Source organism: Pseudomonas sp. 09C 129 (assembly GCF_002843625.1).
Taxonomy (GTDB): Bacteria; Pseudomonadota; Gammaproteobacteria; order Pseudomonadales; family Pseudomonadaceae; genus Aquipseudomonas; species Aquipseudomonas chlororaphis.
In genome coordinates this window covers 1,537,329-1,591,320 of record NZ_CP025261.1, presented here as the reverse complement: position 1 = coordinate 1,591,320, position 53,992 = coordinate 1,537,329, and the positions used below count along the sequence as shown (strand labels likewise).

Genomic DNA, 53,992 nt, shown 5'->3' with positions numbered 1-53,992 from the left:
CAGGCGCAGGGGCGCGCCGTGGTTTTCGGCCATATAGCCGCGCGCCTGCGGGTCCAGCAGTTCGACGCGGAACTTCAGGCCGCGGGGCAATACCGCGATCTCCAGCGGTTCGACTTCCAGCACCCCAAGCTCGGTGGCGATGCGCAGGCGGCCCTGTTCGGGCACCAGCAGCAACTCGCCGTCGGCGTTGAAGAACACCCGCTCCATGGAGCGGTTGGCACGGTAGGTGTAGATGCTGATCCCGGCGGGTTTCTGCGCTGCCGAGTTGGCGACCATGTTCACCAGGCCGTCGATGAAATCAGTGGGCTCGCTGGGGATCTCCAGCGGGTTCCAGCGCAGCCGGTTGGGGGTGATCTCGCCCAGCGGCCCGCCCGCCAGCTGGCGATCCAGCTTGACGAAGGCCGGGTGGTTGGCCGATGGCTGGATGCGGTACATCCAGGTGCGCCGCGCTTCGCTGCGGGCCATGGTGAAGGCCGTGCCGGAGAAGAGTTCGGTGTAGAGGCCGTAAGGGGCTTTTTGCGGGGAGTTCTGGCCGACGGGCAAGGCGCCTGGCAGGGCCTCGCTGGAAAACTGGTTGCCGAAGCCCGACTGGTACGCCAGCCCGGACACCGTGGAATCGAGGTTCATGGAGCCTCCTGGAAGTGGAGTTGGCAGCGGCCAGCGACTCCATGGGAAGAGCTCTCGGCACGCCTGCGTTATTTTTATCGTAATCCAATTACGGATAACGTAATTTGATTGGTATTGACCGTCAAGCTATAAAGACGCCCATTCGTCCCGGGATCACACCGCCTCCATGGAAAAGCCGCGCAGCACCAGCGACAGCAACGGTAAACAGAAAGTCCGCTCGGCCGAGGTCGGCACCGACATCCTCAAGGCTCTGGCCGAGCTGTCGCCGGCGACCTCGCTGTCGCGCCTGGCCGAACATGTGCAGATGCCGGCGAGCAAGGTCCACCGTTATCTGCAAGCGCTGATCGCCAGTGGTTTCGCCGAACAGAACACTGCCACCAACCACTATGGCCTGGGCCGCGAGGCCTTGCGGGTGGGCATGGCCGCGCTGGGCAGCATGGATGTACTGAAGGTCGCCGCCCTGCCCCTGGCCGAGTTGCGCGATGAATTGAACGAGACCTGCTTCCTCGCGGTATGGGGCAACCAGGGCGCGACCGTGGTGCATATCGAACCGGCCGTGCGCGCGGTGACGGTGGTGACCCAACTGGGTTCGGTGCTGCCCTTGCTCAGCTCGTCCACCGGGCTGGTGTTCGGCGCCTACCTGCCGAATCGCGAAACCGTCGATTTGCGCGAGCAGGAACTCAAGGCCCACGCACCCCATGCGCTGGCGGACGAGCAGGCCTATGCCGCCCTGTGCGAGCAGATCCGCCAGCGCGGCCTGCACCATGTGCACGGCCTGCTGATGCCCGGCGTGGATGCCTTGTCGGCGCCGGTGTTCGACGCCACCGGCAAGGTCGCCGCCGTGCTGACGGTGGTCGGCCCGACCTCGCTGTTCCACGCCGACGAAAACGGCCCGGCGGCGCAACGCCTGCTGGCCGCGTCCCAGGCGGTGAGCTGGCGCATGGGTTACCAACCCTAGACGCGGATCCATCCAATCGTCAGCTTTGCGGCCGCTGCGCGACCGATCGCAGGCTGCGCCAGCGGCTACAACAACCCCGACCTCTGTAGCCGCTGCCGAAGGCTGCGATCGGCGGCGCAGCCGTCGTAAAAGAGGGCCACGCGGTTTAGCAGATGCACCGCGCCGTCAGGTTTTGCGGCCGCTGCGCGACCGATCGCAGGCTGCGCCAGCGGCTACAACAACCCCGACCTCTGTAGCCGCTGCCGAAGGCTGCGATCGGCGGCGTAGCCGTCGTCAAAGCGGGCCGCGCGGTTTGGCGGGAGGCCGCGTTGTCAGAGTGGCGGCCCTGATATCTGTCCGACCACTACATCAATCCCAACGTCTTGGCCTTGGCCACGGCCTGGGTGCGGCGCTCCACCCCGAGCTTGCTGTGAATGCGCCGCGCATGGGTCTTCACCGTGTGCAGGGAAATGAACAATTGCTCGGCGATCTGCTGGTTGGAGCTGCCCAGGGCGATCAGTTGCAGCACCTCCAGTTCCCGCTGGCTCAGCGGGCTCTCCCCTGCCGCCAGCAGCGGCATGGGCGCTTCGGGTTCGGCCACCGGCTGGACGTCAAACATCCGCGGCTGACGCAGACGCAATTCATGCAGCGCCTGGTGCAGGTTGCACCGGGCACCGAGCTCCAGCCCCTCCTGCAGGGCCCCGGCGGACAACGCCCGATCCCCCAGCACAAAGGCGACCTCGGCCAGGGCCAGGTGCAACTCGGTCTGCAGGCACAGCATGCCCCGTTGCCGGGCCTGTTCGAGCAGGCGCTGCAAGTTTGCCACCGGTGCCTCGGCACGCTGCAGGTACACCTCGGCCAGCACCAGCAGGTACTCGATACGCGGAATCAGCTCGAGGGTGGCCGGTGGCGCCTGGCGCGCCTGGGGCCCGCGGTAGTGACGCAGCACCCGGCTCAGGGCCTCCTGGGCCAGTTCTGGCCGCCCCTGTTGCAACCAGAACACGCTGCTGACCTGCAGCAGCACGGCGCGGTACACCGTGTCCGGGATCTGCCGTTGCTGCATCAGCCGCTCGGCATCGCGCAGGCGCACAAACGCGTGGGCATAGTCGCCCTGGTTGGCGGCCAGGAACGCCTGGCCGAGAAACCCGTACAGGGCGCGCTTGTCGTGACTGAGCAGACAGCGTTCGAGCCCGCTCTGGAAGTGCCCGGCGGCCTGTTCCGCCTGCCCCTGGCGCAAGGCCAGGCGCCCTTGGCGCAAGGCGATACGACCCAGCAGCGGGCCGACCCGATAAGCCTGGCGACTCAACAATTGCTGCACATCGTCCAGCAGGCTCTGCGCCCTGTGGGGCACCCCACGCTGCTCCAGCAGTTGGGCATGGTCCAGCTCCAGCAGCGCTTCGAACAGCAATGAACCCTGGGCCCGGGCCAGGCACAGCGCCTCGCGGTTGAGCATCTGCGCCACGTCCAGTTCGCCCCGGAGCAAGGCCTGCTGGGTCAGGCCCGAAAGGCACAGCAGGCGGGTCGGCCAGGCATGGGCCGGCAGTTCGGTCAGCGCCTCGAGAAAATGCATCCGCGCCGGTTCCATCAACCCTTGCAGATGCAGCAGCCAGCCCTGCTGCGCCTGCCAGCGCGCCACCAGTTGCCGCTGCCCGGAGGCCGTCGGCTGCGGCGTGAAACGCGCCATCTGCGCCACGCAGTGTTGCGCCTGGTCGAAACGCCCGGCGAACAGCAAGGCCGCCGTCAACAGCCCGACCAACTGCGGGCTGCCGAGCAGCAGTTCCTCGCCCTGCTGCTCATGCAAACGCAACAGCAACACCACATTCTGCTGCTCGAACAGGTGCTCGAAACTGAAGTGCTGCAACAGGCTGACCGCCACTTCGTATTCCTGCGCCAGCAACGCCTGCTCGAACGCCGCCTGCCAGTCCTCCTGCGCGGCGAACCACTGGCAGGCACGGCGATGCCAGGAGCGTCCCGCCGGCCAGGGCTCGTCGCGCATCAGCCGGGCCAGGGGCGCGAACACTTGCAGCCACTCCGGCGCAGCCTCCCAGGGTTCGATGAAGCAGCCCAGTTCCTGCAATGTCCGCAGGTACTGGGCACCCTCCCCGGCGCCGAACAAGTGCTCGCACAACGCGGCATTGAAGCGCGGCAGGTGCGCCAGCACATGCCAGACCTCGGACAGCTCCGCCGGCAACACACTGAACAACTCGTGCTCCAGGTATTCCAGCAGGGTATTGGGCCGCCCTTGCCGGCACGGCGTGGCCACCAGCTCGCTGCCTTCGAGCAGGGCGATGCGCACCCCGGCGCACCAGCCGGCACTGCGCTGGAAAATCCGGCTGGCGGTGTGGATCGACAATGGCTGCGGCAATTGTTGCAGCAGTCGCTCGATGTCCTCCTGGGTGAACGCCAGCTCGGGCCCCGTGCATTCGTAGAGCTGGTCGTCGAGCAGCAGCCGCGGCCAGTTGCATTGCGGCCGGCGGCGGCCGCCCAGCCACCAGGTCAGCGCCGGGTTGCTGATCGCCAGCAGGCGGTCGAGCAGCAGGTCCAGCGGCGGCGCGGCGACCCGGCAATAGTCGTCGAGGAACAGCCAGGTCGGAGTCTGCACCTGCGCCAGATGGTCCAGCACGGCAGCTTCGTCCGATACGGCCAGGCCCAGCGCCCGCGCCAGCTCGCCGCACAATTGCAGCGGTGTCTGCGCGGCCCCGGCCTGGGGCAACCAGCACACCCGGCACCCGGGCGGCGCCTGCAACAGGCATTCGGCGAGCAGGGCCGTCTTGCCGCTGCCGGCCGGAGCACAGAGCAGTTTCACCCGGGCGGGCGACGCCAGGAGCGGGGCACTCAGACGGCTGCGGGACAGGTGATGGGAGGACAAACGGGGCAGGAATCCAGGACAGGGAGTCATGGCGGTCATTGCGGCGTGCCTTTTTATAGTTTTAGCCTGCGTGCCCCCACCCTAGCCTTGTCGCCGGTGCTTGTTGAGAAGTATTCAGCACGCTGATCCGCGCCCATAAAAAAGGCGACCGATCGGTCGCCTTTTGCCATCGTTTGTATCCCGGGCCTTACCGAACGCCGGTTGCGCGCAGGGCGGCCGGAGTGTAGTCGGCGGCCTTGGCGGCAAAACCGAACTCGAAGCTGTGCTTCTCTTCGTTCTTCATCCCCAGGGCGAGGTAGCGCCCGGCGATGATGTCGTACAGCGCTTCGAGGGTGTAGGCCGGCACCTGGGCGTTGTAATAGAACTGCGCATGCCCTTCGGCCACCCGCCACAGCTGGCCACGCCCGTCGTAGTGGTCCACCAGCGCCACCTGCCAGCTGTCCTCGTCGATGTACATGTGGCGCTTGGCATAGATATGCCGCTCGCTCGGCTTGACCGTGCCGACCACTTCCCAGACCCGGTGCAGCTCGTAGCGGGTCAGGTCCTGGTTGATATGCCCGGCCTTGATGATGTCGTCGTACTTGAGGCTCGGCGAATCCAGCTTGTAGCTGTTGTAGGGGATGTACATCTCCTTCTTGCCCACCAGCTTCCAGTCGTAGCGGTCCGGCGCGCCGGAGAACATGTCGAAGTTGTCCGAGGTGCGCAGGCCGTCGGCGGCGGTGCCCGGCCCGTCGTAGGCCACTTGCGGGGCGCGGCGCACACGGCGCTGGCCGGCGTTGTAGATCCACGCCAGGCGCGGCTCCTTCACCTGGTCGAGGGTTTCGTGCACCAGCAGCACGTTACCGGCCAGGCGCGCCGGAGCGGTCACCGCCTGCTTGAAGAAGGTCAGCACGTTGGCGCCTTTCTCCGGGTCCAGGTCGGGGATCTGCTGCGGCACCGCCACCTCCTCCTCGAAGCGGATCGGCGTGTAGCTGCCGTTGGTCTGCGGCGTGGCCTGGGTGATGATCCGGCGCAGGTTGCCGCCGCGATAACGGGTGGTGTGGTTCCACAGCACTTCCACGCCGGTCTTCGGAATCGGGAAGGCGTAGTAGCGGTTGCCGGTGAAATTGGCCAGGCCGTTGCCTTCGTTGATCGAGGTGACGTTCAGCGCGCTGCGCTTGGCCGACTCGTAGATGTCCGCCGGCAGGCCGACCGTGCGGTGGGTCGGGTAGACCGGGATCTTGTAGGTTTCCGGGTAGCGCTTGAACATCGCCACCTGGCCGTCGGAGAGCTTGTCCTTGTACTTGTCGACAGTGGCCGCGGTGATAGTGAACAGCGGCTTCTCGTTGGCGAACGGGTCGGCGAGGAAGCCCTTGGCATCCACCGCCCCGGCGTTCTTGCCGATACCGCCGGTCCAGGCCGGGATCGAGCCGTCGGCATTGCCGGCCTTTTCCGCGCCGAGCGGGGTCAGGCTGGTGCCGAGCTTGTCCGCTTCCTGCGGGGTGACCGCCGCCATCACATTGGCCGCCAACAGGGTCAAGGCCAGGGCGCCGCATTGCAAAATCGTCTTGCGCATAAAGTTGTCCTTCTTCAGGGCCGGATCAGAAGTTCACGCCGAAGCTCAACGCGAGGAAGTCGCGGTCTTTGAGGGTGTTGTAGTCACCGCCGAAAAAGTCGGTGTAACTGAGGCTGGCGGTGTAGGTGTTGCGGTAGTCGGCATCGACCCCGAGGCTCACCGCCTTGGCGCCTTCGTTGAACAGGCCATTGGGGCCGTAGCCGTTGACGTCGTGGGACCAGGACAGGTTGGGCTTGAGGTTGATCCCGGCGATCAGGTTGTTGTAATCGAGGATCGCCCGGGCGCGATAACCCCAGGACGTGGCGGTGACGAAACCGTCGGTATCGCCACCGAAACCGTACTGGCCGTAGACCGAATCGCGGCCGTAGCGCAGCTGGCTTTTCGACTCCAGGCCACCGACATGCACGATCGCCGCCTCGCCCACCAGGGTCAGGCGGTCGGCGCCCAGCACCTGGTCGAAGAACTGGGTCAGGGTGCTCTGGACCTGGGTGATTTCCTTGCGCCGGTAACCGGTGTTGTCGGCGCCCGCCGAGGTCCGCACCGGCGACGCCAGGCCACCGGCGATGGGGTTGACCAGGGCCAGAGTCAGGTCGTTGGTGTTGATCTGCACCGGGGCGTTGGGCCGGTAGCTAATCTCGCCGGTCCAGGCGGTGCCGGTGGGCAGCGTGGTGGAGAAGCTGGCGCCATACAGACGGATATCTTCCGGGTACTCGAGGTAGTACTGGCCGCGCCCGAGCATCACGCTCTGGGCCAGGGCCGAACCGGTGCCCGGGGCGATACGGTTGGCGGTGCTGACGATCCCCGGGATGCTCGCCAGGGTGCTGCTCCCGGCGGTGATGGTGCCAACCGTCGGGGTGCGCGCGTGGTAGTTCATGAAGTACAGCCCGTACTCGGTGTCGTCGCCCAGCCAGCGCAAGGCGGTGCCCCACTGCCCGGAGTCGCGGGCATCGCGGTCGCCGGCGCGGCCGATCACCACGCCTTCGGGGGCCACGGTGAAGCCCTGGCCGAACGCCGCGGCAATCGGTTGCAGCGGGCGGATCGCCGGGCTGCCGACGGTGTAGCCAGTGGTGCAGCCGTCCGCCACCACGTCGTTGCCGAAGAAGGTGCCGCAGTTGTCGACCACGGTCTGGTCCCACTCCAGCTGATAGAAACCTTCCACGGTCAACTGGTCGGTCAGGCCCTGGGAAGCGAACAGCATGTTCACCGGGATCAGGCCTTCCTTGATCTCGGCACCCGGGCGGCGAAACGCCGAGACGTCGATCGGGTTGATGCTGTTGATCGAGTTGCCGATGAAGGTGCTTTCGCCCCAGCTGACCACCTGCTTGCCGGCGCGCACAGTGCCCGGCAGGTCGGCGATGGAGTAGTTGTGATAGATGAAGGCATCGAGGATCTGCCCGCCGGACGACTTGGCGCCCTCCTTGCGGTTGTGGTCGCTGATGGGCTTGAACTCGCGGTCCTCGTCCTTGAGTTCGAAGTCGTACCAGTATTTGCCACGGACAAAGACGCCGGTGTCGCCGTACTTCAGTTCAAGGTCATGGATGCCCTTGAAGATCTTCGAAAAGGTCTCGCCCTTCTTGAAATTCAGGCGCCCGTCGTCGCCGGTGGAAGACTGCCCGCGACCACCGTTGGACACACCCACCAGGTCCTTGTCGGCATCGCGCATGCCCCAGCTGGCGCCGATGGACAGCGAAGAATCGAACTGCCCCTCGATCTCCCCGATGTTGAATGAAACGGCCTGCGCCTGGGCGCAGCCCCCCAAGGCCACCGCGACGGCCAGCGCCCGCGGTGTGAAGATGGCGCGCATTGTTGTTTTTGTCATGCGTCTTCCCCGGTGAGTGACAGAAGGCCTCACCCTACTGCCGGCGCACAGGAGCGATAAGCGCACCAAGGAGGTATTCGCGTTGTCGTTCGAAAGGATGAATGCCCCCGCCATTCGGACCTTTGCGCGGTGCATCGACGGGCTGGATGGATGGGTATCAGGTGGATGGATTGCGCCCTTGCGGGGCATGTCCGCGCGACGTGCACTACTATTGCCCAGGCTGTAACAGTCCTTGTCCACAATCGCTATTTTTCATTGCACAGCCAGCCCTTATTCTGGCCTCGCTCTCACGGCAAACAGCCACGCAGAGTCGCCCAGAGGTGTGATCACGCCACCTTGGGGGCAAGAGGATTCAGAAGGTTTGAAGCAACGATATTCAGATCTTCACCGGGTGTTCACTGACGTTGATTTGTTGCTCCTTGATCTAACGTCTTCCTTCGGCCGCTGCCTTGCAGCGGCCTTTTTTATGCCCGGTAGAAAGCCAAGTCGATACTCAAGATGTCTGCTCGCCGTGGCAATGGAAACGCTGCAACAGGCGATGGACTGACAGCGCCAGGGTCAGGCCAAAGGCAGTGATGAAGGCATAAGGCGAACAGCCGCGCAGGCCGCGGCTGTTCGGGTTGGCGGGCGCTGCTTCAGATCGCGTATTTCTGCAGGTTCTGCATCATCTCTTTCAAGGCTTCGATGTTGTCCTTGGGGTGCGCCGCGCCCTCGAAGTCGCAGATCTGCTGCCAGTGGGCGGCGACATCTTCCGGGGAAAAACCTTCACGCGGATCGAAGCCCAGGCCCAGGCTGCGCTCCCAGCGCACCTTGCCCATCCAGCCGCCGCCGACCTCGAACAGGCCGGAGGTCTCCTGGCAGTTCTCGCTGCCCAGGTACACCACCAGCGGGCTGACCAGTTCCGGCTTGAGTTGCTCGAACACCTGGGGCGGGATCAGCCCTTCGGTCATCCGCGTGCCGCCGGTTGGCGCGATGGCGTTGACCAGGATGTTGTTCTTGCGACCTTCGATGGCCAGGGTGCGGGTCAGGCCGTAGAGGCCGAGCTTGGCCATGCCGTAGTTGGACTGGCCGAAGTTGCCGTAGATGCCGGACGTGGACGCGGTGAAGATCACCCGGCCATAACCCTGCTCGCGCATGTGCGGCCAGGCGGCGCGGGTCACCTTGTAGGCGCCTTCGACATGGACGCGGTACACCAGGTCCCAATCGGCGTCTTCCATCTTGTGGAAGGTCTTGTCGCGCAGGATGCCGGCGTTGTTCACCAGCACATCCACCCGGCCGAAGGCATCCAGGGCGTTCTGCACGATCTTGTCGCCGTCGGTCACCGAATCGTGGTTGGCCTCGGCGATGCCGCCGGCTTCGCGAATCTGCGCCACCACCCGGTCGGCCGCCGAGGCATTGGCGCCCTCGCCCTGGGTCGAACCGCCCAGGTCGTTGACCAGGACCTTCGCCCCGTGCCGGGCGAACAGCAATGCATGAGCCTGCCCCAGACCGCCGCCGGCACCGGTGACGATCACGACTTTATTCTCGAAGCGCACAGACTCACTCATACCGAACTCCCACAGGCCAGATGGACAACAGACGGACAATGGCTTCGAGTGTCAGGCACGCGGCTGGCGGTCACAATAAACACGGCTGAAGCTGAATGGTGCGCAATAAGGCAGGGGGATGATCGAGGGGGAACCACGGCGTGGGCCGCATCGACGTCTGGCATGCACAGGCCAAGGCCGCAGAACCGCGGTAGCCACGGACAGCGCGGGGCGCTCAGGAGCAGGCCAGTTTTCGCGGTGGAAACTCCAGGCTTTCGCGAAAGGCCAGATAGTGCTTGAGCACCTGGACCGGGGCCTCGGTCTGCGGGTAGTGACCGATCCCGGCCAGCAGCACGGTATCCGGGGCGGGGATCAGTTGGCAGTAGCGCTCGACCATGTGCGCCCCGGAAATCGGATCCACCGCGCCGTCGATCACCCGTAGCGGCACCTCGCCGCGCTGCATCGCACTCACCCAACGGTCGCGCTGCACCCGGCGCTCGGGAATGTAGCCGATCAATTTATGCAGGATCCGCGGGCCGTTATTGGCCTCCACCAGGCTCCAGAAGTCATCCAGCACGCTTTCGCTGGGCCGGGTCTGCGGGCCGAAAATCTGGCTGAAACTCTTGGCCAGGCCCTCACGGCTGAAGGCGCGGCCGAGCATCCAGCCCAGCGGGCTGAGCAGCAGCTTCTGCGTCAGCACCGGGCGATGGGTTTCCGGAAACAGGCCGCCGTTGAGGAACACACAGCTGGCCATGTTGCAACGCTCTTCGTAGTGCCGGGCGAGCATTTCCTGGGCGACGCTGTCGCCATAGTCGTGGGCCAGCAGATGCACGGGGCTATCGACCCCCAGATGCTCGAGCAAGGCCTGCTGCAGGTCCGCCTGTTCCAGCAGGCTGTACTCGTGGTCCCGCGGCTTGGCCGAATCGCCAAACCCCAGCATGTCGCAGGCGATCACCCGATAGCGCTGCGCCAGGGGCTGCCACAGGTAATGCCAGTCCCAGGCGGCGGTGGGAAAACCATGGATCAGCAGCAGCGGCTCGCCCTGCCCCGCGGTCCAGTAGCGAATGGCATGGCCGCGAAACGCGAAGCTATGTCCGCGCTTGCGCCACACGCACAGAGGAATCTCGGCCATAGGCATCAGAGTTTATAACCCGCGTCTTGTTTATCGAGTTTGCGCAGCAGTGCCGGCCATGCCAGCGCGCCGCCCATGCCTTGAGCGCTTCTGGTGACCCCGGCGATCATCGCCTTGGCCCCGGCCAGAATCTGCGGCTCGATGGCGATCAGTTGCGCCGCACCGTTCTGCGCCAGCACCTGGATCTCGCAGGCGCGCTGGAAGGTGAACATCATCAGGAAGGTGTCGGCGATGGTGCCGCCACAGGTCAGCAGACCGTGGTTGTGCAGCATCAGGAAATTGCTGTCGCCGAGGTCGGCCTGCAGCCGGGCCTTTTCCTCGTGGTTCAGGGCCACGCCCTCATAGGCGTGATAGGCCAGGCTCGACAGCACGAACAGCGATTGCTGGCTGATGGGCAACACCCCCTGCTGCTGCGCGGACACCGCGACCCCGGCCGCGGTGTGGGTATGCAGCACGCAGGCCACATCGTGCCGCACTTCGTGCACGGCGCTGTGGATGGTGTAGCCGGCGGGGTTGATCTCGTAGGGGCTGTCCATCAGCTTGTTGCCGGCCTGGTCGACCTTCACCAGGCTGGAGGCGGTGATCTCATGAAACATCAGGCCGAACGGGTTGATCAGGAAATCTTCGGTGCCAGGGACCTTGGCGGAGATGTGGGTGAAGATCAGATCGTCCCAGCCATGCATCGCCACCAGGCGGTAGCAGGCGGCCAGATCGACGCGGGTTTGCCATTCGGCGGTGCTGACCTGGTCTTTCACACTCGATGTCGATTGAACGGAGGATAGGCTCACGGCAAGGACCTCAGTGACGGCAGTTTTTTATTATTTTTTCGGACGTGGGGATCAGTCTAGTCAGCCACCCGGGTTCGGGTAGTTGCCTTTGCAGCCAGCTTACTGACCGAGTGGGTCAGTGGTCATTTTAGTTGCAATCGGCACAGGTCAAACGTCAAAGCAACGACGCCAGTAAAGGGGCGGCGAACAGGTTCAGCAGGCCCGTGAGGACCATCACCAACCCAGCCACCGAGCCCTCTTCGCCGCCGACTTCATGGGCGCGGCTGACCCCCGCGCCGTGGGCGCCGACCCCGAACAAAGCACCGCGAGCCAGGGCGCTGCGCAGCGGCAGCCACTTGAGCAGGACACCGCCGAGCATGGCGCCGAACACCCCGGTGAACATCACGAACACCGCCGTCAGTTCGGGCACGCCGCCCAGGTCATGGGCCAGCGGCATGGCGAAGGGCGTGGTGATCGAACGCGGCACCAGCGACAGGGTCACCGAGCTGTCCAGGGCCAGCACCCGCGCCAGGCCGAAGGAGCTGGCGATGGACGCCGCACTGCCCGCCAGCATGCCCAGGAGCAAGGCCGACCAATGCCGCGCCAACAGCTGCCGCTGCTGCCAGATCGGCACTGCGAAAGCCACGGTGACCGGCCCCAGCACCAGCATCAGCCAATGGGTATTGGCGGCGTATTCGGCATAGGCGGTGTGCAGCGGCACGGCGATCGCCAGCAACAGGGCCGGCACCAGGATCAGCGGCGATAGCAGGTAGCGCCCGGTGCGCCGGTAGATCCAGCGGCTGAACAGATAGGCCGCGAGCGTCAGCAGCAGCCAGAACATCGGCATGGGCTCAAGCGTCATGGCGCATTCTCCAGCGGCACACCCATTCCACCGTGAACGCGGTGACCAGCATCACCATCAGCGTACTGGCGCCAATCACCAGCAGGATCCGCCAGCCGTCCTGGCGCAGCAGGCCACCGTAGTCCAGCAGGCTCATCAGCGCCGGAATGAAGAACAGCAGCATCTCGGCCATCAGCAGGCCCGCGCCCATTTGCAGCGCCGCCGGCTTGACCCAGCCCAGGGCGAACGCCAACAGCAGCAGGGCCAGGCCGATCACCCCACCAGGAATCGGCCACGCCAGCCACCCGGCCAACTGGCAGCCGAACAGATAAATAGCCAGCAACACCGCCAGTTCGGATAACAGGCGACCCAGGTGTTTCAAGGTGGAAGCGTTCATGGAATTCGGTCCTCGCAGGCCTGCATTTTAGGCAAGCGCCTGCCATCACCGAAGCGAATTGTTAGACTGGAAGCCATTCCAGAATGGAATTAAGAGCACGGACCCAAAACATGGACTTCAAACAACTGCGCAGTTTTGTCGAAGTGATTCACCAGGGCGGTTTCACCCAGGCCGCCAAGACCCTGCATATCAGCCAGTCGGCGGTGAGCAAGCAGATCGCCCAGTTGGAACAGAGCCTGGGCACGCCATTACTGGATCGCCAGGGCTCGCACATTCATCTCACCGCCGCCGGCAGCGTGGTGCTGCAACGCGCCGAAGGCATGCTGCGCCTGCGCAATGAGCTGCTCAGCGAGCTGGACGACCTGAGCTTGTTGGCCCGCGGGGAATTGCGTCTGGGCCTGCCCCTGCTGGGCAGCGACGCACTGTTCGCCGGCCTGTTCGCCGAGTACCGCAGGCGCTACCCGAACATCAGCGTGCAGTTGCTTGAAGGCGGCAGCCTGAATATCGAGCAGGCGGTGCTCAACGGCGAACTGGAGATCGGCGGCAGCCTGACGCCCAAGGACCCGACCTTCGCCTACCAGCCTTTCTGCGACGAACCTCTGGATGCCTTGCTACCGGCCGATCATCCACTGGCGATCAAGGCCCAGGTGCGCCTGGAGGAACTGGCGGACACGCCGTTCCTGCTTTATCAGCGCAGTTTCGTGCTCAACGACCGGCTGTTGCAGGCCTGTCAGCAGGTGGGGTTCACCCCGAAGGAAGGTGGCCGCAGCGGCCAGGCGGACTTTCTCGCCGCCCTGGTGGCCGCCGGGCAAGGCGTGGTGCTGTTGCCCAGCGTGGTGGCGCGCGGCCTGGTCCGGCCCGGCGTGGTACGCCTGACGCTGCAAGCGCCCGACTACCTGCGTTGGGACATCGCCTTCATCTGGCGCCAGGGCGCCTATCTGTCCAAGGCCGCGCAAGCCTGGCTGGCGCTTTTGCGCGAGCGGCCGGTCAGCCGCGCAGAGCGCTGATCAACTCGGCCAGCCAAGGCTCGGCGTCGGTTTCCGGGGTCACGCTTTCGCTGGCGTCCAGGCGCAGCATTGCCAGCACTTCACGCACGCCCAGCTCGGCGAACAGTTCGCGCATCTGCTCGCCACCGCCACAGAAGGTGTCGCCATAGCTCGAATCGCCCAGGCCGATCACCGCGCCGGGCAAACCGCGCCAGGCCGCCGGCAGTTGATCGCGAATGGCCGAATACAGCGGCAGCAGGTTGTCCGGCAGCTCGCCCATGCCGGTGGTCGAAGTCACGGCCAGGAACGCCTCGGGGCCGAACGCCTGGACATCCGCCAGGGTCGCGCGCGGGTTGTGCCAGGCCTCGAAACCTGCGGCATTGAGGAGTTTGGCGGCATGCCGGGCGACTTCTTCAGCCGTGCCGTACACCGAGCCGGAAAGGATGGCGACTTTCATCAATCTGATCCTGAAGCTGAGTAAAAGACTGGGATATTAACAGTTGCGCGAAAAAATCCAGCCTTGTAGCGTGATTTACCCATAATGGCCAGTGGACAGCTTCGCGCCATGTCTTAGAATTGCCGCCACCTGCCGATCGACTGCGGAAAGCCTCCGATGATCAACGCCCATCTGCTGCAACTGGTGATCAACGCCTCCAACGACGGGATTGTCGTGGCCGAACAGGAAGGCGAAGACAACATCATCATCTACGTGAACCCGGCGTTCGAACGGCTCACCGGCTACAGCGCCGACGAGGTGCTGTACCAGGATTGCCGCTTTCTCCAGTCGGGCGACCGGGACCAGCCGGCAATCCCGCTGATTCGCCAGGCCCTGGATAGCGGCCAGCCCTGCCGCCAGGTGCTGCGCAACTACCGCAAGGACGGCAGCCACTTCTGGAACGAACTGTCGATCACCCCGGTGTTCAACGAAAGCGACCAGTTGACCTATTTTGTCGGGGTGCAGAAAGATGTGACGGTCCAGGTCAAGGCCCAGCAACGGCTGGCGCAGGTGGAAAAGGAGCTGGCCGAAACCCGCGCGGAACTCGCCGCTTTCCAGGCGACGAGCGGCTCTAACAAGATGTCGAATTAGTTGTCAGTACGCTTAATCACCAATGATTTTGTCATCTTCCCCTTCGAGCAACATCATGCGCCGTGACGCTCTCCTCACCCAGGATGAACTGGACTTCATTCAGACCATGCAGCACAACCCGCAACTCAACGTGCGGGATGCGAACTCGAGCCTGCTGGTGAATGGGGGTTCACAGATCCGCGACCTGCTCACCCGCCTGGCGGCCAATGAGCAAGTGACTATCCAGGCGCACTTTGAAAACCAGCAGATGACCTTTCCCCTGCACCTGGTGGAAGACGAGTTCCACGCGCTGCATCTGCGCCTGGGCGTGCCGAGCATCTTCGAGGATGGGCCGAGGGTCCGCCCCTGGCGCCTGACGCTGGCGGAGCCGGTGGCCTTGGAAAACGCCAAGGGGCAGCCCACTGCGCTGTGGGTGCATGAGGTGTCGTTCAACAGCGTGTTGCTGGAAATCCACAACCGGGCCAAAGCGCCAAAGCAGTTCGCCCAGTGGTTCAGCCCGTCGGGCTACGAGCGCATCGCCCTGCGCGGCCGCCTCGAACGCCAGACCGACGCCGGCTTCTATGCCTATCGGTTGAACCAGAGCGACACGGATGAAACCGAGCGCCTGCGCCAGTTCATCCTGCAACAGCACCGCCTGGCACACCCCAACCTGCATATCTGAAATCGCAGCTTTTGGCTGCCTGGGTATGAGTTCAGGTATCGAGCGTACCGCTGAGAAACTGCCGCAGGCGCTGCATCATCAAACGCCCGTCACTCCCCAGGCAACCCACCGGCGAAGCGCTCAGGCTGTCCTGGGCCAGCTCGGCGACATCTCCCGCCAGCATCAGCGGACACTCCAGGGTCAGCGCCATGCGGTTCAAGCGTCGAGGCAGCTCCGGCGCCGGCGCGTGATTGGAAAACAGCACCAGCGCCTGGGGCTTGATCTTCTCGCAGACCAGGGTCAGCTCGTCGAACGGCTGCCCCGGCGCCAACACCCGGATTTCCAACTCGGCACTGCCCAGCATCAGCGCCGCCACCAGCAATTCCAGTTCCCGGCATTGCCCGGCAAGCGCCGCCAGCAGCACCGGGCGCAGCGCTTGGCCGCGCTGTAACAGCAGGCGCTGGGAGACCCGCGAACGCAGGAAGTGATCGAAGAACAGCCATTCGCTGGTGTGGCCGTAAGGTTCCTGGTGCTGCGCCAGCTGCCGCCAGAACGGCATGAGGATGTCCTGGAACACCACCGACAGCGAATAGCTGGAGAAGATCTGGCCGTACAGCCGCTCCAGGTGCGGCTCGTCGAAGCCGCCGACCGCCCGCTTGAGTTGCCCCTGCCACTGCTGGTAATCGCCCGATGCGCTGTCGCCCGGCATGGCCTGCGGCGCCTCGCGGGCGGCCCGGGTCTTGGCGAGGATCTTGCCGACCTTGCTGACCGCGACACCCCGATCGATCCAGCCGAGGATCTCGCGGACCGTCTCGACATCGTGCATCGAATACAAACGATGCCCACTTTCGGTGCGCGTCGGCTGGATCAATCCATAACGACGCTCCCAGGCCCGCAGGGTCACCGGGTTGATCCCCGTGAGCCGTGAAACTTCCCGGATTGGAAACAGATCGTCCTGCGAGGGTTGGTCGAGGGGCTGTGTCGGGCGGGAAAGTTCAGTAATAACGGGCATCTGGGCAGAAAACACCGATGGATAAAGTGACGGCCATTCTACTCCCCATCGGTGACAGTTCTTCAACACAGGGCAAAGCGACCGCTGCCTCTGGTGTATTTGTCACAATCAGGAATAATCCTTGCTTGCTTTCAAGACGCAGCCCAACACCCCGGTGCTGCGTCCGGCGTACGGCCTTACCCAGGCAGCGCATTGGTTTTACGGAGATACATAATGTCTACCTCACCCGTCACCCTGATGGTCGCCCGGCGTGTCGCCGATGGCCGTTACCAGGACCTGATCGCCTGGCTGCGCGAAGGCGAACAATTGGCCACCGACTTCCCCGGTTATCTCGGCTCCGGCGTGCTCGCTCCGCCGCCCGACGATGACGAATTCCAGATCATCTTCCGCTTCGCCGACGAGCAGACCCTGCACGTCTGGGAGCACTCCGCCTCGCGCACCGCCTGGCTGGCCCGCGGCAGCGACCTGTTCGCCCATCCCCATGAACACCGGGTCAGCGGTATCGACGGCTGGTTCGGCGCAACCGGCCAGCGCCCTCCGCGCTGGAAGCAGGCGGTGGCGATCTGGCTAGCGTTCTTCCCGGTGTCGCTGATCTTCAACTTCATCCTCAGCCCGCTGCTGGGCGAACTCAGCCTGGCGCCGCGCGTGCTCGTCAGCACCCTGGCCCTGACGCCGCTGATGGTCTACTGGTTCATTCCGCTGTCCACCCGCCTGTTGTCCGGGTGGCTGAACAGCACGCCGCCCCGTCCGCTGCCGGCAGCACCTTCCCCACAGAGCCACGTGTAGCACCGGCTCGCCGGCGATGAGCAATAACGCGGTCTGCCAGACAGACCGCGGCACCATCATCGCGGACAAGTCGGATCGCCGCCCGCCCACTCCTGCAGCGGCTTGGGCGAACCCCGCCTCGCGCTGGTATAGTTTTGCTCTACCTGCGACGCGAGCCGTTCATGACTACTTCCCCTGCCCCGATCCTGATCACCGGCGCCGGCCAGCGTGTCGGCCTGCATTGCGCATTGCGCCTGCTGGAAGACGGTCACCGGGTGATCATCAGCTATCGCACCGAACGCCCCGGCGTGCAGGCCTTGCGCGAGCGTGGCGCGATTGCCCTGTTCGCTGACTTCTCCAGCGAAGCCGGGATCCAGGCCTTCATCAGCCAATTGCGCGAGCACACCGACAGCCTGCGGGCGATCGTGCACAACGCCTCGCAATGGCTGGAGGAAACGCCCGGCCAGGAAAGCGCGGCCTTCGCCGACATGTTCAGCGTGCACATGCTCGCGCCCTACCTGATCAACCTGCATTGCGCCGACCTGCTGCAGCGCTCCAGCCCCGCCGACATCGTGCACATCGGCGACGACGTCACGCGCCGCGGCAGCAGCAAGCACATCGCCTATTGCGCCACCAAGGCCGGCCTCGACAGCCTGACCCTGTCCTTCGCGGCGAAATATGCCCCGACGATCAAGGTCAACGGCATCGCCCCGGCTCTGTTAATGTTCAATCCCGACGACGACGCGGCGTACCGCGCCAAGGCCCTGGCCAAGTCCGCCCTGGGCATCGAACCCGGTTGCGAGGTGGTCTACCAGAGCCTGCGTTATCTGCTCGACAACCCTTATGTCACCGGCACGACCCTGACCGTCAACGGCGGGCGGCACCTCAAGTAAGGCTTCCCGCGAGGACGTTGCATGACGCTTTCCCTGCCCCAGCACTACCGCGAGATCCTCAAGGGTCTCGGCGAAGACCCCGAGCGCGAAGGCCTGCTCGACACCCCGCAACGCGCGGCCAAGGCCATGCAGTACCTGTGTCATGGCTACAGCCAGTCGGTGGACGAGGTGGTCAATGGCGCGCTGTTCGCCTCCGACAACGATGAAATGGTCATAGTCGCCGACATCGAACTCTATTCCCTGTGCGAACATCACCTGCTGCCCTTCATCGGCAAGGCCCATGTGGCTTATATTCCCACCGGCAAGGTGCTGGGCCTGTCGAAGATCGCCCGGATCGTCGACATGTTCGCCCGCCGCCTGCAGATCCAGGAAAACCTCACGCGGGAAATCGCCGACGCGGTGCAGCGGGTAACCCAGGCCGCCGGCGTCGCGGTGGTCGTCGAAGCGCAGCACATGTGCATGATGATGCGCGGAGTCGAGAAGCAGAACTCGACCATGCACACTTCGGTGATGCTCGGCGCCTTTCGCGATTCGAGCACCACGCGCCAGGAATTCCTGCAATTGATCGGACGGAGCAAGTAGCAATGCCACAACTTCAGCCAGGAATGGCTCGCATCCGGGTCAAGGACCTGTGCCTGCGGACCTTCATCGGAATCAACGAGGACGAGATCCTCAACAAGCAGGATGTGCTGATCAACCTGACCATCCTGTATGCCGCGCAGGAAGCCGTGCGCGACAACGACATCGACCATGCGCTGAACTACCGCACCATCACCAAGGCGATCATCGCCCACGTGGAGGGCAACCGCTTTGCCCTGCTCGAGCGCCTGACCCAGGAAATCCTCGATCTGATCATGGCCAACGAATCGGTGCTGTACGCCGAGGTCGAAGTCGACAAACCCCACGCCCTGCGTTTCGCCGAGTCGGTGTCGATCACGCTTGCAGCGAGCCGCTAGCTACAAGCGGCAAGCTTCAAGCTGTAAACTTCCAGCCACCGCAATCCATCTTGCAGCTTGAAGCTTGCCGCTTGAAGCTGTCTCAGAGAGACCTATGACCCCCCAACAACGCCTGGAACTCGAAGCCGCCGCCTTCCGCCGCCTGGTCGCGCACCTGGACAGCCGCAAGGACGTGCAGAACATAGACCTGATGAACCTCGCCGGCTTCTGCCGCAACTGCCTCTCCAAGTGGTACAAGGCCGAGGCCGACGAGCGCCAGATCGAGGTCAGCCTCGATGACGCCCGTGAAGTGGTGTATGGCATGCCCTACGCCGAGTGGAAGAACCTCTACCAGAAAGAAGCCAGCGCCGAGCAGCAAGCGGCGTTCGCCAAAGGAAAACCCCATGACTGACCTGAACACCCTGCGCGCCAGCCTCAAGAGCGGCGAGCACGCCTTCGCCGACACCCTGGCCTTTATCGCCGCCGGCTACGACTACCAGCCACAGGCCTTCAACAACGGTGGCGTGGAAAACGCCGCCGGGCAGAACGAAGGTTCGTGCAAGACCCTGGGCCTGGCCCTGCTGGAAGGCTTGAGCGACGAGGAAGCGCTGTTGGCGTTCGGTGAGCATTACCGCTCGGTGCTGGCCACCCCTGAAGGCAGCGACCACGGCAATATCCGCGCGCTGATCGCCCATGGCCTGGCGGGTGTGAAGTTTGCCCAGCAGCCACTCAAGCGCCGCTGACCTGTAGGAGCGAGGCTTGCCCGCGATCCAGACAACGCGGTGCTGCAGATAGACCGCGTGGAGCCTATCGCGGACAAGTCGGATCGCCGCCCGCTCGCTCCTACTGAAACAACAGACACAAAAAAACCGGCCTGGGCCGGTTTTTTCATTGCAACGGTCTGAGAATCAAGCGTTCTGCAGGTCGTCCAGGTAACGCTCGGTATCCAGGGCGGCCATGCAACCGGCGCCGGCCGAGGTAATGGCCTGGCGGTACACGTGGTCGGCCACGTCACCGGCGGCGAAGATGCCTGCGATGCTGGTGGCGGTGGCATTGCCTTCACGGCCGCCCTGCACGACCAAGTAGCCGTCCTTGAGCTCCAGCTGGCCTTCGAACAGCGAAGTGTTCGGGGTGTGGCCGATGGCGATGAACACGCCGTCGACCTTGATTTCGTCGAAGCTGCCGTCGTTGTTCTTCAGGCGCGCGCCGGTAACACCCATGTTGTCGCCCAGCACTTCGTCCAGGTTGGCGTTCAGCTTGAGCTCGATCTTGCCTTCGGCAACCCGGGCATTGAGCTTGTCGATCAGGATCTTCTCGGCGCGGAAGGTATCGCGACGATGGATCAGGGTGACCTTGCTGGCGATGTTGGCCAGGTACAGGGCTTCTTCGACAGCGGTGTTGCCGCCACCGACCACGGCCACTGGCTTGTTGCGATAGAAGAAACCGTCGCAGGTCGCGCAGGCCGACACGCCCTTGCCCATGAACGCTTCTTCCGAAGGCAGGCCCAGGTAACGAGCGCTGGCGCCGGTGGCGATGATCAGGGCGTCGCAGGTGTAGGTCGCGCTGTCACCGGTCAGGGTGTATGGCTTGGCGGCGAAGTCCACGGCATTGATGTGATCGAAGACGATTTCGGTCTCGAAACGCTCGGCGTGTTCACGCATGCGCTCCATCAGCGCCGGGCCGGTCAGGCCGTGGACGTCGCCCGGCCAGTTGTCGACTTCGGTGGTGGTGGTCAGCTGACCGCCGGCCTGCATGCCGGTAATCAGCAGCGGCTTCAGGTTGGCGCGGGCGGCATAGACCGCGGCGCTGTAACCGGCAGGGCCGGAACCGAGAATAATCACACGCGAATGACGTACATCAGACATGACTCACTCCTATCGACCGGCCCGGATCACTGGCGCGGAACGCCGGATTGCCGGCTGGAATAAAAAAGGACGGCGAAAGCACTTGGGGAAGGCTTCAGGTTCGCCCGTCCGAAAAATAATGGGTGCAGCGTATAGAGGGGGCGAAGATTAAGGAAATACGGTTTAACAATCCAGCTCATAGGAGGTCTCTATCCGGTATCGGTGTATTTACCGGCGCCTTTGTTACAGTTGATGTCGACCTAACGACTGCGCTTTCGCCGGTGGGGCAAAGTCGGTAAGGTCGGCGCGTTTTCCCCCTGCACGGAGCTCCTTATGCCCGCCCCCGTTCTGTCCGGCCCGCAATACCTGCGCGAAGGCCTCAAGCTGGTGCTCAGCCCCGGCCTGCGTCTGTTCGTCCTTTTGCCCCTGGCCATCAACCTGGTGCTGTTCGTCGGATTGATCTATTTCGCCGGCCATCAGTTCAGCCTGTGGGTCGACACCCTGATGCCGTCCCTGCCGGACTGGCTGAGCTTTCTCAGCTACATCCTCTGGCCGCTGTTCGTGGTGCTGGTGCTGCTGATGGTGTTTTTCACCTTCACCATGCTGGCCAACGTGATTGCCGCGCCCTTCAACGGGTTTCTCGCGGAGAAAGTCGAAGTGGTGGTCCGTGGCATCGACGATTTCCCGCCCTTCAGCTGGGCCGAACTGCTGGCCATGATCCCGCGCACCCTGGCCCGGGAAATGCGCAAGCTGGGCTATTTCCTGCCGCGGGCCATCGGCCTGTTCATCCTGTCCTTCATTCCGGTGGTGAACCTGGTGGCCGCGCCGCTGTGGCTGCTGTTCGGCGTGTGGATGATGGCGATCCAGTACATCGACTACCCGGCGGACAACCACAAGCTGGGCTGGAACGAGATGCTCGCCTGGCTGCGGGAAAAGCGCTGGCAGAGCATGAGCTTTGGCGGGATCGTCTATCTGGTGCTGCTGATCCCGGTGGTCAACATCCTGATGATGCCCGCGGCGGTGGCCGGGGCGACGCTGTTCTGGGTGCGTGAGCGCGGCGCGGAGAGCCTGGTGGCCCAGCAACGCTGAGCGGGTCATAAATCCATCATCGCAACGTCACAATGACGACATGGCCTCGGTTGACACTGAGGCCATGACGACAGCTCTGCATATCACTCTGATCACCGAAACCTTCCCACCGGAAATCAATGGCGTGGCCAATACCCTTGGCCGCCTGTGCGATGGATTGCGCGCCCGTGGACACCAGGTGGAACTGATCCGCCCACGTCAGGGCGCCGATCAGAGCCGGATCAGCGACGAAGGTCTACTGCTGTGCCGTGGCTGGCCGCTGCCGGGTTATCCGGGGCTGCAATGGGGCCAGTCGTCGATGCACAAGCTGTTGCGGCGCTGGAAACGTCATCGCCCGGATGTGCTGTACATCGCCACCGAGGGTCCGCTGGGCCTGTCCGCGCTGCGGGCGGCGCGGCGCCTGGGGATTTCCGTGGTCAGCGGTTTCCACACCAACTTCCAGCAGTACTCCAGCCAGTACGGCCTGGGTTTGCTGACCCGCCTGCTGACCCACTACCTGCGCTGGTTCCACAACCGTTCCAAGCTGACCCTGGTGCCCAGCGCCAGCCAGCGCCTGGAGCTGGAGCGGCGCAACTTCGAACGCCTGGCGCTGCTGTCGCGCGGGGTCGACAGCCAGCTGTTCCACCCGGTCAAGCGCCTCAACGAACTGCGCCAAGGCTGGGGTCTGGGCAATGACGATATCGCGGTGATTCACGTTGGCCGCCTGGCGCCGGAGAAGAACCTGGGCCTGCTCAAACGCTGCTTCGCTCAGCTGCAGGACACTTATCCACAGCAGTCCATGAAATTGATCGTGGTGGGCGATGGCCCGCAACGCGCGGTCCTGCAGAGGGAGTTGCCGGACGCGGTGTTCTGCGGCTCGCAACGCGGCGAAGCGCTGGCCAGTCACTACGCGTCGGGGGATCTGTTCCTGTTCCCGAGCCTGACCGAAACCTTCGGCAACGTGGTGCTGGAGGCCCTGGCCTCGGGGCTGGCCGTGGTGGCCTACGACCAGGCCGCGGCGGCCCAGCATATTCGCCATGGCTACAACGGTGTGCTGGCGATGCCCGGGGACGAATGCGCGTTCTGCGATGCCGCCAGCTGGCTGCTGGAAGATCCCGAGACCTTGCGCCGGGTGCGCCTCAATGCCCGCCAGCACGCCAGCCGCCAGGGCTGGGCGGCGATCATCGAGCAGTTTGAAACCCAGCTGCGCGGCGCTTGCACGGAAGAAGTGGTGGTGTCTGAGGGGCGCTTGTTGCCCTGAAAACATCGCGAGCAAGCTCGCCCCTACATAGACAGTGCCCGTTGTAGGAGCGAGCTTGCTCGCGATAACGTTTCCCGGCTGCACTCAGACCAGCGTCATCAACGCCTCACGGCTGAACGGCAGGATGTCCTGCTCGCGACCGTCCCGCACCTTCTGCGCCCAGTCCGGGTCCACCAGCAACGCGCGCCCTACCGCTACCAGATCGAATTCGTCGTTGTTCAGACGCTCCAGGAGCTTTTCCAGGCTCGCCGGCTGCGCCACCTTGTCGGTGTTGACCATGAACTGCAGGAACTCGCCGTCGAGGCCGACGCTGCCCACGGTAATGGTCGGCTTGCCGGTGAGCTGACGGGTCCAGCCGGCCAGGTTCAGCTCGGAACCCTCGAACTCCGGCTCCCAGAAACGCCGGGTGGAGCAGTGGAAGATGTCCACACCAGCGTCCGCCAGCGGCTTGAGGAACTCGCCCAGAGCCTCGGGGGTTTGGACCAGGCGGGCGCTGTAGTCCTGCTGCTTCCACTGCGAAAAACGGAAGATGATCGGGAAGCCTGGGCCCACCGCGGCGCGCACGGCCTGGATCAGCTCGATGGCAAACCGCGAACGCTGGGCCAGGTCGCCACCGTACTCGTCGGTACGCTGGTTGCTGCCCTCCCAGAAGAACTGGTCGACCAGGTAACCGTGGGCACCGTGGATCTCCACGCCGTCCATGCCGATGTCCTGGGCATCCTTGGCGGCCTGGGCGAAGGCGGCAATCACTTCGCCGATGTCGTCCCGGGTCATGCCGTGGACCACCACCTGGCCATCCTTGAGTTTTTCCGACGGGCCGTAACCCGGCACGCTGGCGTCCGGCTCGGTGCCCAGGCGGCGCACATTGCCCACATGCCACAGCTGCGGAACGATCTTGCCGCCTTCGGCGTGCACCGCGTCCACCACCTTCTTCCAGCCGGCCAGGGCCGCTTCGCCATAAAAGCGCGGAACGTTCGGATAGCCGTTGGAGGCCTTGTGCCCGACCGTGGTGCCTTCGGTGATGATCAGGCCGACCCCGGCCGCGGCGCGACGACGGTAGTACTCGATGACTTTCGAGTTCGGCACGCCACCCGGGGAAAACGAACGGGTCATCGGCGCCATCACCACCCGGCTCGACAGCTCCAGGGCACCCAGCTGAAAGGGTTTGAACAAGGCTTGAACGGGCATGCGGTACTCCAGGGCTGACGGTCTTAATCGCGGGAAATGGCAAGTCGGGCGGGTACACCGACGGCCTTATGATGGCGATAATATTCCGTACCCCAGGCAACGCCCAGCACTATTGATCGGGGTGATTAAGGTGCCAAAGCGGAGGAAAGCGAAGGTGCGCGAACGCGCGGTAAAACCGGCCGGGCAGCGGGGCCCGGCGTGCAGATTCAGCTCAAGGCTTTTTCGATGGCCTGGATGACCGTCGAATCGTCGGGCGCGGTGCGTGGGGAGAAACGCGCCAGGACGCGGCCGTCCTTGCCCAGCAGGAATTTCTCGAAATTCCAGGTGATGTCGCCCGGGAATTCCGCCCCTTCGCCCGCCAGCAGACGGTACAACTGATGGCGCTCCGGACCGTTGACGTCCAGCTTGCTGCTCAACGGAAAGGTCACCCCGTAGTTGAGGCTGCAGAATTCCTGGATCTCCTGCTCGGAGCCTGGCTCCTGCCCGGCGAACTGATTACACGGCAGGCCCAGCACGCTGAACCCCTGGCCTTTGTATTGCTGGTAGAGGTTCTCCAGCGCCGCGTATTGTGGTGTCAGACCACACTTGGAGGCGACGTTGACCACCAGCACGACGTGCCCCTTGAAAGGCGCGAGCGGTAGCTCCTGACCATCCAGGGCTTTCAATTTAAGGTCGTGAAAAGCACTCATGACGAACTCCAAATTCCCGTGTTCTTGCAGAAAACAGCCACTCGACAGTACCGCCTGTTGCCCGGCGATAAAAGCCGCCGACTAAAAAGGCGCCCTCGGGCGCCTCTCCAGTCAGACTTGAGCTTAGCGCAGAAATCAGTGGTGATGGCCACCTTCGCCATGGACGTGACCATGGGCGATTTCTTCCTGGCTGGCGTCACGGATGTCGACAACCTTGACCTTGAAGTTCAGGCGCTGGCCGGCCAGCGGGTGGTTGCCGTCGACAGTCACGTCGTCGCCGTCCAGGTCGCGGATGGTGACGATCTGCATCTGGCCGTCCGGAGCGGAAGCGTGGAACTGCATGCCCACTTCCAGTTCGTCGACGCCTTCGAACATGCTGCGGCTCAGGGTGCTGACCAGTTCGGCGGCGTATTCGCCGTAGGCATCTTCCGGCTCAACGGCAACGCTCAGCTCGTCGCCGACGTTCTTGCCTTCCAGGGCCTTTTCCAGGCCTGGAATGATGTTTCCTGCGCCATGCAGGTAGACCAGCGGTGCGCCGCCGGCGGAGCTGTCGATGACCTCACCAGCGTCGTTGGTGAGGGTATAGTCGATGGAGACAGCCTTGTTGGCGGCGATCAGCATGGGGCGAGACCTTTTGCATAAGAATGAAGAACGTCCAAGTTTAGCGAAGCAATCGCCCGAAAGCGAACGGAACCCGGACAAACGGAACCTGACGCCAGGCTCGACGATCGTCGGCTTTCATCAGGATGAAGACGGCCACTGGGTCGTCGAGCTGTCCTGTGGCCATACCCAGCACCTGCGCCACCAGCCGCCCTGGCAATCCCGGGCCTGGATCCTGGATCCGCTCAAACGTGCGGAAAAAATAGGCCAGCCCTTTGCCTGCGGTTGGTGCGCACAAGGCTCGGTTAGCGCTAACCTTGGCGCCTGAATTTCCGGTAGAGCAGTAAACATAAGCGACTCACCGTTGCCATGCACCCGTCGAGAATCCGCATGCAAACTTTTTTTATCGCGCCCACCGATTTTGGTGTGGGTCTGACCTCCATCAGCCTCGGGCTGGTGCGTACCCTGGAACGGGCCGGCCTCAAGGTCGGCTTCTTCAAACCCATTGCCCAGCCTCACCCAGGCGATACCGGCCCTGAACGCTCGACCGAGCTGGTGGCCCGCACCCATGGCCTGAAACCGCCGCAGCCGCTGGGCCTGGCCCATGTCGAACGGATGCTCGGCGACGGCCAGCTGGACGAACTGCTGGAAGAAATCATCACCCTGTACCAGCAGGCGGCCGTCGGCAAGGACGTGCTGGTGGTCGAAGGCATGGTGCCGACCCGCAGCGCCAGCTATGCCGCACGGGTCAACCTGCACCTGGCGAAAAGCCTGGATGCCGAGGTGATCCTGGTATCAGCCCCGGAAAACGAAGTGCTCACCGAGCTGTCCGGTCGCGTGGAGTTGCAGGCGCAGCTGTTCGGCGGCCCGCGCGATCCGAAAGTGCTGGGGGTGATCCTCAACAAGGTGCGGACCGACGAAAGCATGGAGGCCTTTTCCGCCCGCCTGAAAGAGCACTCGCCCCTGCTGCGCAGCGGCGACTTCCGCCTGCTCGGCTGCATCCCCTTCCAGCCGGAACTGAACGCGCCGCGCACCCGCGACGTCGCCGACTTGATGGGCGCCCAGGTGCTCAACGCCGGCGACTACGAAAGCCGGCGCATGACCAAGATCATCATCTGCGCGCGCACCATGCGTAACACCGTGGAGCTGCTCAAACCCGGCGTATTGGTGGTGACGCCCGGCGATCGCGACGACATCATCCTCGCCGTGAGCCTGGCCGCAATCAACGGCGTGCCCCTGGCCGGGTTGCTGCTGACCAGCGACACCCTGCCCGACCCACGGATCATGGAGCTGTGCCGCGGCGCCTTGAATGCCGGCCTGCCAGTGCTGTCGGTGAGCACCGGCTCCTACGACACCGCCAACCAGTTGAACGGCCTGAACAAGGAAATCCCCATCGACGACCGCGAGCGCGCGGAGATCATCACCGACTTCGTCGCCAGCCACCTGGACGCCAAGTGGCTGCACCAGCGCTGCGGCACGCCGCGGGAAATGCGCCTGTCGCCAGCGGTGTTCCGCTACCAGTTGATCCAGCGCGCCCAGGAAGCCAACAAGCGCATCGTCCTGCCCGAAGGCAGCGAACCGCTGACCGTGCAGGCCGCAGCGATCTGCCAGGCGCGCGGCATCGCCCGTTGCGTGCTGCTGGCCAAGCCGGCGGATGTCGAGGCGGTCGCCCGGGCCCAGGGCATCGAGCTGCCGCCTGGCCTGGAAGTCATCGACCCGGACCAGATCCGCGAGCGTTACGTCGAGCCGATGGTGGCGCTGCGCAAGAGCAAGAGCCTCAACGCGCCGATGGCCGAACAGCAGCTGGAAGACCCGGTGGTGATCGGCACCATGATGCTGGCCCTGGACGAAGTCGATGGCCTGGTGTCCGGCCTGATCCACTCCACCGCCAATACCATCCGTCCGGCCTTGCAACTGATCAAGACCGCGCCGGGCTGCACCCTGGTGTCATCGGTGTTTTTCATGCTGTTTCCCGAGCAGGTGCTGGTCTACGGCGACTGCGTGATGAACCCGCACCCGAGCGCCAGCGAGCTGGCCGAGATCGCCCTGCAAAGCGCCGACTCGGCGGCCGCGTTCGGCATCACCCCGCGGGTGGCGATGATCAGCTATTCCAGCGGCGAATCGGCCAGAGGCGAAGAAGTGGAGAAAGTCCGCGAAGCCACCTTGCTTGCCCATGAAGCCCAGAGCTCGCTGCTGATCGACGGTCCGTTGCAATACGATGCCGCGGCCAACGAGGCCGTGGCCCAGCAACTGGCGCCCAACAGCCTGGTCGCGGGCAAGGCCACGGTGTTCGTGTTTCCCGACCTGAACACCGGCAACACCACCCACAAGGCCGTGCAGCGCAGCGCCGACTGCGTCAGCCTCGGGCCGATGCTGCAAGGCCTGCGCAAGCCGGTGAACGACCTGCCGCGCGGCGCCCAGGTCGACGACATCGTCTACACCATCGCCCTGACCGCGATTCAAGCCGCCAACCGACCCCTGGATGTGTAAATTGGATTTTCTACCTGCACCGCTGCGAGGCGTGATCGCCTCGCTGTTGTTGGCGCTCAACACCATCGTCTGCTGCACCCCGCTGTTCGTGGTGGCGATCTTCAAGTTGCTGCTGCCCTTCCCGGCGGCCCAGCGCTTCACCGACTGGCTGATGAGCCACATCCATGAAGCCTGGATCAGCAACAACAAGGCCTGGATGAGCCTGCTCGGGCACACCCGCTGGCACCTCAGCGGGCTCGACAGCCTGGACTACCGGCACTCGTACCTGATCACCAGCAACCACCAGAGCTGGGTCGACATCATGGTCCTGCAGTACGTGCTCAACCGGCGTATCCGCCCGCTGAAGTTCTTCCTCAAGCAGGAGCTGATCTGGGTGCCGGTGATCGGCCTGGCCTGGTGGGCCCTGGGCTTCCCGTTCATGAAGCGCTACTCCAAGGCCTACCTGGAAAAACACCCGGAGAAAAAGGGCAAGGACCTGGAGACCACCCGCAAGACCTGCGCGAAATTCCGCGACAACCCGGTGGGCATCTTCAACTTCGTCGAAGGCACACGCTTCACCCAGGCCAAGCACGCGCAACAGGCCTCGCCGTTCCGCTACCTGCTCAAGCCCAAGGCCGGCGGCATCGCCTTCGTGCTGGACGCCATGGGCGAGCAGCTGGAATCCATCGTCAACGTCACCATTCATTATCCGGCGGGCCAGCCGGGTTACTGGGACCTGCTGTGCGGCAAGGTCAACCAGGTGGTGGTGCATTTCGAGGAGTTGCCGATCCCGCCGCAGTTCATCGGCAAGAACTACGACCAGGATGGCGTGTACCGCCTGGAGTTCCAGGGCTGGATCAACCAGCTGTGGCAGAACAAGGACGCGCTGCTGGAACAGATGCATCGGGAGTATCCAGGCAAATAACGGGGCGCCTGCAAGGGCCTCATCGCGGGCAAGCCCCGCTCCTACGGAAGCAAGCGTATTGCTCCTGTGTAGGAGCGAGGCTTGCCCGCGATAGCTTTCTCAAGGCCACAAAAAAGCCCGCCGTCGATCACTCGACGGCGGGCTTTTCATTGGCCGCTAAAGCTTAGATCGCGCCACGCTTGCGCAGCAGTTCCAGCACTTGCTTGACGCCCTCTTCCAGCGACACGGACTGGGTATCGATCACCAGATCGGCATCCAGCGGCACGTCGTACGGGAAGGACTCGCCCGGGATGTTATCCCCGCCTGCGGCGTACAAGCCCTGCGGATCACGCTCGGCGCAAGCCGCCGGCGAGGCCTGGACGTAGACCGTCAGCAGACGCTCCTTGCCGATCAGGTCCCTGGCCTGTTCACGACCTTCCGCACTCGGCGCAACGAACGCCGCCAGGGTCAGCAGGCCGGCTTCGTTGAACTGGCGCGCCACGTGCGCAGCACGCCGCCAGTTCTCGGTACGCCCGGCGCGATCCTGGGGCAGTCCCTTGTTCAGGTCGTGACGCAGGTTCTGGCCGTCGAGGACGAACACCGCGCGGCCCAGGTCGAACAGCTTGCGCTCGACCGCGTAGGCCAGGGTGCTCTTACCGGCGCCGGACAGGCCGCTGAACAGCACGGTGGCCGGTTGCTGGCCGAAGCGCTGGGCACGCTCCTCGGTGGCGACATGGGCCAGCTTGCCATGATGCGTGCTGCTGCCATGCACCACAGGCTGGGCGACGATCATGCCGGCGCCGACAGTGCCGTTGGTCAAGCGGTCGATGACGATGAACGCACCGGTGGTGCGGTTGCTGTCGTAACCGTCGAGGGCAATCGGCGCGTCGAGAGCGATCTTGACCTTGCCGATCTCGTTCAGTTGCAGGGCGCTGGCCGGACCTTCTTCAAGGGTGTTCACGTCGACCCTGTTGACGATGCTGGCGATGGAGCCCGGCACGTAGCTGGTGGCGCGCTTGATGTCGTATTTCTTGCCCGGCAGCATCGGCTCTTCGGCCATCCAGACCAGCATGGCTTCGAAGCTGTCGGTCACCGGCGGTACGTTGTCGGCATGCACCAGCAGGTCGCCACGGGAGATGTCGATCTCGTCTTCCATGGTCAGGGTCACGGCCTGGCCCGGGCCGGCATGCTCCAGCTCGCCTTCGAAGGTGACGATGGATTTCACCCGGCTGCTCTTGCCCGACGGCAGCACCACGACTTCATCGCCCTTGTGCACGATGCCGCTGGCCAGGGTCCCGGCGAAACCACGGAAGTTCAGGTTCGGACGGTTCACGTACTGCACCGGGAAGCGCAGGTCGCTGAAGTTGCGGTCGCCCGCCACTTCCACGGTCTCGAGGATCTCCATCAGCGACTGGCCGGTGTACCACGGCGAACGCTCGGACTTGTTCACCACATTGTCGCCCTTGAGGGCCGACATCGGCACGAAGTGCAGGCTGGTGGGCTTCATCTTCAGGCCTTCGGCGAACTTCAGGTAGTCGGCCTTGATCGACTCGAACACGCCCTGGTCGAAGTCCTTGAGGTCCATCTTGTTGATGGCCACGACTATGTGCTTGATACCCAGCAGGGAGGCGATGAAGCTGTGGCGACGGGTCTGGGTCTGCACGCCGTAACGGGCATCCACCAGGATGATCGCCAGGTCACAGGTGGAAGCACCGGTGGCCATGTTGCGGGTGTACTGCTCATGGCCGGGGGTGTCGGCGATGATGAATTTGCGCTTGGCGGTGGAGAAGTAGCGGTAGGCGACATCGATGGTGATGCCCTGCTCCCGCTCGGCCTGCAGGCCGTCGACCAGCAACGCCAGGTCGATATCGTCGCCGGTGGTACCGACTTTTTTCGAGTCGCGGGTAATGGCTTCCAGATGGTCTTCGTAGATCATCTTCGAATCGTGCAGCAGGCGCCCGATCAGGGTGCTCTTGCCGTCGTCGACGTTACCGCAGGTCAAGAAGCGCAGCAGTTCTTTGCGTTCGTGCTGGGCCAGGTAGGCGAGGATGTCCTCGCTGATCAATTCGGATTGATGGCTCATTGCATTCAAGCTCCAAGCTGTAAGCTTCAAGCGGCAAGCTTGTCGGCGTACAGCTAGTCAGAAATTTTGTTGATCAGGCCGCAGAGCATTTTTGAGAGCTCGCGAGTTTCTGTAATCCAGTTTTCAGCCAGTGGGTCGGCTATGTAAGCAATGTCACGACCAATGAGGATCTGGGTACGTAGCTCCCCGCAAGAAGCCTTCGCGATCCAAAGAAAGCGAACTTTTTCTTTAATGCTGTGACGTTCCATGCCTTCTGCGATATTGGAAGGCACCGAAAGTGCAGACCGGGTAATTTGATCCTTGAAACCAAAGTCTCCGCATCCTGCAAGCTCTCTATAAATCCCCACTGCTAAACATCTGCTTCTCTGCCAAACAACCAGTTTCTCGAAGTCCATTGCGAGTCACTCGATAGCGGCTCGCAACAACCGGCTGCAAGCACCAAACTGCAAAATTACGCATACCGCCTTTAACTTGCAGCTTGCCGCTTGTAACTCGAAGCTTAAAAGTACCCCTGACGTTTCTTGTCTTCCATGGAACCGGCGCCATCGTGATCGATGACCCGGCCCTGGCGCTCGGAAGTTCGCGTCAGGAGCATTTCCTGAATGATGTCCGTCAGGCTTTCGGCCTCGGACTCCACCGCGCCCGTCAACGGGTAGCAGCCAAGGGTACGGAAACGCACCTTCTTCTTGACGATGCGGGCCTTCTCCTCGTCGGAGAGGTGCTCGAGGATGCGCTCGTCGTCGATCATGATCAGGGTGCCGTTCTTCTCGATCACTTCGCGCTCGGCGGCGAAGTACAGCGGCACGATCGGGATGCCTTCCAGATAGATGTATTGCCAGATGTCCAGCTCGGTCCAGTTCGACAGCGGGAAGACGCGGATCGACTCGCCCTTGTTGACCTTGCCGTTGTAGACGTTCCACAGCTCGGGGCGCTGGTTCTTCGGGTCCCAGCGATGCTTGCTGTCGCGGAACGAGTACACGCGCTCCTTGGCGCGGGATTTCTCTTCGTCACGCCGGGCACCGCCGAACGCCGCATCGAAACCGTACTTGTCCAGCGCCTGCTTGAGGCCCTCGGTTTTCATGATGTCGGTGTGCTTGGCACTGCCGTGGGTGAAGGGGTTGATGCCCTGCGCAACGCCTTCCGGGTTGACGTGGGTGATCAGTTCCAGGCCCAGCTCTTCGACCATGCGATCGCGGAACTTGTACATCTCCTGGAATTTCCACTGGGTGTCGACGTGCATCACCGGAAACGGCAGCTTGCCCGGGAAGAACGCCTTGCGCGCCAGGTGCAGCATCACGGCGGAGTCTTTACCGATGGAGTACAGCATCACCGGGTTGTCGAACTCGGCGGCCACCTCGCGGATGATGTGGATGCTTTCCGCCTCCAGCTGTTTCAGATGCGTCAGTTTGTCGACCATGGCTACTCACGAAAGCTTTCTTATGGACGGCCTGCGGGCCGTGTTCGAGCGGGGCATGCTAGCACAGCGACCTCTTCTAATCAGGACGCCAGCTAGATCGAAACGGTATATGAATATACCCGCCTGTTTGCTGTGTTTACGCCTCTCTGTAGCCGCTGCCGCAGGCTGCGATCGACTGCGCAGCAGGCGTGCTCTTAAAGGCCCTGCGGGCGTTGGTGCAGCCTGCGGCAGCGGCTACAGGACAAGGCTTTATATAGGGTTCGGGCAGTCGATGAACAAGTGTTCGAGGGCGAAGCGGCGGGCCAGGTAATCCCCCAGCGCCTGCACGCCGTAACGCTCGGTGGCGTGATGGCCGGCGGCGATGAAACTGATGTCGTTTTCCCGGGCGCTGTGGAAGGTCTGCTCCGAGGCCTCACCGCTCAGGTACAGATCGACCCCGGCCAGCACCGCCTGATCGATGTAGCCCTGGCCACCGCCGGTGCACCAGCCGACACGCCGGATCATCTTGCTGCCTTCGACCACCAGCGGCTCGCGCCCCATCACCTCCTGGACCTTGCGCGCGAAGTCCCGCGCGGTCATGGGCTCGGCAAGGGAGCCGACCAGCCCGACGATCTTCAGGTTGTCCGGGTCCAGCGGACCTTCCACGGTGATATCCAGCTGCCGCGCCAGCTGCACGTTGTTGCCGACATCCGGGTGCAGGTCCAGCGGCAGGTGATAAGCCAGCAGGCTGATATCGTGCTTGAGCAGGGTTTTCAGCCGACGCTGCTTCATGCCGGTGATGCAGGGATTCTCGCCTTTCCAGAAATAGCCGTGATGCACCAGCACCAGATCGGCATTGGCCTCCACCGCGGCATCGAGCAACGCCTGGCTGGCCGTGACGCCGCTGACGATGCGCAGCACCTGTGGCCGGCCTTCGACCTGCAGGCCATTGGGGCAGTAATCGGCGATTCGCGAACTGCCCAGGTAGCGGTCCGCTTCCTCTACCAGAGTGCTCAGGGCAACGGCCATAAAAGACTCCTAAATATCCCGTTCAGAGGCGCGCGCGGCCTCGTATAATGCGCGACATTATGGGCCGTCCCGGGCGGCCTGCAACCTCTCAGGACTTGCTCAATGCTCAAGGCTCTGCGTTTTTTTGGCTGGCCACTGTTGGCCGGCGTGCTTATCGCGTTGCTGATAATTCAGCGCTACCCGCAATGGGTCGGCCTGCCCAGCCTGGACGTCAACCTGCAGCAAGCTCCACAAACCAAGGCGCTTCGACAAGGCCCGGTGTCCTATGCCGATGCCGTGGCGATCGCCGCGCCGGCGGTGGTCAACCTGTACACCACCAAGGTCATCAACAAACCGGCGCACCCGTTGTTCGAGGACCCGCAGTTCCGCCGCTTCTTCGGCGACAACCTGCCCAAGCAGCAGCGCATGGAATCGAGCCTGGGTTCCGGGGTGATCATGAGCCCCGAAGGTTATCTGCTGACCAACAACCACGTGACCTCCGGTGCCGAACAGATTGTGGTGGCGCTCAAGGATGGTCGTGAAACCCTGGCCCATGTGATCGGCAGCGATCCGGAAACCGACCTGGCGGTCCTCAAGATCGACCTGAAGAACCTGCCTTCGATCACCGTCGGGCGCTCCGACAGCATCCGCATCGGCGACGTGACCCTGGCCATCGGCAACCCGTTCGGGGTCGGCCAGACCGTGACCATGGGCATCATCAGCGCCACCGGGCGCAATCAGCTGGGCCTGAACAACTACGAAGACTTCATCCAGACCGACGCGGCGATCAACCCGGGCAACTCCGGCGGCGCGCTGGTGGATGCCAACGGCAACCTGACCGGGATCAACACGGCGATCTTCTCCAAGTCCGGCGGTTCCCAGGGCATTGGCTTCGCCATCCCGATCAAGCTGGCCATGGAGGTGATGAAGTCGATCATCGAGCACGGCCAGGTGATTCGTGGCTGGCTGGGTATCGAGGTGCAGCCGCTGACCCAGGAACTGGCCGAATCGTTCGGCTTGTCCGGGCGCCCGGGCATTGTGGTGGCGGGGATATTCCGCGACGGTCCGGCGCAAAAGGCCGGCATGCAGTTGGGTGACGTGATTCTCAGCATCGATGGCGAACCGGCCGGCGATGGCCGTCGCTCGATGAACCAGGTGGCGCGGATCAAACCCAGCGACAAGGTCAGCATCCAGGTAATGCGCAACGGCAAGGAGCTCAAGCTCACCGCCGAAATCGGCCTGCGCCCGCCACCGGCGCCGGTCAAGGAAAAAGAGTAAAGGCATCGCCAGCCAGCTCTCTCCTATTGGAGCGAGCTGGCTCGCGATAGGGCTTACAGCTCGCCCAGGCCGTCGATCAGGGCCTGGTTCTGCTCCGGCGTGCCGATACTGATCCGCAGGAACTGGGCAATCCGCTCCTGCTTGAAGTGCCGGACAATCACCCCCTGCTCCCGCAGCTTGGCCGCCAGGCCCGCCGCATCGTGTTGTGGATGACGGGCAAAGATGAAGTTGGCGGTCGACGGCAGCACCTCAAAGCCCTTGGCGCGCAACTGCGCCACCACCTGCTCGCGACTGTCGATCACCAGCTGACAGGTCTTGGCGAAGTACTCGCGATCGTCGAACGCCGCCGCGGCGCCAACGATCGCCAGGCGATCCAGCGGGTAGGAGTTGAAGCTGTTCTTGATCCGCTCCAGCGCTTCGATCAGGTCCGGGTGCCCCACCGCCAGGCCGACCCGCAGGCCAGCCAGCGAACGGGACTTGGACAGGGTCTGGGTCACCAGCAGGTTCGGATAGCGGTCCACCAGGCTGATGGCGGTTTCACCGCCGAAGTCGATGTACGCCTCGTCCACTACCACGACCGAATCCGGGCTGGCCTTGAGGATCTGCTCGACGGCCTCCAAGGCCAGCAGGCAACCGGTCGGCGCGTTCGGATTGGGGAAGATGATCCCGCCGTTGGGCCTGGCGTAATCGGCTGGGCGGATCTGGAACTGCTCATCCAGCGGCACCGTCTCGAAGTCGATGCCGTACAGGCCGCAATACACCGGATAGAAGCTGTAGCTGATGTCCGGGAACAGCAGCGGTCGGTCGTGCTGCAGCAAGCCGTGGAAGATGTGCGCCAGCACTTCGTCGGAACCGTTGCCGAGGAACACCTGGTTGCTCTGTACCCCGTAATAGCGGGCCACCGCCTGCTTGAGCAGGTCGCTGTTGGGGTCCGGGTACAGGCGCAGGTTGTCGTTCAGTTCGCCCTGCATCGCGGCCAGCGCCTTGGGCGACGGGCCGTAAGGGTTTTCGTTGGTGTTGAGCTTGACCAGTTTGGTCAGCTTCGGCTGTTCGCCCGGCACGTAGGGCACCAAGTCCTTGACGAACGGACTCCAGAATTTACTCATGCTTATTGCCCCTGTTCCTGGTCAGCGATGATCCGGTATTCCGCACTGCGGGCGTGGGCGCTCAGCGACTCGCCACGGGCCAGCACCGAGGCGGTCTTGCCCAGTTCGGAGGCGCCCTGCTCCGAGCAGAAAATGATCGACGAACGTTTCTGGAAGTCATACACCCCCAGCGGCGAGGAGAACCGCGCCGTGCCGGAAGTCGGCAACACGTGGTTCGGGCCCGCGCAGTAGTCGCCCAGGGCCTCGGAAGTGTGACGGCCCATGAAGATCGCGCCAGCGTGGCGGATCTGCGGCAACCAGGCCTGCGGATCGGCAACGGACAGCTCGAGGTGCTCCGGAGCGATGCGGTTGGCCACGTCAATGGCCTGCTGCATGTCGCGCACCTGGATCAGCGCGCCACGGCCGTTGATCGAGGTATTGATGATTTGCGCGCGCTCCATGGTCGGCAGCAGCTTGGCGATGCTGGCGGCGACCTGATCGAGGAACGCCGCGTCCGGGCTGACCAGGATCGCCTGGGCGTCTTCGTCGTGCTCGGCCTGGGAAAACAGGTCCATGGCGATCCAGTCCGGATCGGTCTGGCCGTCGCATACCACCAGGATCTCCGAAGGGCCGGCGATCATGTCGATGCCCACCTGGCCGAACACGTGACGCTTGGCGGTGGCCACATAGATGTTGCCCGGGCCGACCACCTTGTCCACCTGCGGCACGCTCTCGGTACCGTAGGCCAGGGCGGCAACGGCCTGGGCGCCACCGATGGTGAACACCCGGTCGACGCCGGCGATGCAGGCCGCGGCCAGCACCAGTTCATTGACCTCGCCACGCGGGGTCGGCACCACCATCACCACTTCGGTGACGCCCGCCACTTTGGCCGGGATGGCATTCATCAACACCGAGGAGGGATAAGACGCCTTGCCACCCGGCACATACAGGCCGGCGCGGTCCAGCGGCGTGACCTTCTGGCCCAGCACCGTACCGTCGGCCTCGGTGTAGCTCCAGGAGTCCTGTTTCTGTTTTTCGTGGTAGCTGCGCACCCGCGCCGCGGCTTTCTCCAGGGCTTCGCGCTGGGCCAGGGTGATCCGGGTCAGGGCCAGTTCCAGGCGCTCGCGCGGCAGGATCAGGTCGGCCATGGATGCCACTTGCAGGCCGTCGAAACGCTGGGTGAATTCCACCAGCGCCGCGTCGCCGCGCTCGCGCACCGCCTTGATGATGTCCAGCACCCGCTGATTGACCGAGTCGTCAGACACACTTTCCCAGCTCAGCAGATGATCCAGATGATGCGCGAAATCCGGGTCAGCAGCGTTGAGTCGGCGAATTGCAGTGGGAGCGGTCATAGCGAGGGCCTCATTGAATGGCTAATGCTCAGGCACCCTAAGCTACCAGTCCATTCGCGCGGGCACCTGAGAAAATTGGCTATGACACGGATAGACGGGCGCGGCTGGCGCCGCGCGAGTGAATCAACCGCGGTGTCGCGACTCCACTGCTTTGCGCAGGGTGTCGATCAGTGCCTGGATGCGGGCGTGCTGCATTTTCATGGAGGCCTTGTTGACCACCAGACGGGAACTGATCATGGAAATCAGCTCCTGGGGCTCCAGGCCGTTGGCCCGCAGGGTGTTGCCGGTGTCGACCACGTCGATGATCTTGTCCGCCAGGCCGATCAGCGGCGCCAGCTCCATCGAGCCGTACAGCTTGATGATGTCGACCTGGCGGCCCTGCTCGGCGTAGTAGCGCTTGGCAACGTTGACGAACTTGGTGGCGACGCGCAGGCGGCCCTTGGGCTCGACCGCGCCGATGGCACCGGCGGTCATCAGCTTGCACTGGGCGATCTGCAGGTCCAGCGGCTCGTACAGGCCCTGGCCGCCGTATTCCATCAGCACATCTTTGCCGGCAACACCGAGGTCGGCGGCACCATGTTCGACATAAGTCGGCACGTCGGTGGCGCGCACGATCAGCAAGCGCACGTCGGCCTGGGTCGTGGGGATGATCAGCTTGCGGCTCTTGTCCGGATTCTCGGTGGGCACGATGCCGGCTTCAGCCAGAAGCGGCAAGGTGTCATCAAGGATGCGGCCCTTGGACAGTGCGATGGTCAACATGGGAAACGTAAGTCCTTATCAGGATACTCATGCCCGGTCGCAAATGGCGCCAGACACGCATCGAGCCTGAACACAGGCTCGACTTGGAACCAAACCTTGGGGCACGTCCCTGTGCCCATCATGCAAACTAGCCCGGTACGCGGCGGATCTTGGCGCCGAGCATCTGCAGCTTCTCTTCGATGCACTCGTAACCACGGTCGATGTGGTAGATACGATCGATCAGGGTGTCGCCTTCGGCCATCAGGGCCGAGATCACCAGGCTGGCCGAAGCCCGCAGGTCGGTGGCCATGACAGGGGCGCCCTTGAGGATTTCGGTACCGGTGACGATGGCGGTGTTGCCTTCGACCTGGATCTTCGCGCCCATACGGTGCAGTTCGTAAACGTGCATGAAGCGGTTTTCGAAGATGGTCTCGATCACCGCGCCAGTGCCTTCGGCAATGGCGTTGAGGGAAATGAACTGGGCCTGCATGTCGGTCGGGAACGCCGGGTACGGCGCGGTACGCACGTTGACCGCCTTCGGACGCTTGCCGTGCATGTTCAGCTCGATCCAGTCCTCGCCGGTGGTGACTTCGGCGCCGGATTCCTTGAGTTTTTCCAGGACGGCCTCGAGGATGGTCGGATCGGTGTCCTTGACCTTCACGCGGCCACCGGTCACGGCAGCGGCGACCAGGTAGGTGCCGGTCTCGATACGGTCCGGCATGACCTTGTAGGTCGCCGAGTGCAGGCGCTCGACACCGTCGATGGTGATGGTGTCGGTACCGGCGCCGGAAACCTTGGCGCCCATGGCGTTGAGGAAGTTTGCCAGGTCGACCACTTCCGGTTCGCGGGCGGCGTTCTGTAGCACGCTGCGCCCCTTGGCCAGGGCCGCTGCCATCATGATGTTCTCGGTACCGGTCACACTCACGGTATCGAAGAAGAAGTGCGCGCCGCGCAGGCCGCCTTCAGGCGCCTTGGCCTTGATGTAGCCACCTTCGACGTCGATCACCGCGCCCATGGCTTCCAGGCCGCGGATGTGCAGGTCGACCGGACGCGAACCGATGGCGCAACCGCCAGGCAGCGCGACCTCGGCTTCGCCGAAACGGGCAACCATCGGGCCCAGCACCAGGATCGAGGCACGCATGGTCTTGACCAGCTCATACGGCGCGACCAGGGTCTTGATGGTGCGTGGGTCGATTTCGACGCTGAGTTTCTCGTCGATCACAGGCTCGATGCCCATGCGACCGAACAGCTCGATCATGGTGGTGATGTCGTGCAGGTGCGGCAGGTTGGCGACCGTGACCGGGCCATCGCACAGCAGGGTTGCAGCCAGAATCGGCAGGGCAGAGTTCTTTGCCCCGGAAATGCGGATTTCGCCATCAAGACGAACGCCGCCGGTAATAATCAATTTATCCATAAGAATCTCGACGCCCTTGGGCTCAGGTGCGCTCGGCCCAAGCCGCGCTGCTGAAAAATTTCATAGTGACCGCATGGATGCTGCCATCGGCGATCCACGGGTTCAAATGGGCATAGATGCTCTGCTGACGCTTGACCGGACTCAAGGCCACCAGTTCGTCACTGATCACGTTCAGCTGAAAGTTGCAGCCTTCGCCCTCAACTTCTACCTGAACGGATGAAAGAGTCTCGGACAGCTTTCCTTCAAGGAAGCTCTTCACTTCGTTGGCCTGCATGCTCAACCTCAATCGGCGCCCTGTGCGCGCGGGTCGGACATCATACAAAAAAGCCCCGCGCCTGCGAACCCCGCATAGCAGGACTCTGACGGGGGGCTTGCTTGTCGATGGGTTGCTAAGGCTGCGCCAGCAGCTCGGTCAAACCGGAAACCTCGGCGATTTCGCGCATGTCTTCAGGTAACGCACGGATGCTGACGGCCTTGCCGGCTGCCGCGGCATCGCGCATGAAGGCCAGCAGCAACGACAAGCCGACGCTGCTGGACTTCTCCACCGCAGAACAGTCGAGCACCAGCACCGCCGCGGTGCTGGAGGCGATCAGGGCCTGCCCCTGCTTGCGCAGGCCCGGGCCGGAACGATAGTCCAGCACACCGCTGATCAGCAGTTCGCCGGCTTCACCCAGACGGACGGCCGACTCACTCATTTCACAACCTTCTCTGGAGAGTTTTCGGTCGATTCCTTGGCCTTGGCCACTTCGCCAGCCCAGTTGTTGATGGTCTTGTCCAGGTCATTGCCGTTGCGCTGCATGGCATCGGCGAACTGATCGCGGAACAGCTTGCCGATATTGATGCCGTTGATGATCACGTTGCGCAGCTTCCACTCACCATTGATCTTCTCCAGCGTGTACGACACGGGATAGATCGCGCCATTGCTGCCCTTGACCGTCATGCCGACGCTGGTACGGTCACCCGACTCGTCCCTGGCAGGGTCAACGACGATGCCCTGGTTGTTGTACTCCAGCAAGGCGTTGCCGTAGAACTGGAACAGGCCCTTCTTGAAGTTCTCTTCAAAGGTGCGCATCTGTTCCGGCGTGGCTTTACGCGAGTACTTGACCGTCATGATGCTCTTGGAAATACCTTCGGCATCCACGACCGGACCCACGATGCTGTTCAGCGCCGTATAAAAGTCCTGCGGGTCCTGTTTGTACTTTTCTTTGTTGGCGGCCAGGTCGGCCAGCAGACGGTTGGTGGTGTCCTGTACCAGATCATGCGCGGAAGGCGCCGCCACGGCGTGAGCCATCAACGGCAACGCCGCCAGTAATACCAACAGGCTACGTCGCAAGGTAGAGATCATGAAAAAATCCTCATTTGGCGTCTTTGCTAACGGTATTGAGCAGGAATTTACCGATCAGGTCCTCAAGCACCAGTGAAGACTGGGTGTCGTGGATGGTCCCGCCATCCTTGAGCAACGTGTCTTCGCCGCCGACGCTGATACCAATGTATTTCTCGCCGAGCAACCCAGCGGTCAGGATAGATGCAGTGGAGTCGGTCGGCAGGTTATCTACGCGCTTTTCCAACTGCAGCGTGACCCGACCGGTGAAACTGTCGCGGTCCAGATCGATAGCCGTGACCTTGCCGATGGTCACACCGGCCATGGTCACTTTAGCTCTGACCGTCAAACCGGCGATATTGTCGAAATATGCGTAAAGTTTATAAGTATCGGTGCTCGAGGTCGGGGACAAGCCACTGACCCGCAAGGCAAGCAACAACAAAGCCAGGATGCCAGCCAGCAGGAATAGGCCGACACCGATTTCCAGGGTGCGGTTTTGCATCAGAAATCTCCAAACATCAAGGCGGTCAGAATAAAGTCCAGGCCGAGTACGGCCAACGAGGCGTACACAACGGTCTTGGTAGTGGCACGACTGATCCCCTCTGAAGTGGGCTCGCAGTCATAGCCTTGGAATACGGCGATCCAGGTCACGACAAAGGCGAAAACGATGCTCTTGATGATGCCATTGAGCACGTCATCGCTGAACGTCACGCTGTTTTGCATGTTCGACCAGTAGGAACCTTCATAGACTCCCAGCCAGTCGACGGCCACCCACGAACCGCCCCAGATGCCCACCACGCTGAAAATGATCGCCAGCAACGGCAGGGAAATGAAACCGGCCCACAACCGTGGCGCGATAATGTATTTGAGCGGGTCGACACCGATCATCTCCAGGCTGGAGAGCTGCTCGGTGGCTTTCATGTTGCCGATTTCCGCGGTCAGCGCCGAACCGGCCCGGCCGGCGAAGAGCAATGCCGTGACCACCGGCCCCAACTCACGCAACAAGGTCAGGGCCACCATCTGCCCCACCGCTTGCTCCGAACCGTAGCTGGACAGGATATTGAAGCCCTGCAGCGCCAGTACCATGCCGATGAATATCCCGGAGACCACGATGATCACCAGGGACATCACGCCCACCGAATGCAACTGCTTGACCAGCAGGCCGAAGCCGCCGCCGATACTGCCGCGGCCGAACAACACATGAAACAGCATCAGGCTCGAACGCCCGAGCACCGCGAGAACGTCGATGCCCGAGTGGCCGAACAGACGAATTCGCTCCAATAAAGATACTTTGCGCATCAGCGCTTCCCCAGAAGATCTGCGCGGTAGTCCGGCGCTGGAAAGTGAAAGGGTACCGGACCGTCGGGGTCGCCTTTCATGAACTGGCGGATCCGCGGGTTATCGGAATCCATCAGCTCGTCGGGCGTGCCCTGCCCCAGCACCTGGCCATCGCCCACCACATAGATGTAGTCGGCGATGCTCGCGGTTTCCGCCAGGTCATGGGAAACCACGATGCTGGTAATACCCAGCGCGTCGTTGAGCAGACGGATCAGACGCACCAGCACGCCCATGGCAATGGGGTCCTGGCCTACGAACGGCTCGTCGTACATTAGGATCTGCGGGTCCAGGGCGATGGCCCGGGCCAGGGCCACGCGACGTTTCATGCCACCGGACAGCTCGTCGGGCATCAAGTCGATGGCACCGCGCAACCCGACCGCCTGCAACTTGAGCAGGACAATATCGCGGATCATTTCATCCGGCAGCTGGGTATGAACGCGCAGCGGAAAGGCGACGTTCTCGAACACATCGAGATCGGTGAACAGCGCGCCGCTCTGGAACAGCACGCCCATCTGCTTGCGGGCGTCGAACAGATCGCCGCGCGACAATTTGGGCAGGTTCTGGCCATTGACCCAGACTTCACCGCTGCTGGGGCGCAATTGCGCGCCCATCAACCGCAGGAGCGTGGTCTTGCCGCAACCGGAAGGCCCCATGATGCCGGTGACCTTGCCCCGCGGAATACGGATATCGACATTATTGAAGATGCTGCGCGCACCGCGCTTGAAGGACAGTCCCTTCAGCTCGACCGCGTAGGCGTTATCGGCACTCATCTAAACTCCTTGCGATGCAGCCTCTCACTCGGACGCTTGGCTCCCTGCCGGGAGTACATGCACCCAGGGCAGGCCGAACTGGCGGCGAACTATATCACTGCTGATACGGAGCCCCCAAGGCCGAAGCCATCCGCGTTCAGGATCACGACAGCCTAAAACAGGCTTTACAGGACAATTCCTGCCTATAGAAGGACAAAGGCTGACGAACTTGCGTGAGGGAATCGATCATTACCGCTATAATCGCCGCCTTTTCATCAGGCTATACGATTTCTGACATGAGCCAATCCAGCGACCTGATTCAATCGGCACAACGCACCATCCGCCTCGAGATAGAAGCCGTACAAGGCTTGCTGCCACATATCGACGCAGATTTCGTACGCGCTTGCGAGATGATTCTGGCCAGCAAAGGCCGCGTAGTAGTGGTCGGCATGGGCAAGTCCGGGCACATCGGCAACAAGATCGCCGCCACCCTGGCCAGCACCGGCACCACCGCGTTTTTTGTCCATCCGGCCGAAGCCAGCCATGGCGACATGGGCATGATTACCCGGGACGATGTGATCCTGGCCCTGTCCAACTCCGGCTCGACCAATGAAATCGTGACCCTGTTGCCGCTGATCAAGCGCCTGGGCATCCAGTTGATCAGCATCACCGGCAACCCTGATTCGCCACTGGCCAAGGCCGCCGAGGTCAACCTCAACGTCCAGGTCGAGCAAGAGGCCTGCCCGCTGAACCTGGCTCCGACCTCCTCGACCACCGCCGCCCTGGTCATGGGCGATGCCCTGGCCGTGGCGCTGCTGGAAGCCCGCGGCTTTACCGCCGAAGACTTCGCCTTTTCCCATCCGGGCGGCGCGCTGGGCCGGCGCCTGCTGCTGAAAGTCGAGAACGTCATGCATGCCGGCGAGCAACTGCCGCAGGTCCAGCGTGGCACGCTGCTCAAGGACGCCTTGATGGAAATGACCCGCAAGGGCCTGGGCATGACCGTCATTGTCGAGGCCGACGGGCGTCTGGCGGGGGTCTTCACCGACGGCGACCTGCGCCGCACCCTGGACCGCACCATCGACATCCACCACACCACCATCGATGAAGTCATGACCGTTCACGGCAAGACCGCCCGCGCCGAAATGCTCGCGGCCGAAGCCCTGAAGATCATGGAGGACAATCGAATCAACGCACTGGTCGTGGTGGACAAGGACGATCGCCCGATCGGCGCCTTCAACCTGTCCGACCTGCTGCGCGCGGGAGTCATGTAATGAGCACGGATCTGCTGCAACGCGGCAAGAACATCAAGCTGGCGGTATTCGACGTCGACGGTGTACTGACCGACGGTCGCCTGTACTTCCTCGAAGACGGCAGCGAATTCAAGACCTTCAACACCCTCGACGGCCAGGGCATCAAGATGCTGATGGCCACGGGCGTGCAGACGGCGATCATCAGCGGCCGCAAGACGCCGGTGGTCGAGCGTCGGGCGAAAAACCTGGGGATCCCCCACCTGTTTCAGGGTCGCGAGGACAAACTGGTGGTGCTGGACGGGCTTCTTGCCCAACTGGGCCTAAGCTATGAGCAGGTCGCCTACCTGGGCGACGACTTGCCCGACCTGCCAGTGATCCGCCGGGTCGGCCTGGGCATGGCCGTCGCCAATGCCGCCAGTTTTGTCCGTGAACACGCCCATGGCGTCACCCAGGCCCGTGGCGGCGAAGGCGCCGCCCGCGAGTTCTGCGAGTTGATCCTGCGCGCCCAAGGCAGCCTTGAAGCGGCCCACGCCGCCTACTTATAGAGCCTCCCATGCTGAGCAAAAAGATTCGCAACATACTGATCTTCGGCATCATCACCGTGCTGTTCCTGGCGGTGGGGTACTGGAACATCAGCCCGGAACGTTTCCTCGACAAGCCGGTCGCGCAGGTCGACGAAAGCGCCATCGACTACTACGCCATCAACGCCCGTAGCGTGCAGTACCTGCCCGACGGCAAGCTGCAGTACGAAATGACTTCCGACAAGGTCGAGCACCTCAAGGCCACCGAGGTGACCCTGCTGACCAAGCCGGATCTGCAGATGTATCGCGGCACCACCTTCCCTTGGCATGTCCAGAGCGAGCGCGGCGAAGTCAACCCGGACGGCACCGAGGTCGAGTTGATCGATTCGGTACGGGTTTCGCGCACCGACGAGAAAAATCGCAACCTGCTGATCACCACGACCCGCATGACAGTATTCCCGCAGAAGCAATATGCGCAGACCGATCAAGACGTTAGAATCGACGGCGCCGGCGGCGTGACGACTGGCAAGGGAATGAAAGCGTATTTGAAAGACGGCAGGATGAACCTGCTATCGAACGTAAGAGGACAGTATGAGGCTCGTTAAAACCCTCCCTATTTTGCTCGGTCTGGGCGCAGCACTGGGAAGCGTGAGCGCCTGGGCTCTGCCGAACGATAGCCAGCAACCGATCCGCATCCAGGCCGACGACGCTCAACTGGACGACAAGAATGGCGTAGCCACCTACAGAGGCGACGTGATCATCACCCAGGGCTCGATGAAGGTCACCGGCAATACCGTGACCATCACCCGCACCCAGACCGGTGATATCGACGTGGTGACCTCGGTGGGCAACCTGGCCTACTTCGAGCAGATTCAAACCCAGGGCGACACCAAGCCGGTCCAGGGCTACGGTGTGACCATCCAGTACCACGCCGCGCAGAACCGCGTCGTACTGATCGACCGCGCCAAAGTCGTCGACAAGGACGGCAACATCACCCAGGGCGAGAAAATCGTCTACGACACCAACAAGAAGCTGGCCAGCGCCGGTCGCGCCACCGGCAGCAAGGTCACCGAGTCGCGCCCACGGATCGACATGGTCATCCAGCCGAAAAAGAAAACTGACGAAAAGGCCCAGTAATGGCAACTCTGAAAGCTCAGCACCTGGCCAAGAGCTACAAGAGCCGCCAGGTCGTGCGTGACGTCAGCCTGTCCATCGACAGCGGCCAGATCGTCGGCCTGCTCGGCCCTAACGGCGCCGGCAAGACCACCTGCTTCTACATGATCGTCGGCCTGGTCCAGGCCGATCAGGGTCGCATCCTGATCGACGACCTGGATGTCAGCCACCAGCCGATGCACGGCCGCGCCCGTGCCGGGATCGGCTACCTGCCGCAGGAAGCCTCGATCTTCCGCAAGCTTTCGGTGGCCGACAACATCATGGCCATCCTCGAGACCCGCAAGGAGCTCGACAAGGCCGGCCGTCGCCAGGAGCTGGAAAGCCTGCTGCAGGAGTTCCACATCAACCACATTCGCGACAACCTGGGCATGAGCCTTTCCGGTGGTGAACGTCGCCGCGTGGAAATCGCTCGCGCCCTGGCCACCGCCCCCAAGTTCATCCTGCTCGACGAACCTTTCGCCGGCGTGGACCCGATCTCGGTAGGCGACATCAAGCAGATCATTCATCACCTGAAGGCCAAGGGTATCGGCGTGCTCATCACCGACCACAACGTCCGTGAAACCCTGGATATCTGCGAAACCGCCTACATCGTCAACGACGGTCAACTGATCGCCGAAGGCGACGCCGAAACCATCCTCGCCAACGAGCTGGTCAAGGAAGTTTACCTGGGCCATGAGTTCCGCCTGTAAGCCCTGAGGTGTTTGGCTGGTCGCCAGAGCGCCCGCCCCAATAAAACCCTGCTGTTTTTATTGTTACAGCGCTCTAGGCAAACACTTCAGTTTCAGGCATATAATTTGCTTATGTTTGGCGCTCACGCGCCCTGTAGTGGATGGCGCATGTGCGCCGGCGAATAAGGTGTTAAGCCCCTGCCATGAAACCATCGCTAGTCCTCAGAATGGGCCAGCAGCTGACGATGACACCGCAGCTGCAACAGGCCATCCGCCTGCTCCAATTGTCGACCCTGGACCTGCAACAGGAAATCCAGGAGGCCCTGGAGTCCAACCCGATGCTCGAGCGCCAGGAAGAAGGCGACGACTTCGATAACACCGATCCGCTGGCCGACAACGCCGAGCAGAAACCCAATACCGATATCCAGGAACCCTCCTACCAGGAAACCGCCCCGACGGTGGACAACCTCGAGGACGGCGAATGGAACGAACGCATTCCCAACGACCTGCCGGTCGACACCGCCTGGGAAGACGTCTACCAGACCAGCGCCAGCAGCCTGCCCAGCAACGATGACGACGAGTGGGATTTCACCACCCGCACCTCGGCCGGCGAAAGCCTGCAGAGCCATCTGCTCTGGCAGTTGAACCTGGCGCCCATGTCCGACACCGATCGCCTGATCGCCGTGACCCTGATCGACTGCATCAACAATCAGGGCTATCTGGACGAAACCCTCGAGGAAATCCTCGAAGCCTTCGATCCGGAACTGGACATCGAACTCGACGAAATCGAGGCTGTCCTGCATCGTATCCAGCAATTCGAGCCCGCCGGCATCGGCGCCCGCAACCTGGGCGAATGCCTGCTGCTGCAACTGCGCCAGCTGCCTGCCAAGACCCCTTGGCTGACTGAAGCCAAGCGCCTGGTCAGCGACTTCATCGACCTGCTCGGCAGCCGCGACTACAGCCAGCTGATGCGGCGCATGAAGCTCAAGGAAGACGAGCTGCGCCAAGTCATCGAACTGGTACAGAGCCTCAACCCACGGCCGGGCTCGCAAATCGAATCCACCGAAGCCGAATACGTGGTCCCCGACGTCATAGTGCGCAAGGACAACGAACGCTGGCTGGTGGAGCTGAACCAGGAGTCCGTGCCGCGCCTGCGCGTCAACCCACAGTACGCAGGCTTCGTGCGGCGCGCCGACACCAGCGCCGACAACACCTTCATGCGTAACCAGTTACAGGAAGCCCGCTGGTTCATCAAGAGCCTGCAGAGCCGTAACGAAACCCTGATGAAAGTCGCCACCCAGATCGTCGAGCATCAGCGCGGCTTCCTCGAGTACGGCGATGAGGCGATGAAACCGTTGGTCCTGCATGACATCGCCGAAGCAGTCGGCATGCACGAGTCGACGATTTCACGGGTGACCACGCAAAAATTCATGCATACCCCACGGGGCATTTATGAACTGAAATACTTTTTCTCCAGCCACGTAAGTACCTCCGAAGGCGGTGAATGCTCGTCCACGGCGATCCGCGCGATCATCAAAAAACTGGTCGCCGCGGAAAATCAGAAAAAGCCGTTGAGTGACAGCAAGATCGCTGGTTTACTGGAGGCACAAGGCATTCAGGTAGCCCGTCGTACCGTCGCCAAGTACCGTGAATCCCTGGGGATCGCGCCTTCCAGCGAACGGAAGCGGTTGATGTAGCCGCCGGGCTCGCCACAGCGTTCCAGTGGCAGGTCAATCGACCTGCCGCTTTATGCACTGGCAACGAAGGAGAAGCTGTATGCAAGTCAACATCAGTGGACACCAACTGGAAGTGACCGAACCTCTGCGCGCTTACATCGGCGAAAAACTCGACCGACTTGAGCGGCACTTTGACAAGATTACCAATGTGCAGGTAACGCTGGCCGTCGAAAAACTGAAGCAGAAAATCGAGGCCACGCTGCACATCCATGGTGGGGAAGTCGTCGCCAATGCAGAGCATGACGACATGTATGCCGCAATCGACTTGCTCACGGACAAGCTTGACCGCCAACTGAAAAAGCATAAGGAAAAGCAACTCCACCTTCTCCAAGGCACGGGTCGCTAACACTCCCCTCCCATGATCCGACTTGAAAGCATCCTGACCCCCGGCCGTTCCCTGGTGAACGTGCCGGGCGGCAGTAAAAAACGCGCCCTCGAACAAATTGCCAACCTGATCAGCCGCGAAGTGCCTGATCTGGAGATGCAAGATGTCTTCGAAAGCCTGATTGCCCGTGAAAAACTGGGCTCTACCGGTTTTGGCAACGGCATCGCCATTCCACACTGCCGCCTCAAAGGCTGTGAGTCGCCCATCAGTGCCCTGATGCACCTGGACGCTCCCATCGATTTCGACGCCATCGACGGCGCACCGGTCGACCTGCTGTTCGTACTGCTGGTCCCGGAAGCCGCCACCGATGCGCACCTGGAACTGCTCCGGCAGATTGCCAGCATGCTGGACCGCAAAGAAGTGCGCGACAAACTGCGCAGCGCCACCAGCAACGAAGCCTTGTACAAGGTTGTCCTGGACGAACAGAACGGTCAGTAATCATGCGCTTGATCATCGTCAGCGGCCGGTCCGGCTCAGGTAAAAGCACCGCCCTCGATGTACTCGAGGACAATGGCTATTACTGCATCGACAACCTGCCAGCCGGGCTGTTGCCCGAGCTGGCCGAACGGGCGTTGATCCACACCGAACTGACACAGCCCCTGGTCGCCGTGTCGATCGACGCCCGCAACCTGCCCAGCCACCTGTCGCGCTTCCCCGAACTGCTCGAGGAAGTCCGCAGCCGGCATATCCAGTGCGATGTGCTGTACCTGGACGCTGACGAAGAAACCCTGCTCAAGCGCTTTTCCGAAACCCGCCGCCGTCATCCCTTGAGCAGCAACAATCGCTCGCTGGCCGAGGCGATCCAGGACGAAAGCCACCTGCTGGGACCGATCGCCGACCTGGCCGATCTCAAGGTCAACACCACCAACCTGAACCTGTATCAACTGCGCGATACCATCAAGTTGCGCCTGTTGAACCAGCCGGAGCCGGGCACCGCCTTTCTGGTGGAGTCTTTCGGATTCAAGCGTGGCATGCCGGTCGATGCCGACCTGGTGTTCGATGTGCGCTGCCTGCCCAACCCGTACTGGAAACCCGAGTTGCGTGCCCAGTCCGGGCTCGACCAGCCGGTTGCCGAATACCTGGCCGCCCAGCCGGACGTCGAGGAAATGTTCCAGGACATCTCCAGCTACCTGCTGAAATGGTTGCCCCGTTTCGCCGCCAGCAACCGCGCCTACGTCACTATTGCCATTGGCTGCACGGGCGGCCACCATCGTTCGGTCTACTTGACCGAACGCTTGGGCCAAGTCCTGCAAAAGTCCCTGAAGAATGTCCAGGTTCGCCACCGCGACCTTAGCTGAAAGGATCTACCCCGCGATGCCTGCTCTGGAAATTGAAATCATCAACAAACTGGGCCTGCATGCCCGTGCCTCGGCAAAGTTCGTCGGCGTGGCCGGTCAGTTTCCTTGCCAGATCCGCGCAGGGAAAACGCCGGAGTCGATGGTCGACGGCAAGAGCATCATGGCAATGATGATGCTGGCCGCCGGCAAGGGCACCAGGATTCATCTGAAGACCGAAGGCGAACAGGAGCAGGAAGCGCTGGAAGCGCTGGTGGCACTGATCAACAACTTCTTCGACGAAGGCGAGTAAGGTCGGCAGGGCAAACCTCCCGAAAGGTACTCAAGCGAGTGCCGTATCCATGACCATCATCAAGCAAAAGCCGACACACAAGCCCAGGCTGGCCAGCTTCTCATGACCGTTGCGTCGGGATTCGGGAATCACTTCATGGGTCACCACCAGCAGCATCGCCCCCGCCGCCAACGCCAGCCCGAGCGGCAACAGCATCTCGGCCAGGCTCACCAGCCACGCACAAAGCAACGCGAACACCGGCTCCACCAGGCCTGAAGCGGCGCCGATCAGGAATGCCTTGACCCTGGACATGCCGGCGCCAGCCAGCACCAAAGCAATCACCAGCCCTTCCGGCACATCCTGCAAGGCGATGCCCATGGCCAGGCTGTCCGCCTCCGGCATGCCGCCGCCCGCAGACACACCCACGGCCATTCCTTCGGGAATGTTGTGGGCGATGATGGCAAACACAAACAGCCAGATTCGCGGCGGGATGACCGGATGCTCAAGGGTACCCACCAGTTTCTCCGGGTTGCCCCCCGAGACTTTGCGGTCCACCAGAAACAACCCCAAGGCACCGAGCATGATGCCGAAGCTGATCAGGCCACTCGAAGCCCAGGGCGACAGTCCGAGTTTTTCCGCCGCGGCAATCCCGGGCACGATCAACGAAAAGGCCGTAGCCGCCAGCATCACCCCGGCGCCGAATCCCAATAGGGCGTCACTCAGCGCCAGCGGCATCTTGCGAATGACCAGCACTGGCACTGCCCCCAGCGCGGTTCCCAGGGCACAGACCGCCCCACCCTGCAATGCACGCAACAAGCGCGGCTCCAGGTCCAGCCAGGACAAGCCCTGGGCAACCAGCAATGCAGTACCCGCCAACAGCAACAGCGAACCGAATGCGTAACGAAACATCCGCCCGCTGCTGATCGTCAGTGTTTCAGTGCCCATAGTCAGCCTTAGGTCTTTTTACAGGAGGGTGCTCAAACCAGTGCGGCCTGGTAGCGCTGGGCTACTTCAGGCCAATTGATCACGTTGTAGAACGCATTGATGTATTCCGGCCGCCGGTTCTGGTAACGCAGGTAATAGGCGTGCTCCCACACGTCCAGACCGAGAATCGGGGTATTGCCGTTCATCAACGGGCTGTCCTGGTTGCCGCTGCTCTCGACGACCAGGGTCTTTTGCGGGGTCACACTGAGCCAGGCCCAACCGCTGCCGAAACGCGTGAGCGCGGCCTTGGTGAAGGCCTCCTTGAAACTCTCGAAACCGCCCAGCTGCTCGTCGATCGCCTGGCCCAGCGCACCGTTCGGCTTGCCTCCGCCGCTCGGCGCCATCACCGCCCAGAACAGCGAATGGTTGGCGTGACCACCGCCCTGGTTGATCACCGCTGCACGCAGCTTCTCCGGCAATTGCTGGACCCCGGCCACCAGTTTTTCCACCGACCAGTCGGCCCATTCGGTGCCTTCCACGGCCGCGTTGAGGTTGTTGATGTAGGTCTGGTGATGCTTGGTGTAGTGAATTTCCATGGTCTGCGCATCGATGTGCGGTTCCAGGGCGTCGTAGGCGTAGGGCAATGCAGGCAAGGTAAAGGACATATCAATGTGCTCCGTAATGAGGGGCATTCGGGGTCGCGGTGCCGGCAGTCGATTGCGCGACATTGCTCTCCAGCAGGCGATGCGTACGGGGGTATTCACCGTGCTCACTGATGAAGTTGAGCAACTCGACATAGGTCTTGCTGCTCTGGCGCAGCGCGGCTTCCCGCAGCGCCGGCGCCAGGCGGCTGTCCTGCATGGTCTGCAACAACCGCTGATGGATGGCGCAGAGGTACTCCGCGCTCTCCTCCGGCTGGTTCAGGCGCAGGTGCAGGTCCGCCAGGTTGTGATGGGAGATGACACAAGCCGCCACCGCTTCGTCGGCATCGCTCCAGCGCTCGAACAACACCTGCGCCAGGGCCAGGGCCTGCAAGTAATACTCGCGGGCATCCACCAGGTCGCCCTGCATGAAGAAACGGTTTGCCCTTTCGATCGTGCGTTTCCAGTGCTCCATGGTGAACCTCCAAAGCAATGTCGGGATTTACACGCCGCCCGCGGTGAGTTTTTCCGGGTCGAGCAGGATCTCCAGCTGGCTGCGTGACAGATCAGTGTGTTCAAGGGCGACATCGATCACCGGGCGCCCCTGCTTGTAGGCGGTCTTGGCGATTTCAGCGGCCTTCTGGTAGCCGATGATCGGGTTGAGCGCCGTGACCAGGATCGGGTTGCGCGACAGCGCCTCCTTGAGCTTGGGCTCGTTGACCTTGAAGCTGGCAATCGCCTTGTCCGCCAGCAGGCGGCTGGAATTGGCCAGCAACTCGATGCTGCTCAACAGGTTCTGGGCGATGATCGGCAGCATGACGTTCAGCTCGAAGTTGCCCGACTGCCCCGCCACCGTGATCGTGGTGTCGTTGCCGATCACCTGGGCCGCCACCATCGCCGTGGCCTCCGGAATCACCGGGTTGACCTTGCCGGGCATGATCGAAGACCCCGGCTGCAGCCCTTCCAGCTCGATTTCGCCGAGGCCGGCCAACGGCCCGGAGTTCATCCAGCGCAGGTCGTTGGCGATCTTCATCAAGGTGACCGCGATAGCCTTGAGCTGGCCCGAGACCGCCACCGCGGTGTCCTGGGAGCCGATCAGGGCGAACAGGTTCTTGCCCGGGGTGAACTGCACCTGGGTCAGGCTGCTCAACTGCCGGCTGAAACCCGCGGCGAACTGCGGGTGAGCGTTGATCCCGGTGCCCACGGCCGTGCCACCCTGCGCCAGGGATTGCAGGCTCGGCAGCAGATCCTGCAGGTGACCGATATTGGCCTTGAGCTGCTGCGCCCAGCCTTCCAGCACCTGGCTCATACGCACTGGCATCGCGTCCATCAGGTGGGTGCGGCCGGTCTTGATGAAGGGATGGACCTCGACCGCCTTGCGCTCGATGACTTGCACCAGATGCACCAGCGCCGGCAGCAGTTGTTCGTGCAAGCCCAGCGCGGCGCTGACGTGGATGGTGGTCGGAATGATGTCGTTGCTGCTCTGCCCGCAGTTCACATGGTCGTTGGGGTTGACCGGTTCGCCGAGCAAACGGCTGGCCAGGGTGGCAATGACTTCGTTGGCGTTCATGTTGGAACTGGTGCCGGAACCGGTCTGGAAGATATCCACCGGGAAATGCTGCATGAAGTCACCTTCCAGCAGGCCCTGGGCAGCGTCGACTATGGCCTTGCCCTGGGATTCGCTCAGTTGCTTGAGTTCGACGTTGGCCTTGGCCGCGGCCGCCTTGGCCAGGATCAGCGCACGGATGAACTGCGCCGGCATGCGCTGGTGGCTGATGGGAAAGTTATCCACCGCGCGCTGGGTCTGTGCGCCATACAGCGCCTGCTCCGGAACATGCAGTTCGCCCATGCTGTCGCGTTCGATACGGGTATTACTCATCGGGAAATCCTTGCACCAGTTCGATAAGGGGAATGGATGGCAGCAACGAGCAGGTCGCCAACTGCCAGGCATGGCTTTGCCAGCGCTTGAGCCGGCATTTGCAGAAAGACAGGCGTTCCAGGTCACGCAACGGGCGCCAGGCCTGGTCCAGGCACTGGCTGCGCCAATGCCAGGGCAGCGCGGTATCGGTGGCGGTATCGAGCAGCAGGCGGAATGAAGTTTCGGCGATCAGCCAGGGCGAGGTGGCGGTGCAACACGCCAGATAGCGCCCTTCGGCCAGGTAATGCTCGATCAGGCGCGGCTCGTCCGGATCGAGGGCACAACGGATCTGGCGACTCATCCAACGCCAGCTTTCGAGGTAAGGCTGCTCGTGCAAGGCAGAACTCATGACCTGGGCTCATTCGATAATGAGATTTATTATTATATGATATTGAGAATCAAAACAAGCTCGCCCCCCCCTCCCTGTAGGAGCGAGCTTGCTCGCGATAGCGTTTTTTCAGACAAGGATGCGGCGCCAAGCAATGCGCTTCGCGAGCAAGCTCGCTCCTACCTGGATCGTCAACGTTCAAAAAAACCGGGCAATAAAAAAGCGCGCGCCCCGGACGGGACGCGCGCTTTCGCTGACGCCGTTACGACTTAGCTGCCAGCGACCGTCATGCGTTCGATCAATACCGAA

Annotated in this window: 61 protein-coding genes (2 of these 61 only partly in view); 26 read left to right on the top strand and 35 right to left on the bottom strand. The window is 62.8% G+C overall.

Annotated elements, in window-relative coordinates; genetic code table 11:
- On the bottom strand, positions 1–627 hold the start of the coding sequence (hmgA, locus tag CXQ81_RS07285) for a homogentisate 1,2-dioxygenase (protein WP_101336866.1). Its footprint begins 678 nt before the window's first position; only the first 627 of its 1,305 coding nucleotides appear in the window; it begins with the start codon at positions 625–627; its stop codon lies beyond the left edge, outside the window.
- A gap of 166 nt (positions 628–793) precedes the next feature.
- On the opposite strand from hmgA, the gene CXQ81_RS07280 reads away from it, so the two are divergent.
- Positions 794–1,585: an IclR family transcriptional regulator gene (locus CXQ81_RS07280; protein ID WP_007930806.1), complete on the top strand. Its 792-nt coding sequence runs from the start codon at positions 794–796 to the stop codon at positions 1,583–1,585.
- A gap of 343 nt (positions 1,586–1,928) precedes the next feature.
- On the opposite strand, the gene CXQ81_RS07275 is transcribed toward CXQ81_RS07280, so the two are convergent.
- The 8 genes from CXQ81_RS07275 to CXQ81_RS07240 form a co-directional block, all read right to left on the bottom strand.
- Positions 1,929–4,472 (bottom strand): LuxR C-terminal-related transcriptional regulator, encoded by a 2,544-nt coding sequence (locus CXQ81_RS07275; RefSeq protein WP_101336865.1) that lies wholly within the window; start codon positions 4,470–4,472, stop codon positions 1,929–1,931.
- Positions 4,473–4,620: 148 nt separating this feature from the next.
- Entirely contained in the window at positions 4,621–5,988 is a 1,368-nt protein-coding gene (locus CXQ81_RS07270; protein ID WP_101336864.1) for a DUF1329 domain-containing protein, read from the bottom strand.
- Positions 5,989–6,013: 25 nt separating this feature from the next.
- The gene (locus CXQ81_RS07265; RefSeq protein ID WP_009042224.1) at positions 6,014–7,807 is read right to left on the bottom strand and encodes a DUF1302 domain-containing protein; all 1,794 of its coding nucleotides are present in this window, start codon (positions 7,805–7,807) and stop codon (positions 6,014–6,016) included.
- A 635-nt stretch (positions 7,808–8,442) separates the two neighbouring features.
- On the bottom strand, positions 8,443–9,354 hold the full coding sequence (locus CXQ81_RS07260; RefSeq protein WP_101336863.1) for an SDR family oxidoreductase: 912 nt from the start codon (positions 9,352–9,354) through the stop codon (positions 8,443–8,445).
- A 214-nt stretch (positions 9,355–9,568) separates the two neighbouring features.
- A complete protein-coding gene (locus tag CXQ81_RS07255) occupies positions 9,569–10,471 on the bottom strand; it encodes an alpha/beta fold hydrolase (protein ID WP_101336862.1) in 903 nt (300 codons plus the stop codon).
- Complete coding sequence (locus CXQ81_RS07250) at positions 10,471–11,253, bottom strand: class II aldolase/adducin family protein (RefSeq protein ID WP_007929804.1); 783 nt, start codon at positions 11,251–11,253, stop codon at positions 10,471–10,473. The genes CXQ81_RS07255 and CXQ81_RS07250 overlap by 1 nt, the downstream gene beginning before the upstream one ends.
- Before the next feature lie 154 nt (positions 11,254–11,407).
- Positions 11,408–12,094 carry an LrgB family protein gene (locus CXQ81_RS07245; protein WP_007929805.1) on the bottom strand — a complete coding sequence of 229 codons (687 nt, stop codon included), beginning with the start codon at positions 12,092–12,094 and terminating at the stop codon, positions 11,408–11,410.
- Positions 12,084–12,470: a CidA/LrgA family protein gene (locus CXQ81_RS07240; protein WP_101336861.1), complete on the bottom strand. Its 387-nt coding sequence runs from the start codon at positions 12,468–12,470 to the stop codon at positions 12,084–12,086. The genes CXQ81_RS07245 and CXQ81_RS07240 overlap by 11 nt, the downstream gene beginning before the upstream one ends.
- A gap of 110 nt (positions 12,471–12,580) precedes the next feature.
- Here CXQ81_RS07240 and CXQ81_RS07235 point away from each other — a divergent pair, with 110 nt between their 5' ends.
- Complete coding sequence (locus CXQ81_RS07235) at positions 12,581–13,477, top strand: LysR family transcriptional regulator (protein WP_007929807.1); 897 nt, start codon at positions 12,581–12,583, stop codon at positions 13,475–13,477.
- Here the strand turns inward: CXQ81_RS07235 and CXQ81_RS07230 are convergent.
- Positions 13,458–13,913: a flavodoxin gene (locus CXQ81_RS07230; protein ID WP_053259670.1), complete on the bottom strand. Its 456-nt coding sequence runs from the start codon at positions 13,911–13,913 to the stop codon at positions 13,458–13,460. The genes CXQ81_RS07235 and CXQ81_RS07230 overlap by 20 nt on opposite strands.
- A gap of 156 nt (positions 13,914–14,069) precedes the next feature.
- On the opposite strand from CXQ81_RS07230, the gene CXQ81_RS07225 reads away from it, so the two are divergent.
- Positions 14,070–14,543 (top strand): PAS domain-containing protein, encoded by a 474-nt coding sequence (locus CXQ81_RS07225; RefSeq protein ID WP_007929819.1) that lies wholly within the window; start codon positions 14,070–14,072, stop codon positions 14,541–14,543.
- 55 nt (positions 14,544–14,598) lie between these two features.
- Positions 14,599–15,204 carry a hypothetical protein gene (locus CXQ81_RS07220; RefSeq protein ID WP_101336860.1) on the top strand — a complete coding sequence of 202 codons (606 nt, stop codon included), beginning with the start codon at positions 14,599–14,601 and terminating at the stop codon, positions 15,202–15,204.
- A gap of 31 nt (positions 15,205–15,235) precedes the next feature.
- On the opposite strand, the gene CXQ81_RS07215 is transcribed toward CXQ81_RS07220, so the two are convergent.
- On the bottom strand, positions 15,236–16,195 hold the full coding sequence (locus CXQ81_RS07215; RefSeq protein WP_101336859.1) for a MerR family transcriptional regulator: 960 nt from the start codon (positions 16,193–16,195) through the stop codon (positions 15,236–15,238).
- Positions 16,196–16,408: 213 nt separating this feature from the next.
- On the opposite strand from CXQ81_RS07215, the gene CXQ81_RS07210 reads away from it, so the two are divergent.
- The 6 genes from CXQ81_RS07210 to CXQ81_RS07185 all read left to right on the top strand — a co-directional run bounded on the left by CXQ81_RS07210 (position 16,409) and on the right by CXQ81_RS07185 (position 19,531).
- Positions 16,409–16,981 carry an antibiotic biosynthesis monooxygenase gene (locus CXQ81_RS07210; protein WP_101336858.1) on the top strand — a complete coding sequence of 191 codons (573 nt, stop codon included), beginning with the start codon at positions 16,409–16,411 and terminating at the stop codon, positions 16,979–16,981.
- Positions 16,982–17,142: 161 nt separating this feature from the next.
- Positions 17,143–17,853, top strand: coding sequence for a dihydromonapterin reductase (gene folM, locus CXQ81_RS07205; protein WP_101339387.1), 711 nt, complete (start codon positions 17,143–17,145; stop codon positions 17,851–17,853).
- A 21-nt stretch (positions 17,854–17,874) separates the two neighbouring features.
- Entirely contained in the window at positions 17,875–18,435 is a 561-nt protein-coding gene (gene folE / locus CXQ81_RS07200; protein WP_007929828.1) for a GTP cyclohydrolase I FolE, read from the top strand.
- Between the two features lie 2 nt (positions 18,436–18,437).
- On the top strand, positions 18,438–18,809 hold the full coding sequence (gene folX / locus CXQ81_RS07195; protein ID WP_007929829.1) for a dihydroneopterin triphosphate 2'-epimerase: 372 nt from the start codon (positions 18,438–18,440) through the stop codon (positions 18,807–18,809).
- Positions 18,810–18,903: 94 nt separating this feature from the next.
- Entirely contained in the window at positions 18,904–19,200 is a 297-nt protein-coding gene (locus CXQ81_RS07190) for a DUF1244 domain-containing protein (RefSeq protein ID WP_053259666.1), read from the top strand.
- Positions 19,193–19,531: a HopJ type III effector protein gene (locus tag CXQ81_RS07185; protein ID WP_053259665.1), complete on the top strand. Its 339-nt coding sequence runs from the start codon at positions 19,193–19,195 to the stop codon at positions 19,529–19,531. The genes CXQ81_RS07190 and CXQ81_RS07185 overlap by 8 nt, the downstream gene beginning before the upstream one ends.
- 165 nt (positions 19,532–19,696) lie before the next feature.
- Here CXQ81_RS07185 and trxB read toward each other — a convergent pair whose 3' ends face one another.
- Positions 19,697–20,653: a thioredoxin-disulfide reductase gene (trxB, locus tag CXQ81_RS07180; RefSeq protein WP_007929833.1), complete on the bottom strand. Its 957-nt coding sequence runs from the start codon at positions 20,651–20,653 to the stop codon at positions 19,697–19,699.
- A 312-nt stretch (positions 20,654–20,965) separates the two neighbouring features.
- On the opposite strand from trxB, the gene cysZ reads away from it, so the two are divergent.
- Both cysZ and CXQ81_RS07165 read left to right on the top strand, forming a co-directional pair.
- Positions 20,966–21,721: a sulfate transporter CysZ gene (gene cysZ, locus CXQ81_RS07170; protein WP_101336856.1), complete on the top strand. Its 756-nt coding sequence runs from the start codon at positions 20,966–20,968 to the stop codon at positions 21,719–21,721.
- 40 nt (positions 21,722–21,761) lie between these two features.
- Positions 21,762–22,961, top strand: coding sequence for a glycosyltransferase family 1 protein (locus tag CXQ81_RS07165; RefSeq protein ID WP_007929842.1), 1,200 nt, complete (start codon positions 21,762–21,764; stop codon positions 22,959–22,961).
- 84 nt (positions 22,962–23,045) lie between these two features.
- Here the strand turns inward: CXQ81_RS07165 and CXQ81_RS07160 are convergent, their stop codons facing one another.
- The 3 genes from CXQ81_RS07160 to CXQ81_RS07150 form a co-directional block, all read right to left on the bottom strand.
- Positions 23,046–24,149, bottom strand: a complete 1,104-nt coding sequence (locus CXQ81_RS07160; protein ID WP_101336855.1) for an NADH:flavin oxidoreductase — start codon at positions 24,147–24,149, stop codon at positions 23,046–23,048.
- Between the two features lie 206 nt (positions 24,150–24,355).
- Positions 24,356–24,838 (bottom strand): glutathione peroxidase, encoded by a 483-nt coding sequence (locus tag CXQ81_RS07155; RefSeq protein ID WP_009042206.1) that lies wholly within the window; start codon positions 24,836–24,838, stop codon positions 24,356–24,358.
- Between the two features lie 135 nt (positions 24,839–24,973).
- Positions 24,974–25,459 carry a peptidylprolyl isomerase gene (locus CXQ81_RS07150; protein WP_007929845.1) on the bottom strand — a complete coding sequence of 162 codons (486 nt, stop codon included), beginning with the start codon at positions 25,457–25,459 and terminating at the stop codon, positions 24,974–24,976.
- Here CXQ81_RS07150 and CXQ81_RS07145 point away from each other — a divergent pair.
- The 3 genes from CXQ81_RS07145 to CXQ81_RS07135 all read left to right on the top strand — a co-directional run bounded on the left by CXQ81_RS07145 (position 25,428) and on the right by CXQ81_RS07135 (position 28,832).
- On the top strand, positions 25,428–25,766 hold the full coding sequence (locus tag CXQ81_RS07145) for a DUF3565 domain-containing protein (protein ID WP_081002212.1): 339 nt from the start codon (positions 25,428–25,430) through the stop codon (positions 25,764–25,766). The two genes, CXQ81_RS07150 and CXQ81_RS07145, sit on opposite strands and share 32 nt — an antisense overlap.
- A 62-nt stretch (positions 25,767–25,828) precedes the next feature.
- A complete protein-coding gene (pta, locus tag CXQ81_RS07140) occupies positions 25,829–27,928 on the top strand; it encodes a phosphate acetyltransferase (protein ID WP_101336854.1) in 2,100 nt (699 codons plus the stop codon).
- Complete coding sequence (locus CXQ81_RS07135) at positions 27,921–28,832, top strand: acyltransferase (RefSeq protein WP_087091262.1); 912 nt, start codon at positions 27,921–27,923, stop codon at positions 28,830–28,832. The genes pta and CXQ81_RS07135 overlap by 8 nt, the downstream gene beginning before the upstream one ends.
- A gap of 163 nt (positions 28,833–28,995) precedes the next feature.
- Here the strand turns inward: CXQ81_RS07135 and cysN are convergent, their stop codons facing one another.
- The 4 genes from cysN to CXQ81_RS07110 form a co-directional block, all read right to left on the bottom strand.
- The gene (cysN, locus tag CXQ81_RS07130; RefSeq protein WP_053259659.1) at positions 28,996–30,894 is read right to left on the bottom strand and encodes a sulfate adenylyltransferase subunit CysN; all 1,899 of its coding nucleotides are present in this window, start codon (positions 30,892–30,894) and stop codon (positions 28,996–28,998) included.
- A gap of 53 nt (positions 30,895–30,947) precedes the next feature.
- The gene (locus tag CXQ81_RS07125; RefSeq protein WP_087091261.1) at positions 30,948–31,289 is read right to left on the bottom strand and encodes a four helix bundle protein; all 342 of its coding nucleotides are present in this window, start codon (positions 31,287–31,289) and stop codon (positions 30,948–30,950) included.
- Positions 31,290–31,393: 104 nt separating this feature from the next.
- On the bottom strand, positions 31,394–32,311 hold the full coding sequence (cysD, locus tag CXQ81_RS07120) for a sulfate adenylyltransferase subunit CysD (RefSeq protein ID WP_007929849.1): 918 nt from the start codon (positions 32,309–32,311) through the stop codon (positions 31,394–31,396).
- Positions 32,312–32,560: 249 nt separating this feature from the next.
- A complete protein-coding gene (locus CXQ81_RS07110; RefSeq protein ID WP_009047010.1) occupies positions 32,561–33,319 on the bottom strand; it encodes a Nif3-like dinuclear metal center hexameric protein in 759 nt (252 codons plus the stop codon).
- Positions 33,320–33,421: 102 nt separating this feature from the next.
- On the opposite strand from CXQ81_RS07110, the gene algW reads away from it, so the two are divergent.
- Complete coding sequence (gene algW, locus CXQ81_RS07105; protein WP_025806436.1) at positions 33,422–34,576, top strand: Do family serine endopeptidase AlgW; 1,155 nt, start codon at positions 33,422–33,424, stop codon at positions 34,574–34,576.
- A 53-nt stretch (positions 34,577–34,629) separates the two neighbouring features.
- Here the strand turns inward: algW and hisC are convergent, their stop codons facing one another.
- The 10 genes from hisC to CXQ81_RS07055 form a co-directional block, all read right to left on the bottom strand.
- On the bottom strand, positions 34,630–35,682 hold the full coding sequence (gene hisC, locus CXQ81_RS07100; protein WP_101336852.1) for a histidinol-phosphate transaminase: 1,053 nt from the start codon (positions 35,680–35,682) through the stop codon (positions 34,630–34,632).
- 2 nt (positions 35,683–35,684) lie between these two features.
- A complete protein-coding gene (hisD, locus tag CXQ81_RS07095) occupies positions 35,685–37,013 on the bottom strand; it encodes a histidinol dehydrogenase (protein WP_007929857.1) in 1,329 nt (442 codons plus the stop codon).
- A 123-nt stretch (positions 37,014–37,136) separates the two neighbouring features.
- Positions 37,137–37,772: an ATP phosphoribosyltransferase gene (gene hisG, locus CXQ81_RS07090; protein WP_007929858.1), complete on the bottom strand. Its 636-nt coding sequence runs from the start codon at positions 37,770–37,772 to the stop codon at positions 37,137–37,139.
- A gap of 127 nt (positions 37,773–37,899) precedes the next feature.
- Positions 37,900–39,165: a UDP-N-acetylglucosamine 1-carboxyvinyltransferase gene (gene murA, locus CXQ81_RS07085; protein WP_007929859.1), complete on the bottom strand. Its 1,266-nt coding sequence runs from the start codon at positions 39,163–39,165 to the stop codon at positions 37,900–37,902.
- A 22-nt stretch (positions 39,166–39,187) separates the two neighbouring features.
- The gene (locus CXQ81_RS07080) at positions 39,188–39,439 is read right to left on the bottom strand and encodes a BolA family protein (protein ID WP_007929860.1); all 252 of its coding nucleotides are present in this window, start codon (positions 39,437–39,439) and stop codon (positions 39,188–39,190) included.
- Between the two features lie 115 nt (positions 39,440–39,554).
- Positions 39,555–39,860 (bottom strand): lipid asymmetry maintenance protein MlaB, encoded by a 306-nt coding sequence (locus CXQ81_RS07075; protein ID WP_101336851.1) that lies wholly within the window; start codon positions 39,858–39,860, stop codon positions 39,555–39,557.
- Positions 39,857–40,510 (bottom strand): phospholipid-binding protein MlaC, encoded by a 654-nt coding sequence (locus CXQ81_RS07070; protein WP_007929862.1) that lies wholly within the window; start codon positions 40,508–40,510, stop codon positions 39,857–39,859. The genes CXQ81_RS07075 and CXQ81_RS07070 overlap by 4 nt, the downstream gene beginning before the upstream one ends.
- A gap of 10 nt (positions 40,511–40,520) precedes the next feature.
- Positions 40,521–40,988 (bottom strand): outer membrane lipid asymmetry maintenance protein MlaD, encoded by a 468-nt coding sequence (gene mlaD, locus CXQ81_RS07065; RefSeq protein WP_007929863.1) that lies wholly within the window; start codon positions 40,986–40,988, stop codon positions 40,521–40,523.
- The gene (gene mlaE, locus CXQ81_RS07060; RefSeq protein ID WP_007929864.1) at positions 40,988–41,785 is read right to left on the bottom strand and encodes a lipid asymmetry maintenance ABC transporter permease subunit MlaE; all 798 of its coding nucleotides are present in this window, start codon (positions 41,783–41,785) and stop codon (positions 40,988–40,990) included. The genes mlaD and mlaE overlap by 1 nt, the downstream gene beginning before the upstream one ends.
- Positions 41,785–42,594, bottom strand: coding sequence for an ATP-binding cassette domain-containing protein (locus CXQ81_RS07055; RefSeq protein ID WP_009042197.1), 810 nt, complete (start codon positions 42,592–42,594; stop codon positions 41,785–41,787). The genes mlaE and CXQ81_RS07055 overlap by 1 nt, the downstream gene beginning before the upstream one ends.
- A gap of 275 nt (positions 42,595–42,869) precedes the next feature.
- Here CXQ81_RS07055 and CXQ81_RS07050 point away from each other — a divergent pair, with 275 nt between their 5' ends.
- The 10 genes from CXQ81_RS07050 (at position 42,870) to CXQ81_RS07005 (ending at position 49,893) form a co-directional block, all read left to right on the top strand.
- Positions 42,870–43,844, top strand: a complete 975-nt coding sequence (locus tag CXQ81_RS07050; protein ID WP_007929866.1) for a KpsF/GutQ family sugar-phosphate isomerase — start codon at positions 42,870–42,872, stop codon at positions 43,842–43,844.
- Positions 43,844–44,368: an HAD family hydrolase gene (locus tag CXQ81_RS07045; protein WP_007929867.1), complete on the top strand. Its 525-nt coding sequence runs from the start codon at positions 43,844–43,846 to the stop codon at positions 44,366–44,368. The genes CXQ81_RS07050 and CXQ81_RS07045 overlap by 1 nt, the downstream gene beginning before the upstream one ends.
- Positions 44,369–44,376: 8 nt before the next feature.
- Positions 44,377–44,949 (top strand): LPS export ABC transporter periplasmic protein LptC, encoded by a 573-nt coding sequence (gene lptC / locus CXQ81_RS07040; protein ID WP_053259656.1) that lies wholly within the window; start codon positions 44,377–44,379, stop codon positions 44,947–44,949.
- Positions 44,936–45,481, top strand: a complete 546-nt coding sequence (gene lptA, locus CXQ81_RS07035) for a lipopolysaccharide transport periplasmic protein LptA (protein ID WP_007929869.1) — start codon at positions 44,936–44,938, stop codon at positions 45,479–45,481. The genes lptC and lptA overlap by 14 nt, the downstream gene beginning before the upstream one ends.
- A complete protein-coding gene (gene lptB / locus CXQ81_RS07030; protein ID WP_007929870.1) occupies positions 45,481–46,206 on the top strand; it encodes an LPS export ABC transporter ATP-binding protein in 726 nt (241 codons plus the stop codon). The genes lptA and lptB overlap by 1 nt, the downstream gene beginning before the upstream one ends.
- A gap of 182 nt (positions 46,207–46,388) precedes the next feature.
- Positions 46,389–47,882, top strand: coding sequence for an RNA polymerase factor sigma-54 (locus CXQ81_RS07025; protein WP_009042194.1), 1,494 nt, complete (start codon positions 46,389–46,391; stop codon positions 47,880–47,882).
- 79 nt (positions 47,883–47,961) lie between these two features.
- Positions 47,962–48,267: a ribosome hibernation-promoting factor, HPF/YfiA family gene (hpf, locus tag CXQ81_RS07020; RefSeq protein ID WP_007929872.1), complete on the top strand. Its 306-nt coding sequence runs from the start codon at positions 47,962–47,964 to the stop codon at positions 48,265–48,267.
- Between the two features lie 12 nt (positions 48,268–48,279).
- Entirely contained in the window at positions 48,280–48,744 is a 465-nt protein-coding gene (ptsN, locus tag CXQ81_RS07015) for a PTS IIA-like nitrogen regulatory protein PtsN (RefSeq protein WP_007929873.1), read from the top strand.
- Between the two features lie 2 nt (positions 48,745–48,746).
- On the top strand, positions 48,747–49,604 hold the full coding sequence (rapZ, locus tag CXQ81_RS07010; protein WP_007929875.1) for an RNase adapter RapZ: 858 nt from the start codon (positions 48,747–48,749) through the stop codon (positions 49,602–49,604).
- Between the two features lie 16 nt (positions 49,605–49,620).
- On the top strand, positions 49,621–49,893 hold the full coding sequence (locus CXQ81_RS07005) for an HPr family phosphocarrier protein (protein WP_101336850.1): 273 nt from the start codon (positions 49,621–49,623) through the stop codon (positions 49,891–49,893).
- A 30-nt stretch (positions 49,894–49,923) separates the two neighbouring features.
- Here CXQ81_RS07005 and CXQ81_RS07000 read toward each other — a convergent pair whose 3' ends face one another.
- The 6 genes from CXQ81_RS07000 to pmbA form a co-directional block, all read right to left on the bottom strand.
- Positions 49,924–50,817, bottom strand: a complete 894-nt coding sequence (locus CXQ81_RS07000) for a ZIP family metal transporter (RefSeq protein WP_101336849.1) — start codon at positions 50,815–50,817, stop codon at positions 49,924–49,926.
- Positions 50,818–50,849: 32 nt separating this feature from the next.
- On the bottom strand, positions 50,850–51,461 hold the full coding sequence (locus tag CXQ81_RS06995) for a superoxide dismutase (protein WP_009042191.1): 612 nt from the start codon (positions 51,459–51,461) through the stop codon (positions 50,850–50,852).
- Position 51,462: 1 nt separating this feature from the next.
- Positions 51,463–51,912 (bottom strand): hypothetical protein, encoded by a 450-nt coding sequence (locus CXQ81_RS06990; protein ID WP_007929886.1) that lies wholly within the window; start codon positions 51,910–51,912, stop codon positions 51,463–51,465.
- Between the two features lie 27 nt (positions 51,913–51,939).
- The gene (locus CXQ81_RS06985; protein WP_007929894.1) at positions 51,940–53,316 is read right to left on the bottom strand and encodes an aspartate ammonia-lyase; all 1,377 of its coding nucleotides are present in this window, start codon (positions 53,314–53,316) and stop codon (positions 51,940–51,942) included.
- Entirely contained in the window at positions 53,309–53,704 is a 396-nt protein-coding gene (locus tag CXQ81_RS06980) for a hypothetical protein (RefSeq protein WP_007929895.1), read from the bottom strand. The genes CXQ81_RS06985 and CXQ81_RS06980 overlap by 8 nt, the downstream gene beginning before the upstream one ends.
- A gap of 248 nt (positions 53,705–53,952) precedes the next feature.
- Positions 53,953–53,992: the final stretch of a metalloprotease PmbA gene (gene pmbA / locus CXQ81_RS06975; protein ID WP_007929896.1), read on the bottom strand. 1,307 nt of this gene lie beyond the right edge of the window; 40 of the gene's 1,347 nt are visible here — the last part of the coding sequence; the start codon falls outside the window, past its right edge; the stop codon is at positions 53,953–53,955.

Coding starts and splice junctions, on each gene's coding strand:
- CXQ81_RS07280 (WP_007930806.1), top strand. CDS start 794: ATGGAAAAGCCGCGCAGCACCAGCGACAGCAACGGTAAACAGAAAGTC.
- CXQ81_RS07275 (WP_101336865.1), bottom strand. CDS start 4,472: ATGACCGCCATGACTCCCTGTCCTGGATTCCTGCCCCGTTTGTCCTCC.
- CXQ81_RS07270 (WP_101336864.1), bottom strand. CDS start 5,988: ATGCGCAAGACGATTTTGCAATGCGGCGCCCTGGCCTTGACCCTGTTG.
- CXQ81_RS07265 (WP_009042224.1), bottom strand. CDS start 7,807: ATGACAAAAACAACAATGCGCGCCATCTTCACACCGCGGGCGCTGGCC.
- CXQ81_RS07260 (WP_101336863.1), bottom strand. CDS start 9,354: ATGAGTGAGTCTGTGCGCTTCGAGAATAAAGTCGTGATCGTCACCGGT.
- CXQ81_RS07255 (WP_101336862.1), bottom strand. CDS start 10,471: ATGCCTATGGCCGAGATTCCTCTGTGCGTGTGGCGCAAGCGCGGACAT.
- CXQ81_RS07245 (WP_007929805.1), bottom strand. CDS start 12,094: ATGACGCTTGAGCCCATGCCGATGTTCTGGCTGCTGCTGACGCTCGCG.
- CXQ81_RS07240 (WP_101336861.1), bottom strand. CDS start 12,470: ATGAACGCTTCCACCTTGAAACACCTGGGTCGCCTGTTATCCGAACTG.
- CXQ81_RS07235 (WP_007929807.1), top strand. CDS start 12,581: ATGGACTTCAAACAACTGCGCAGTTTTGTCGAAGTGATTCACCAGGGC.
- CXQ81_RS07230 (WP_053259670.1), bottom strand. CDS start 13,913: ATGAAAGTCGCCATCCTTTCCGGCTCGGTGTACGGCACGGCTGAAGAA.
- CXQ81_RS07225 (WP_007929819.1), top strand. CDS start 14,070: ATGATCAACGCCCATCTGCTGCAACTGGTGATCAACGCCTCCAACGAC.
- CXQ81_RS07220 (WP_101336860.1), top strand. CDS start 14,599: ATGCGCCGTGACGCTCTCCTCACCCAGGATGAACTGGACTTCATTCAG.
- CXQ81_RS07215 (WP_101336859.1), bottom strand. CDS start 16,195: ATGCCCGTTATTACTGAACTTTCCCGCCCGACACAGCCCCTCGACCAA.
- CXQ81_RS07210 (WP_101336858.1), top strand. CDS start 16,409: ATGTCTACCTCACCCGTCACCCTGATGGTCGCCCGGCGTGTCGCCGAT.
- folM (WP_101339387.1), top strand. CDS start 17,143: ATGACTACTTCCCCTGCCCCGATCCTGATCACCGGCGCCGGCCAGCGT.
- folE (WP_007929828.1), top strand. CDS start 17,875: ATGACGCTTTCCCTGCCCCAGCACTACCGCGAGATCCTCAAGGGTCTC.
- folX (WP_007929829.1), top strand. CDS start 18,438: ATGCCACAACTTCAGCCAGGAATGGCTCGCATCCGGGTCAAGGACCTG.
- CXQ81_RS07190 (WP_053259666.1), top strand. CDS start 18,904: ATGACCCCCCAACAACGCCTGGAACTCGAAGCCGCCGCCTTCCGCCGC.
- CXQ81_RS07185 (WP_053259665.1), top strand. CDS start 19,193: ATGACTGACCTGAACACCCTGCGCGCCAGCCTCAAGAGCGGCGAGCAC.
- trxB (WP_007929833.1), bottom strand. CDS start 20,653: ATGTCTGATGTACGTCATTCGCGTGTGATTATTCTCGGTTCCGGCCCT.
- cysZ (WP_101336856.1), top strand. CDS start 20,966: ATGCCCGCCCCCGTTCTGTCCGGCCCGCAATACCTGCGCGAAGGCCTC.
- CXQ81_RS07165 (WP_007929842.1), top strand. CDS start 21,762: ATGGCCTCGGTTGACACTGAGGCCATGACGACAGCTCTGCATATCACT.
- CXQ81_RS07160 (WP_101336855.1), bottom strand. CDS start 24,149: ATGCCCGTTCAAGCCTTGTTCAAACCCTTTCAGCTGGGTGCCCTGGAG.
- CXQ81_RS07155 (WP_009042206.1), bottom strand. CDS start 24,838: ATGAGTGCTTTTCACGACCTTAAATTGAAAGCCCTGGATGGTCAGGAG.
- CXQ81_RS07145 (WP_081002212.1), top strand. CDS start 25,428: ATGGAGACAGCCTTGTTGGCGGCGATCAGCATGGGGCGAGACCTTTTG.
- CXQ81_RS07150 (WP_007929845.1), bottom strand. CDS start 25,459: ATGCTGATCGCCGCCAACAAGGCTGTCTCCATCGACTATACCCTCACC.
- pta (WP_101336854.1), top strand. CDS start 25,829: ATGCAAACTTTTTTTATCGCGCCCACCGATTTTGGTGTGGGTCTGACC.
- CXQ81_RS07135 (WP_087091262.1), top strand. CDS start 27,921: ATGTGTAAATTGGATTTTCTACCTGCACCGCTGCGAGGCGTGATCGCC.
- cysN (WP_053259659.1), bottom strand. CDS start 30,894: ATGAGCCATCAATCCGAATTGATCAGCGAGGACATCCTCGCCTACCTG.
- CXQ81_RS07125 (WP_087091261.1), bottom strand. CDS start 31,289: ATGGACTTCGAGAAACTGGTTGTTTGGCAGAGAAGCAGATGTTTAGCA.
- cysD (WP_007929849.1), bottom strand. CDS start 32,311: ATGGTCGACAAACTGACGCATCTGAAACAGCTGGAGGCGGAAAGCATC.
- CXQ81_RS07110 (WP_009047010.1), bottom strand. CDS start 33,319: ATGGCCGTTGCCCTGAGCACTCTGGTAGAGGAAGCGGACCGCTACCTG.
- algW (WP_025806436.1), top strand. CDS start 33,422: ATGCTCAAGGCTCTGCGTTTTTTTGGCTGGCCACTGTTGGCCGGCGTG.
- hisC (WP_101336852.1), bottom strand. CDS start 35,682: ATGAGTAAATTCTGGAGTCCGTTCGTCAAGGACTTGGTGCCCTACGTG.
- hisD (WP_007929857.1), bottom strand. CDS start 37,013: ATGACCGCTCCCACTGCAATTCGCCGACTCAACGCTGCTGACCCGGAT.
- hisG (WP_007929858.1), bottom strand. CDS start 37,772: ATGTTGACCATCGCACTGTCCAAGGGCCGCATCCTTGATGACACCTTG.
- murA (WP_007929859.1), bottom strand. CDS start 39,165: ATGGATAAATTGATTATTACCGGCGGCGTTCGTCTTGATGGCGAAATC.
- CXQ81_RS07080 (WP_007929860.1), bottom strand. CDS start 39,439: ATGCAGGCCAACGAAGTGAAGAGCTTCCTTGAAGGAAAGCTGTCCGAG.
- CXQ81_RS07075 (WP_101336851.1), bottom strand. CDS start 39,860: ATGAGTGAGTCGGCCGTCCGTCTGGGTGAAGCCGGCGAACTGCTGATC.
- CXQ81_RS07070 (WP_007929862.1), bottom strand. CDS start 40,510: ATGATCTCTACCTTGCGACGTAGCCTGTTGGTATTACTGGCGGCGTTG.
- mlaD (WP_007929863.1), bottom strand. CDS start 40,988: ATGCAAAACCGCACCCTGGAAATCGGTGTCGGCCTATTCCTGCTGGCT.
- mlaE (WP_007929864.1), bottom strand. CDS start 41,785: ATGCGCAAAGTATCTTTATTGGAGCGAATTCGTCTGTTCGGCCACTCG.
- CXQ81_RS07055 (WP_009042197.1), bottom strand. CDS start 42,594: ATGAGTGCCGATAACGCCTACGCGGTCGAGCTGAAGGGACTGTCCTTC.
- CXQ81_RS07050 (WP_007929866.1), top strand. CDS start 42,870: ATGAGCCAATCCAGCGACCTGATTCAATCGGCACAACGCACCATCCGC.
- CXQ81_RS07045 (WP_007929867.1), top strand. CDS start 43,844: ATGAGCACGGATCTGCTGCAACGCGGCAAGAACATCAAGCTGGCGGTA.
- lptC (WP_053259656.1), top strand. CDS start 44,377: ATGCTGAGCAAAAAGATTCGCAACATACTGATCTTCGGCATCATCACC.
- lptA (WP_007929869.1), top strand. CDS start 44,936: ATGAGGCTCGTTAAAACCCTCCCTATTTTGCTCGGTCTGGGCGCAGCA.
- lptB (WP_007929870.1), top strand. CDS start 45,481: ATGGCAACTCTGAAAGCTCAGCACCTGGCCAAGAGCTACAAGAGCCGC.
- CXQ81_RS07025 (WP_009042194.1), top strand. CDS start 46,389: ATGAAACCATCGCTAGTCCTCAGAATGGGCCAGCAGCTGACGATGACA.
- hpf (WP_007929872.1), top strand. CDS start 47,962: ATGCAAGTCAACATCAGTGGACACCAACTGGAAGTGACCGAACCTCTG.
- ptsN (WP_007929873.1), top strand. CDS start 48,280: ATGATCCGACTTGAAAGCATCCTGACCCCCGGCCGTTCCCTGGTGAAC.
- rapZ (WP_007929875.1), top strand. CDS start 48,747: ATGCGCTTGATCATCGTCAGCGGCCGGTCCGGCTCAGGTAAAAGCACC.
- CXQ81_RS07005 (WP_101336850.1), top strand. CDS start 49,621: ATGCCTGCTCTGGAAATTGAAATCATCAACAAACTGGGCCTGCATGCC.
- CXQ81_RS07000 (WP_101336849.1), bottom strand. CDS start 50,817: ATGGGCACTGAAACACTGACGATCAGCAGCGGGCGGATGTTTCGTTAC.
- CXQ81_RS06995 (WP_009042191.1), bottom strand. CDS start 51,461: ATGTCCTTTACCTTGCCTGCATTGCCCTACGCCTACGACGCCCTGGAA.
- CXQ81_RS06990 (WP_007929886.1), bottom strand. CDS start 51,912: ATGGAGCACTGGAAACGCACGATCGAAAGGGCAAACCGTTTCTTCATG.
- CXQ81_RS06985 (WP_007929894.1), bottom strand. CDS start 53,316: ATGAGTAATACCCGTATCGAACGCGACAGCATGGGCGAACTGCATGTT.
- CXQ81_RS06980 (WP_007929895.1), bottom strand. CDS start 53,704: ATGAGTTCTGCCTTGCACGAGCAGCCTTACCTCGAAAGCTGGCGTTGG.